Source organism: Arthrobacter sp. STN4, from assembly GCF_024539665.1.
In the GTDB taxonomy this organism is placed as follows: domain Bacteria; phylum Actinomycetota; class Actinomycetes; order Actinomycetales; family Micrococcaceae; genus Specibacter.
This window is the reverse complement of sequence record NZ_JAKZGX010000027.1, coordinates 1-53184: the sequence shown is the minus strand read 5'-3', so window position 1 is coordinate 53184 and position 53184 is coordinate 1. Positions and strand designations below refer to the sequence as shown.

The 53184-nt window shown below is 66.2% G+C and carries 46 protein-coding genes and 2 pseudogenes; 19 read left to right on the top strand and 29 right to left on the bottom strand.

Going from position 1 to position 53184, the window contains the following annotated elements; all coding sequences use genetic code 11:
* Positions 1-188: hypothetical protein (locus tag MMF96_RS16085; protein ID WP_256884141.1), on the top strand; the 188-nt coding region annotated here is incomplete at its 5' end.
* A gap of 158 nt (positions 189-346) precedes the next feature.
* Here the strand turns inward: MMF96_RS16085 and MMF96_RS16080 are convergent.
* Both MMF96_RS16080 and MMF96_RS19955 read right to left on the bottom strand, forming a co-directional pair.
* Positions 347-1498 (bottom strand): annotated as a pseudogene (locus MMF96_RS16080) (IS1380 family transposase); the annotation flags it as partial.
* Positions 1499-1576: 78 nt separating this feature from the next.
* The gene (locus MMF96_RS19955) at positions 1577-1855 is read right to left on the bottom strand and encodes a DUF4158 domain-containing protein (RefSeq protein ID WP_375141454.1); all 279 of its coding nucleotides are present in this window, start codon (positions 1853-1855) and stop codon (positions 1577-1579) included.
* Positions 1856-1980: 125 nt separating this feature from the next.
* Here MMF96_RS19955 and MMF96_RS16075 point away from each other — a divergent pair, with 125 nt between their 5' ends.
* On the top strand, positions 1981-2982 hold the full coding sequence (locus MMF96_RS16075; protein WP_256884140.1) for a tyrosine-type recombinase/integrase: 1002 nt from the start codon (positions 1981-1983) through the stop codon (positions 2980-2982).
* A 60-nt stretch (positions 2983-3042) separates the two neighbouring features.
* Here the strand turns inward: MMF96_RS16075 and MMF96_RS16070 are convergent, their stop codons facing one another.
* Together MMF96_RS16070 and MMF96_RS16065 are read right to left on the bottom strand one after the other, a co-directional pair.
* A complete protein-coding gene (locus MMF96_RS16070; RefSeq protein WP_256884139.1) occupies positions 3043-3333 on the bottom strand; it encodes a hypothetical protein in 291 nt (96 codons plus the stop codon).
* A 24-nt stretch (positions 3334-3357) separates the two neighbouring features.
* Positions 3358-4026, bottom strand: coding sequence for an RHS repeat-associated core domain-containing protein (locus MMF96_RS16065; RefSeq protein WP_256884138.1), 669 nt, complete (start codon positions 4024-4026; stop codon positions 3358-3360).
* Positions 4027-4270: 244 nt separating this feature from the next.
* Between MMF96_RS16065 and MMF96_RS16060 the strand changes: the two genes are divergently transcribed.
* Positions 4271-4870, top strand: a complete 600-nt coding sequence (locus MMF96_RS16060; RefSeq protein ID WP_256884137.1) for a recombinase family protein — start codon at positions 4271-4273, stop codon at positions 4868-4870.
* Positions 4871-5392: 522 nt separating this feature from the next.
* Here the strand turns inward: MMF96_RS16060 and MMF96_RS16055 are convergent.
* Together MMF96_RS16055 and MMF96_RS19810 are read right to left on the bottom strand one after the other, a co-directional pair.
* Complete coding sequence (locus MMF96_RS16055; protein WP_256884136.1) at positions 5393-5971, bottom strand: hypothetical protein; 579 nt, start codon at positions 5969-5971, stop codon at positions 5393-5395.
* A gap of 35 nt (positions 5972-6006) precedes the next feature.
* The gene (locus MMF96_RS19810) at positions 6007-13653 is read right to left on the bottom strand and encodes an FG-GAP-like repeat-containing protein (protein ID WP_256884135.1); all 7647 of its coding nucleotides are present in this window, start codon (positions 13651-13653) and stop codon (positions 6007-6009) included.
* Positions 13654-14003: 350 nt separating this feature from the next.
* Between MMF96_RS19810 and MMF96_RS16045 the strand changes: the two are divergent.
* Positions 14004-14513: pseudogene (locus tag MMF96_RS16045) on the top strand (MBL fold metallo-hydrolase RNA specificity domain-containing protein); the annotation flags it as partial.
* 49 nt (positions 14514-14562) lie between these two features.
* Positions 14563-15429, top strand: coding sequence for a universal stress protein (locus MMF96_RS16040; protein WP_256884134.1), 867 nt, complete (start codon positions 14563-14565; stop codon positions 15427-15429).
* Here MMF96_RS16040 and MMF96_RS16035 read toward each other — a convergent pair.
* From MMF96_RS16035 to MMF96_RS16010, 6 genes are all read right to left on the bottom strand, one after another.
* Positions 15426-16532 (bottom strand): HAD-IC family P-type ATPase, encoded by a 1107-nt coding sequence (locus MMF96_RS16035; RefSeq protein WP_256884133.1) that lies wholly within the window; start codon positions 16530-16532, stop codon positions 15426-15428. The genes MMF96_RS16040 and MMF96_RS16035 overlap by 4 nt on opposite strands.
* On the bottom strand, positions 16529-17320 hold the full coding sequence (locus tag MMF96_RS16030; protein WP_256884132.1) for a hypothetical protein: 792 nt from the start codon (positions 17318-17320) through the stop codon (positions 16529-16531). The genes MMF96_RS16035 and MMF96_RS16030 overlap by 4 nt, the downstream gene beginning before the upstream one ends.
* 90 nt (positions 17321-17410) lie before the next feature.
* The gene (locus tag MMF96_RS16025; protein ID WP_256884131.1) at positions 17411-17866 is read right to left on the bottom strand and encodes a universal stress protein; all 456 of its coding nucleotides are present in this window, start codon (positions 17864-17866) and stop codon (positions 17411-17413) included.
* 7 nt (positions 17867-17873) lie between these two features.
* On the bottom strand, positions 17874-18515 hold the full coding sequence (locus tag MMF96_RS16020; protein WP_256884130.1) for an NADPH-dependent F420 reductase: 642 nt from the start codon (positions 18513-18515) through the stop codon (positions 17874-17876).
* Positions 18516-18526: 11 nt separating this feature from the next.
* Positions 18527-19597 carry a zinc-dependent alcohol dehydrogenase family protein gene (locus tag MMF96_RS16015; RefSeq protein ID WP_256884129.1) on the bottom strand — a complete coding sequence of 357 codons (1071 nt, stop codon included), beginning with the start codon at positions 19595-19597 and terminating at the stop codon, positions 18527-18529.
* Positions 19598-19707: 110 nt separating this feature from the next.
* Entirely contained in the window at positions 19708-20178 is a 471-nt protein-coding gene (locus MMF96_RS16010; RefSeq protein WP_256884128.1) for a pyridoxamine 5'-phosphate oxidase family protein, read from the bottom strand.
* Between the two features lie 163 nt (positions 20179-20341).
* On the opposite strand from MMF96_RS16010, the gene MMF96_RS16005 reads away from it, so the two are divergent.
* Complete coding sequence (locus MMF96_RS16005; RefSeq protein ID WP_256884127.1) at positions 20342-22048, top strand: GAF domain-containing protein; 1707 nt, start codon at positions 20342-20344, stop codon at positions 22046-22048.
* A gap of 15 nt (positions 22049-22063) precedes the next feature.
* Here MMF96_RS16005 and MMF96_RS16000 read toward each other — a convergent pair whose 3' ends face one another.
* Together MMF96_RS16000 and MMF96_RS15995 are read right to left on the bottom strand one after the other, a co-directional pair.
* A complete protein-coding gene (locus MMF96_RS16000) occupies positions 22064-22720 on the bottom strand; it encodes a response regulator transcription factor (protein WP_256128002.1) in 657 nt (218 codons plus the stop codon).
* A 135-nt stretch (positions 22721-22855) separates the two neighbouring features.
* Positions 22856-23182 (bottom strand): DUF3040 domain-containing protein, encoded by a 327-nt coding sequence (locus tag MMF96_RS15995; RefSeq protein ID WP_176617770.1) that lies wholly within the window; start codon positions 23180-23182, stop codon positions 22856-22858.
* 427 nt (positions 23183-23609) lie between these two features.
* Between MMF96_RS15995 and MMF96_RS15990 the strand changes: the two genes are divergently transcribed.
* Positions 23610-24032: a pyridoxamine 5'-phosphate oxidase family protein gene (locus MMF96_RS15990; RefSeq protein WP_256884126.1), complete on the top strand. Its 423-nt coding sequence runs from the start codon at positions 23610-23612 to the stop codon at positions 24030-24032.
* Here the strand turns inward: MMF96_RS15990 and MMF96_RS15985 are convergent.
* On the bottom strand, positions 24026-25672 hold the full coding sequence (locus MMF96_RS15985; RefSeq protein ID WP_256884125.1) for an AarF/ABC1/UbiB kinase family protein: 1647 nt from the start codon (positions 25670-25672) through the stop codon (positions 24026-24028). The genes MMF96_RS15990 and MMF96_RS15985 overlap by 7 nt on opposite strands.
* A 210-nt stretch (positions 25673-25882) precedes the next feature.
* On the opposite strand from MMF96_RS15985, the gene MMF96_RS15980 reads away from it, so the two are divergent.
* The 7 genes from MMF96_RS15980 to MMF96_RS15950 all read left to right on the top strand — a co-directional run bounded on the left by MMF96_RS15980 (position 25883) and on the right by MMF96_RS15950 (position 35664).
* Entirely contained in the window at positions 25883-26362 is a 480-nt protein-coding gene (locus MMF96_RS15980; protein WP_256884124.1) for a universal stress protein, read from the top strand.
* Between the two features lie 145 nt (positions 26363-26507).
* Positions 26508-30221, top strand: coding sequence for a nitrate reductase subunit alpha (locus MMF96_RS15975; protein WP_256884123.1), 3714 nt, complete (start codon positions 26508-26510; stop codon positions 30219-30221).
* On the top strand, positions 30221-31951 hold the full coding sequence (gene narH, locus MMF96_RS15970) for a nitrate reductase subunit beta (protein WP_176617775.1): 1731 nt from the start codon (positions 30221-30223) through the stop codon (positions 31949-31951). Before MMF96_RS15975 ends, narH begins: the two co-directional genes overlap by 1 nt.
* Positions 31948-32568: a nitrate reductase molybdenum cofactor assembly chaperone gene (gene narJ, locus MMF96_RS15965; protein WP_256884122.1), complete on the top strand. Its 621-nt coding sequence runs from the start codon at positions 31948-31950 to the stop codon at positions 32566-32568. The genes narH and narJ overlap by 4 nt, the downstream gene beginning before the upstream one ends.
* 2 nt (positions 32569-32570) lie before the next feature.
* Complete coding sequence (gene narI, locus MMF96_RS15960) at positions 32571-33317, top strand: respiratory nitrate reductase subunit gamma (RefSeq protein ID WP_176617777.1); 747 nt, start codon at positions 32571-32573, stop codon at positions 33315-33317.
* 27 nt (positions 33318-33344) lie between these two features.
* Positions 33345-34583, top strand: coding sequence for an MFS transporter (locus MMF96_RS15955; protein ID WP_306295932.1), 1239 nt, complete (start codon positions 33345-33347; stop codon positions 34581-34583).
* A 49-nt stretch (positions 34584-34632) separates the two neighbouring features.
* The gene (locus MMF96_RS15950; protein ID WP_256884121.1) at positions 34633-35664 is read left to right on the top strand and encodes an aldo/keto reductase; all 1032 of its coding nucleotides are present in this window, start codon (positions 34633-34635) and stop codon (positions 35662-35664) included.
* Between the two features lie 12 nt (positions 35665-35676).
* Here MMF96_RS15950 and MMF96_RS15945 read toward each other — a convergent pair whose 3' ends face one another.
* The 3 genes from MMF96_RS15945 to MMF96_RS15935 form a co-directional block, all read right to left on the bottom strand.
* Positions 35677-36627 carry a diacylglycerol kinase family protein gene (locus tag MMF96_RS15945; protein ID WP_256884120.1) on the bottom strand — a complete coding sequence of 317 codons (951 nt, stop codon included), beginning with the start codon at positions 36625-36627 and terminating at the stop codon, positions 35677-35679.
* Positions 36628-36732: 105 nt separating this feature from the next.
* Positions 36733-37428 carry a hypothetical protein gene (locus MMF96_RS15940; protein WP_256884119.1) on the bottom strand — a complete coding sequence of 232 codons (696 nt, stop codon included), beginning with the start codon at positions 37426-37428 and terminating at the stop codon, positions 36733-36735.
* 245 nt (positions 37429-37673) lie between these two features.
* Entirely contained in the window at positions 37674-38156 is a 483-nt protein-coding gene (locus MMF96_RS15935) for an FBP domain-containing protein (RefSeq protein ID WP_218063240.1), read from the bottom strand.
* Positions 38157-38537: 381 nt separating this feature from the next.
* On the opposite strand from MMF96_RS15935, the gene MMF96_RS15930 reads away from it, so the two are divergent.
* Both MMF96_RS15930 and MMF96_RS15925 read left to right on the top strand, forming a co-directional pair.
* The gene (locus MMF96_RS15930; RefSeq protein ID WP_176617782.1) at positions 38538-39002 is read left to right on the top strand and encodes a GatB/YqeY domain-containing protein; all 465 of its coding nucleotides are present in this window, start codon (positions 38538-38540) and stop codon (positions 39000-39002) included.
* 278 nt (positions 39003-39280) lie between these two features.
* The gene (locus tag MMF96_RS15925) at positions 39281-39520 is read left to right on the top strand and encodes a DUF2188 domain-containing protein (protein WP_176617783.1); all 240 of its coding nucleotides are present in this window, start codon (positions 39281-39283) and stop codon (positions 39518-39520) included.
* A 93-nt stretch (positions 39521-39613) separates the two neighbouring features.
* Here MMF96_RS15925 and MMF96_RS15920 read toward each other — a convergent pair whose 3' ends face one another.
* From MMF96_RS15920 to MMF96_RS15890, 7 genes are all read right to left on the bottom strand, one after another.
* Positions 39614-40369: an SRPBCC family protein gene (locus MMF96_RS15920; RefSeq protein ID WP_176617784.1), complete on the bottom strand. Its 756-nt coding sequence runs from the start codon at positions 40367-40369 to the stop codon at positions 39614-39616.
* A gap of 35 nt (positions 40370-40404) precedes the next feature.
* On the bottom strand, positions 40405-41268 hold the full coding sequence (locus tag MMF96_RS15915; RefSeq protein WP_176617785.1) for a xanthine dehydrogenase family protein subunit M: 864 nt from the start codon (positions 41266-41268) through the stop codon (positions 40405-40407).
* Entirely contained in the window at positions 41265-43637 is a 2373-nt protein-coding gene (locus tag MMF96_RS15910) for a xanthine dehydrogenase family protein molybdopterin-binding subunit (protein ID WP_256884118.1), read from the bottom strand. Before MMF96_RS15910 ends, MMF96_RS15915 begins: the two co-directional genes overlap by 4 nt.
* Positions 43634-44164 carry a (2Fe-2S)-binding protein gene (locus MMF96_RS15905; RefSeq protein ID WP_256884117.1) on the bottom strand — a complete coding sequence of 177 codons (531 nt, stop codon included), beginning with the start codon at positions 44162-44164 and terminating at the stop codon, positions 43634-43636. Before MMF96_RS15905 ends, MMF96_RS15910 begins: the two co-directional genes overlap by 4 nt.
* A gap of 93 nt (positions 44165-44257) precedes the next feature.
* Positions 44258-45424, bottom strand: a complete 1167-nt coding sequence (locus tag MMF96_RS15900; protein WP_256884116.1) for an XdhC/CoxI family protein — start codon at positions 45422-45424, stop codon at positions 44258-44260.
* Positions 45417-46541: a VWA domain-containing protein gene (locus MMF96_RS15895; RefSeq protein WP_256884115.1), complete on the bottom strand. Its 1125-nt coding sequence runs from the start codon at positions 46539-46541 to the stop codon at positions 45417-45419. The genes MMF96_RS15900 and MMF96_RS15895 overlap by 8 nt, the downstream gene beginning before the upstream one ends.
* A 3-nt stretch (positions 46542-46544) precedes the next feature.
* Positions 46545-47429: a MoxR family ATPase gene (locus tag MMF96_RS15890; protein ID WP_176617789.1), complete on the bottom strand. Its 885-nt coding sequence runs from the start codon at positions 47427-47429 to the stop codon at positions 46545-46547.
* A gap of 65 nt (positions 47430-47494) precedes the next feature.
* Here MMF96_RS15890 and MMF96_RS15885 point away from each other — a divergent pair, with 65 nt between their 5' ends.
* The gene (locus MMF96_RS15885; protein WP_256884114.1) at positions 47495-47788 is read left to right on the top strand and encodes a DUF503 domain-containing protein; all 294 of its coding nucleotides are present in this window, start codon (positions 47495-47497) and stop codon (positions 47786-47788) included.
* Positions 47789-47846: 58 nt separating this feature from the next.
* Here MMF96_RS15885 and MMF96_RS15880 read toward each other — a convergent pair whose 3' ends face one another.
* A complete protein-coding gene (locus tag MMF96_RS15880) occupies positions 47847-48056 on the bottom strand; it encodes a dodecin (RefSeq protein WP_176617791.1) in 210 nt (69 codons plus the stop codon).
* A gap of 209 nt (positions 48057-48265) precedes the next feature.
* Between MMF96_RS15880 and MMF96_RS15875 the strand changes: the two genes are divergently transcribed.
* On the top strand, positions 48266-48802 hold the full coding sequence (locus MMF96_RS15875) for an HAD domain-containing protein (protein WP_256884113.1): 537 nt from the start codon (positions 48266-48268) through the stop codon (positions 48800-48802).
* 35 nt (positions 48803-48837) lie between these two features.
* Here MMF96_RS15875 and MMF96_RS15870 read toward each other — a convergent pair whose 3' ends face one another.
* The 3 genes from MMF96_RS15870 to MMF96_RS15860 form a co-directional block, all read right to left on the bottom strand.
* Positions 48838-49446 (bottom strand): DUF1684 domain-containing protein, encoded by a 609-nt coding sequence (locus MMF96_RS15870; RefSeq protein WP_256884142.1) that lies wholly within the window; start codon positions 49444-49446, stop codon positions 48838-48840.
* A 51-nt stretch (positions 49447-49497) separates the two neighbouring features.
* Complete coding sequence (locus MMF96_RS15865) at positions 49498-50520, bottom strand: isopenicillin N synthase family oxygenase (RefSeq protein WP_176617792.1); 1023 nt, start codon at positions 50518-50520, stop codon at positions 49498-49500.
* Between the two features lie 166 nt (positions 50521-50686).
* A complete protein-coding gene (locus MMF96_RS15860; RefSeq protein ID WP_218063241.1) occupies positions 50687-51778 on the bottom strand; it encodes an alkene reductase in 1092 nt (363 codons plus the stop codon).
* 134 nt (positions 51779-51912) lie between these two features.
* On the opposite strand from MMF96_RS15860, the gene MMF96_RS15855 reads away from it, so the two are divergent.
* Positions 51913-53034: an alcohol dehydrogenase catalytic domain-containing protein gene (locus MMF96_RS15855; RefSeq protein WP_176617801.1), complete on the top strand. Its 1122-nt coding sequence runs from the start codon at positions 51913-51915 to the stop codon at positions 53032-53034.
* Positions 53035-53184 lie beyond the last annotated feature (150 nt).

Genomic DNA, 53184 nt, shown 5'->3' with positions numbered 1-53184 from the left:
GCGTCGACGATCACAGACACCACCATCATCAGCCCCAACCACGCCACCAGGCAAGGACCCGCGGCACCACGGAAACGCACGAATTTTCGACACCCACTGGCGCGGCGCAGCCGCCCACACGCTGGGTAGAAACCGGCGGGTTCAACATGCGTGAGGCGTACTCAACGCACTCAGGCACCGAACGTTAGGACCTGGTCGCCGGCACGGTGAGATTCTCCGTTCAGAGCCACCGCCCGGACTTCAAACTGGGTGGTGGCTCTGAACGAGAATATCGGGTGGCTCTTAACCGCAATAGCAGGTGGCTCCGAATCGGAATATTGCTGGCTCTAAAACCTCCGAATATTCAAAAGAACGGCAGCTTGCCCAACCCCATGTTCTTCAGCGTCTTGATCCGATTCTCACACCTACCCCTGGCCCGATGCCTGACATCGAGGGTGGGGCCGTGCCAGCGCGGGGAGTTCGTGAGAAACGCGGTCACCCGATGCCCGTCCTGATCCAAGAGAGTTGCTTGCGCGCCAGGATGAAGAGGCTCGGCACGCAGGTACAGGTTCGTGCCCTCCGGGTAGTCCGTGAGCCCCAGAACGTCCGTGGCGTTCACGACCCACGCGTTCGTGCGTTCTTCGCCGGCCTGGTCAAGGGCGGGTTGCCAGTATTTCTTCTCGTTGATCCATGCCACCATGCGTGCCTTGGCCACCGGCACCGGGTAGGAGACACTGAACTGCACGCCCAGGTTGGCCAGGTAGTGAAGGAATTTCCGGGAAGCTCCGGCACTATCGGTGCGCACCAGCACCTTTTCCCCAATGAGTTTGCCATCTTGGTCGTAGAAGGCATCGGGGAGTTGGGCAATAGCAGCAGTGAAGATCTTGATGTGATCCTCAGCGGAGTTCGCCCCGGCATTGCCAGGACGCAATAAGGTCGCCAGGACCTCGCCACCGCCCTGGCCGGCACCGTAGTCAACACTGGCAACAAAGGGAGCGAACCCGTAGCCGCCCTTGTACGTGCCAACGGCTTGTTCCTTGTCACTGTGCGAGGTAACCAGTGTGGCATCAAGGTCCAGGATGAGCGGGTCCAGGGCCGTCGCTGCCAGGGCGGGGTTGCGGTCGCCAGCGGCTTCCCACACGCGCGAACGCAACTCACGCGCCATGGTGGCGAAGCCATACTCAAAGACCTCAGGGACCGCTGCAGCTTGCTGGAAGAACCGTGACATCGTCGCGTTCGAGGCAACCGCCCCGAACACCCCGGCACTGCCGCGCAGCATATCCAGATCGCTGACGTGTTCACCGCCGCCGGCGAGCATGACCGCCACGGAACCCACAATCCCGCCGGAACGGTGTCGGGCACCAGCGGGAACGAACTGGCTCAAACGGTCCTCACACACGTCCCGGAACCCCAAGGCATCAATGAAGGACGTCACCACGTTCAACCCTGCATGGGAGATCAAAGCCTGACCCGTCGTGGCAACAGGCAGAGAGGGGAAAATTCCGGTATTCTCGGACATCAGAAAGGTGCTTCTTTCAGCCGGTACTAAAGTGCGTCAACAACACTATTTTCCCAGCTCAGAAGCACCTTTCGCCGCTTAAACACACCCCAAAGCGCCACCTTCATGAAATCTCCGGGCTAACAGGCCCCGGACGTGATCGATGGCAGCGTCTGGGATCTCGTCAAGCTTCGGAAAGTAACCGATCCGCTGATAGGCCTTGAGCAGAAGCACAAGGGCCAGGCGGTGCCGATCCTCGTTGGTCCGGGATCCGGCCCAAGCTAGCTCATCGTCAGTGGGCGTGAACTCTTCGAGCAGCTCACGCCCCACCATTCCCGAGGACAGACGCGGATAGGCAGTGCGTGTGATTGCTGTCACCGCGCACCCACCTCTACCAGTTGGTCAGCCAAACCCGGACACCATAAAAACCGCCATCATTTCCCTCCTGACGTTGATCATTCCACACTTCAGATAACAGTGAATATCTGAAGTAGAATTCGGGCATGGCTTCAGATATTCCGCACAATGGCTTACCGCAACCCACCGGATTGCCTTCAGATATCACGCTGTTCCTAGCGAAGCCACGACACGGGCGCACCCCTGTCCCGCTGCCAGGACACTTCGCCGCGATCTGGGAGAGCTACGCCGCCGCCCTGGATACCGCCCCGCTCGATGCTGACACCCGCCGCGCCTATGCCTCACGGCTGCGCGGCTACCTCTCCTGGATCGCCGCCACTGACACCGGAAGTGGCGACCCGTTGACCGGGGCCGGGGCCCGCGACGGTGCGGTGCGGGACTACCGCACCCACCTGCAGACCGTCCTCAAACGCAAACCCACCACGATCAACGCGCATCTGGCTGCCATCGCCGATTTCTACACTCGTTCCACAAGCCTTGGCGTACCCCTCGCTGCCCGACTTGATCTGCCCCGCACCGTTTCCCGCGCCCTGGACGCGCGCGAGCAGACCCGGTGGCTACGCGCCTGCGAACGGTGCCTCAACCCCCGCGACCGAGCACTGGGGTACCTCGCCTTCTACGCTGGCCTGCGCATCAGCGAGATGGTCGCCCTTGACTGCCAGGACGTACCGCTCTCGGCCCGCAAGGGCCAGATCATCATCCGCTCCGGCAAGGGCCGGCGCTACCGGGAAATCCCTGCCCACCCCATCCTGCGCGAAAATCTCCACCTCTGGATCCACATAGAACGAACCGCCTGGACCAACGCCGAAACAAACCCCGCACTATTCCTCAACCGAAGGGGCGAACGCCTATCAGTCAAAGGCGCCGATGACATCCTCAACACCCTTGCCACAGATGCGGGCATCGAGGAATTCACCAGCCACCGACCACGCCATACCTTTGGAACCAACCTCGTCCGCGCCGGCAACGATATCGTCCTAGCCGCCGAACTCATGGGCCACGCCCGACTGGAAACCACCCGCCGCTACACCCTCCCCACAGCAGCCGACAGCCAATCCGCGATCAACGCACTCCCCACCGACAACTAATAGCTGCCACTTCCGGGCATATCCGACTCCACCCCCGTCCCCATATACTCTTTTTTGGGATCAATCTTCGGGATCGTTCAGTGGCAGGCCAGACTTTCTCTTCATTCTGTCGTCCTTAGCGCTACCCATCACTTTCCCTAGTCTGACGAACACGACGACACACATGGCAACCCAGCCAGCTAGGAAGACGGCAATGATCCCCATAGGTATGCTCAAAATCGCGGGCTTGGTTACAAGAGCCGTGACAGCCGCTAGTAGGAGGAATCCAAATCCGTACAGTACGGCTTTATTGAACTCAAAGTAGTAGCGGAGTGTTTTTTTACTGTATTTCTCGTCACGGCTCAAGGTCATTGCGACATCGTATCCTTACTCGTTTTAGCGATCACAGCCCGACGCACCGTTCTGCACCGGGTTGTCTGAATTATGCGTCAGAGTGCGCGCGCCTGCGCCTGCGCCGAGACCAAAACCAATGAAATCAAGACCACCGTTCAATGCTTTGGCGGAATCGTCTGCAATCACTCCAGCGTGCCCTGCGATTCCGAATGCAGACCCGAGGCCTCCAGTTGCCACACCAACAATGTCGAGACCGATCGTTGTTGAATCCCATTTTCCTTTAATCGACTCGGACCCAAGATCAGCGAGCAGCGTAACGCCGGAGGCAGCAAGTGCAAGCGCCTCCAATGGAGCAGCGCACTCAATTTGCAATGCGACTGCGCATACCAACGCACCAGCAGAGGCAACGACTGATGTTAGGGCCGCCGCCCCCGAGATTAAGTCGAGTGCGTCAGCCCATCCCCAGAGTCCGAGTGGATCGATTCGGTTGAGGGGGTTGTTGTTGGCATAGGTGTAGCGTTGACCGGTGGTTTGGTAGGCGGGGTCGGTGCTGGTGAAGGCGGCGGTGGTGGGGTCGTAGTAGCGGTTTCTGAGGTAGTCGAAGCCGGTGATGAGGTCTTGGTAGGCGCCGGTGAATCCCAGGGGTGTGGTGGCAGTTCCGGTGTGTGCGGTGAGGATGCCGAAGGCGTCGTAGGTGAAGGAGGCGACCATGGCGCCGGCGGCGTTGGTGATGGCGCGGATGGTGCCTAGGGCGTCGGTGCCGTTGCTTGAGAATTGATCACTTTATCGGCGGCCTGCGATCGATCTTCCCCGCACCAGCGGCCCGTAAGCCCGCCCTCCACCGGACACACCGGCCGCTGACCTGCTGCTTTGCAAATGGTGGCCCATGAAGTGTCCGTATAGGGTCTACGGTGATCTGTCCGGTGATGGGGCCCTATGTGACACACTGATCGACATGTCTAAGATCATGGTCGGCTATGCGCGCGTATCAACGGAAGAGCAAGACCTCACCGCCCAGCGTGATGCCCTGGCAGCCCTCGGTGTTGAGCCGGAACGGGTCTATGTTGATCATGGGTTTACCGGCAGAAACAAGAATCGCGCCGGACTTCGCGAAGCCCTCGCCGCGTGCCGGGCCGGAGACACGTTCGTCGTTACCAAGCTCGACCGCCTGGCCCGTTCCGTCCGGGATGCCCACGAAATAGCCGGCGACCTCGCCAGCCGCGAAATCAAACTCAACATCGGTGGCTCCATCCATGACCCCACCGACCCCATGGGCAAACTACTATTCAACGTTCTGGCGATGATCGCCGAGTTCGAAGCCGACCTCATCAGCATGCGCACACGCGAAGGAATGAAGGTAGCAAAGGCCAACGGCCGACTCCGGGGAAAACAGCCAAAACTCACCGTGAAACAAGAAGCTCACCTCCTGGAACTGCACGATGCGGGGGAATACACCATGACCGAGATGGCCGACCTATTCTCCATCAGCCGATCCACCATCTACCGCGCCGTTGAACGCGGACAACGCAGGGCAGCCGAACCAATACGCTCCTGATAATTGTGCAGTCAACTTCTCACGGAGCCCACCCAACACGAAGCCAAACTAAGCATCGGCGGCGCCGACCGCGATCCCACGGATCCCAACGGCCAGTTCCACCGTTCAAAGCCAGAATCAGCATCGACACACCCTAAACGTGAATTTCCGTACCGATCCTCCTCAGACCCCGTGACGTGGCGCGAAGACAGCAGCCAATTAAGGAGAGGAAACGCGCCACGCGTGATGGCCGCCCTACGCAATATTGCGATCACGGTCCTGCGGGTGGAAGGCGAAACCAACATCGCCAAAGCCACCCGCGGCGCACACAACTACCCACGCCGCGCCCTCAACCTAGCCGGCCTTACTATCACCTAAGCGACTTTGCAGACACCCTGATAGGAGCACTGGGCCAGTATTGGACGATAAACATCCCGGGACACCAAGCCCGTTCGAATGTTCATGGTAGGCCGGTCGATATGCAATTCTATCGCTTTCTTGAGTAACCCGCTTCTATTAGATACGGATAAATACGGGCTGTCACTAAGTATTTGATGAATGCCAAAATGGGCCCCACTCAAGTATAATATTCTTAAGATAAGAGCAGTTAGATTCACGTTCGAAGTAGGCTTCAAAGCTACCCCAGAGAGATTGAGAAATCTTCTCAAAATAAGATCTTCCTTCACTTGCAATTTCATGGAAATTATCAGAATCACCAAGATCATCGCTGAGGTTAACTATGTAATCTAAGACGTCACCCGGGGGACCCAAAAATAGTCTAATATAGGCCACCCTTTTTATCGAAACAATCACTTCGTTGTTGTCCTGCATTGGCCTCAGACAGTGAAATAGGATAACCCAGGCAAGGTCTAGCGAAGTCGGTGCGGGTAAATCAAGTTCCTCAAAGAGTTCGTTTATGTCGTTCAGAACCTCCTCTTTATTCAAGTCATTCGATTCAGCATCCGCAAGGTCCAAAATAACTGATGACGAAGAAAATGGCAGCCATTCCAATGATGCCTCTTGAATCTCCTCCAGCGATTCATTGAAATAATTATAATGCGCCACCGCGAGTAGCCATTTAGAGAAATATGCATTTGGCCGCATATTGAAAATCCTAACCATATTAGGGAAGATCCTATTGGCGAACAACAACCATATTACTCGCCCGGAGGTTTAAGTTTACCTTCTAATTGGCAACCAGTCCGCGTGTTTTCATACCAGTGTGCCTGGTAATTGCCCTTTAGGCCTGGAAATTCATGCGAAGTTGTTGCCCCCATTTTGGACCAATCATCAGCTTCACCCCCGTATTGACTAGTGAGTCGGTCAATATCACGAATTCCCTGTCCTCTCGCAATAGTCCTTCCACCGGCCGACATTCCTTCGTCAATGGCAAGCTGTTGAGACAGCCGGCCAGCTTGAGCAGCACTTTCCGCATATTCGGTTGCCGTAGCGACTTCACTTCCAATAATCACCGAGTCTGCGGCAGCGAGTTCCGGAGTTGCCAGGCCCGCGCTGGCCACATCTATAGCCACGCTAACGGCTATGATTCCAGCGGTCTCCCAAAACTGCGGATCGTTCCACCATGAAAGCCCCGTGGCGTCTGTGAAGTTGAGGGGGTTGTTGTTGGTGTAGGCGTAGCGTTGGCCTGTTTTTTGGTAGGCGGGGTCGGTGCTGGTGAATGTGGCGGTGGTGGGGTCGTAGTAGCGGTTTCTGAGGTAGTCGAAGCCGGTGATGAGGTCTTGGTAGGCGCCGGTGAATCCCAGGGGTGTGGTGGTGGTTCCGGTGTGTGCGGTGAGGATGCCGAAGGCGTCGTAGGTGAAGGAGGCGACCATGGCGCCGGCGGCGTTGGTGATGGTGCGGATGCTGCCCAGGGCGTCGGTGAGGAGGAAGTTCACGGTGCTGCCGGTGAGTTGTTCCAGGAGTTTTCCGCCGGGTCCGTAGATGAATTGGTGGGTGCCGTCACTGAGCAGGTTCGGGGTCGGGCTGTCATCCCAGGTGAACGGGGTGGTCGTTGCCCCGACGGTTTCGGAGGTTCGAAGGCCGGTTCCGTCGTACGTATATGTGGCGGATCCGGTGCTGGTGGTTGCGGCGGCGAGTTCGTCGGCGCCGTTGTACGTATAAGCCGAGGCGGTCCCGGTGGCGGGGGTGGTTTTGGTCCGGTTTCCGTCAGCGTCGTAGCTGTAGGCAGTCGCCCCCGACGGCACTGACGTACAGGAGGGACTGCTCACTGTGGTGGTCGTGGACCAGCAGGGCTGGTTGGCCGGGTCATAGGCCAGGGTGCCGCTGCGCAAAGTGGTGGCGTCCGCGGCGCCGTCGTAGCCGTAGTTGCTGGTCGTCCCGGTGCTGACTGACGTTGCGAGTTGTTCATTGGCAGTGTACGAGTAGGCCTGCACCCCGCCTGGCAGGCCGGTAGGGGTTTGCGCGGTGACCTGGTTGGCGTTGTCCCGGGCGTAGGCCAGGGACGCCAGGGTGCTGGCCCCGTTGCCCAGGGTCTGGGTGGTGAGGGTGTCTGCGGTGCTGAAGGAGTTGGTGGCCGTGGTCCCGTTGGGGTAGCTGATGGTGCCCAGCTGCCCGTCGGGGGTGTAGGCGAGGGTGGTTTTGTTGCCGGAGAAATCAGTGACGGTCGCCAGTTGGTTGTCGGTGGTGAAGGTTCGTGCCACGGGGGTGGTTTGTCCGGGGTAGGTGATGGAGGTCTGGTTGCCGTTGGCGTCGTAGCTGTAGGAGACGGTGTCACCGGCCCCGTTGGTGTGGGAGAGGAGCTCACCGAAACTGTCATAGGCCAGGGTGCTGGTGCCGGTGGCATCCGTCATGGCCAGTTCGTGTCCGTCAGGGTCGTAACTGATGTTGCTGACCGCCGGGGTGGAGTCGGAGTACGTTGCGGAGGTTTCCTGCCCGTCGGGGGTGTACGCATAGGTCGTGGTGACGCCCTTGGCGGTTTTCAGGCTGGTTTCCAGTCCTGCCGGGTCGTAGGTGATGGTGGTGGTGCGGTTGTTCGGGTCTGTGGTGGTGACTTGGCGGCCCTGCCCGTCGTAGCTGTAGCTGGTTTTGTGCCCTGCCCCGTCGATGGTGTCCGCGACGTGTCCGTCCGGGGTGTAGTCCGTCGTTGTGGTGGTGCCGTCGGGTGCTTTGGAGCTGACGGGCTGGTCGGCGGCGTTGTAGCTGGTCGTGCTGGTGCGGTTGTTCGCGTCGGTGCTGCTGGTCTGGTTTCCGTCGGCGTCGAAGGTGGCCCGGGTGGTGTGCCCGAGCGGGTCCGTGGTGGCGATCGTGTTGCCGTAGATGTCCCTCGTGTAGGTGATCGCCCCTGCCGCGGGCGGGGTGAGGGTGTTGCGGATGGAGGATCCTTCCGTCAGCCACAGGGACCCGTTGCTGCGCACGTCGAGGATGTCGGGGATTTTGTCGCCGTCGAAGTCCCCGAACCCGAGGAGCTTGTCGGTAGCGGTGTAGCTCAGGCCGGGGATGGCTACCCCGGCCTTGACCATGGGTGAGGTGCCACCGGTCCCGGCATAGAACAGGGTTGATCCGTCGGATTTGACACCGATCAAATCCGGGTGCCCGTCCCCGTTGATGTCACCGGCGGCGATGACCTGGCTGAAACCACCCCAGCCGGACCCAACTTGCACTCGGGTGCCGAAGGTGGGTGTCGTGCCCGTATGCATCGGGTAGAGCCAGAGCGCGCCGGTGGAGTCGATGGCCAGCAGGTCCGGTTCCTTGTCGCCGTTCATGTCCCCTGCCGCGATGACGTGGGTGAACCCGTTCCAGCCTGATCCGATCTGCACCCGGGTCTTGTAGGCACCGGACCCGGCGATTCCGGTGCCTGCGTAGAACCACAGCGCGCCATTGGCGTCACGGGCCACCAGGTCCGGGTGTCCGTCGCCGTTCAGGTCCCCTGTGCCGAGGACCATGTTGTAGATGCTCCAGCCGTTGCCGATGTTCACCCTGGGGTTGAACGCGGTCTCCGGGCTTAGTTTCCCGGTGCTTGAGTACATCCACAGGTAGCTGCCGGAGGAACTGTCCACAGTGACCAGATCCGGGGTTCCACCAGCGGCCAGGGACCCCGCGGCGATGAGCTGCGGGTATGCGGTCCAGCCGCTGGTGCCGACCTGAACGGACGTCGGAGTCAGCGGCCCCGTGGTGGCGGTGGCGGAAGTGCAGGGGGGCGTGACGCCCTTGGCCGTGCCGGAGGGCGCGACCGTGCAGGTGAGTTGCCCGCGCCCGGTGTCGTAGCCCATCAGGGTTTTTTCCCCGGCGGGTGTGGTGGTGGAAGTTTTCTCACCGAACGCGTCATAGGTGTAGGTGGTGGTGTTGCCGTTGGGGTCCTTCACGGTCGTGGCTTCCGAGGGGTGTGCCGGATCCGAGTATGTGTAGGAGCTCTGGTGGACGACCGTGGCCGGTGCCGTGGTGCCGGACTGGTTGCCGTCGGCGCCCTGGCTGGTTTGGAACTGCTGGGTCGTGGCTGGCATGCCGGCAGCGGTGTAGGTGGTGGTGGTTTCCAGTCCGGTGGGGGAAATGCTTTGAAGCAGGTGTCCGGCCGTGTCGTACAGGGCGCTGGTCGTGTTCCCTTCCGCATCGGAGGAGGAAATCTTGTCACCATACTGGTCATAGGAGTTCGTGGACGTGTTCCCGTCCGGGTCCGTCGTGGTGGAGATGCCCAGGGTTACCGGGTCGTAGGTGTAGGTCCACGTCCCGGCCTGTGCTGTGCCGGCGCCCTTGGTCTCGGAGGTCAGCAGGGAGTTGGCATCGTAACTGTCGATGGTTTTGTGCCCGGCCGGGTCCGTGGTCAGGGTCTGGCCCGCGGCCAGGCCCGCGGCGGCGTTGGGCCCGTAGGTAAACGTGGTGGTTTGCCCGGTGGCCGTGGACTGGGAAGTGACCCGGTCACTGCTGTCGTACACCATGGAGGTCACCGGGGCCGGGGTGCCGGTTTTGCCGTAGTTGTCCGGGCTGCGCATCGAGGCCAGCAGGTGCGCGGCCGTATACGTGTACTGGGTGTGGTCGCTGTTGTCCGGGCTGCCGGAGGTCCGGATGCTGCCCACCCCGTACACGTCGGTCAGGTTGTTGTTCGCGTCATAGGCGTAATCGACCTCCCGCCCGGTCTGGTCCTTCACGGCCGTGATGTGGGTGCCGGTCCAGGTGAACGTGTAAGTCCTCCCGGCCGGGTCCGTGACGGTGGAAAGGTGCCCGCTGGCGTCGTAGGCCAGGGTGGTCCAGTACGGGGTCGAGGACGTGGTGCCGGCGAGGTCGGTTTCTGCGGTCAACCGGCCCGTGGTGACGTCGAAGGTGAAGAACTGGGTGCCGCGGCGCACATACGTGTACGTGGAGCCGTTCTTCGTCAGCGTCGCGTCAAAGCGTGGTGCCGAGGCAGTGTAGGTGGTCCCGGAGAGGGTGAAGGGGACTTGGGAGCCGTCTTCCTGGCTGATGGTCACATTGCCTGAGGCGTCAGTATGCGCGGAGAGACCATAGTTATCGCTCCACCCCCAGCCAAAGGGTCCGTTGACGGCGTTGGCCCCGTTGGGGCCGGCCGCATCAGCCTGGGCGGAGGCGTAGGAGCGGGCCACTGCCAGCGGAGCACCCAGCCCGGGGGTAGAGAGGTCGGTGAATGAGTCGCCGAAGTATCCGGTGGCCGTGTTCACCGGGTCGCCGGCGGTGCGCTGGACGCAGCCGCAGTTCACCCAGGCCGGATTGGATCCCTTGGGTTCGTCCTGGACGCCGACCGGGCCGCCGATCGGGACGCCCGGGCTCCCGCCCATGGGAATGAAGGCAATCGCGTCGTAGGCTACGTCATAGCCGCCAGGTGTCATGTTGCTGGTGTTGGTCAGGGTGACGTTTCCGCCCGGGGCCATGGCAATCGTCGCCAGGGTCGCCCATTGCTCGGAGCCCCAGTCCTGGTTCACCCTAAACTTCCATGGCGCCGCCCCACCGCCGGGGTTGACCGTGTAGACGACGTCGGTTGCGGCGGCTCCGGTGGCCGGGAAGTGGACCTTGATCGTGTAGTTTTCCAGCTTGGGCAGGTTCGGCGTCCAGGTGCCGGTGTCGATCTGGTCCGTCGCCGACGCCGGCTGGGTGTGGTTGAACAGGATCCGCCCGCCGAAACCGGCACCGAGTTGATGGGTGTCGATCTCACCCGTGGCCTGCCCGGCCGCGTTCGTCCCGGGCGTGTAGGTGAACGTCCCATCACTGGACCAGTTCTCCCCGCCGCACCCGACCAGGTTGGCCGGCGGGCTGGACTGGTCATCAACGATGATCGGCGCCCCGCCCGGCCCGGAGGGGACCACGGACGGATCCAAGGTGCAGGTCGGCGGGTGCGGGTCCGTGTACACCGGCTCGGTGGACCCGGCCCCGAATTCATAACTGGAGGTCGCACACGTCGTTGAACAATTGCTGATCCAGGTGACAGGTGAATGCCACCAACATTCCAGATCAGACAGCGAGCAATAGTTGCCCGCCGAATCCGTCGGGTTACAGTCATTGGCGCTGGTGCACATGGCCGTCACCGGCGGGATCTGAACCCAATTGGAGGATGAGTTGTACGTCGGCTGGTCGTAGCCGTAGTACCCATAGCGTTGGATCGGGCTGGCCATCCACCCCAGGACCCGTTCCTGGTAGGGCCAGTCATACGGTGTGGCCGCATCCGCATAAGTGGTTTCCAAATAGGGTGCACGGTTGGGCGGGTAGTTCGGGTTCCTGGGGTTGTTGGACCAGCCCAAGCCCCAAGTGCCGTCGGGCCCAGCACACGACGGGCCGGGCGTGCACCCAGTGGTGTTGCCGAACGCCGCAGTGGGCTGCACCCCGGAGTTATAAGCCCACAGCGCGAAGTACCAGTTTTCCAGGTCCTTCGGGTCAGCGTTGTTGGCCGTGATCCCGGAGGCATAGAGCTGGTTCCAGTCCTGCTCAAGGATCTGCAGGCCCGCGGCAATGTTTTCCTGATAGTCGACCGCGATCTTCGTCTGCCCGGCCGCGGAATACGTCGTGTCCCCGGCCCGCATGCCCGTGGTGACCTGGGCCAACCCGTAGCCGCAGTCGGCGTTGGGATAGTCGATGCTGTCAATGGAACCGGCCGCACCGTAGTAATCGCCAATAAGAGGGTCCCCGGCGATCCCTGGCAGCGCATGCCAGGAAGCCTGGTCGAAGTTGCTTTCCTGCGCCAGCACCCCCAGCATCACCGACCGGGGCACCGTCGTCTGGGTGCTCGTACCAGGGTGGGACAAGGGGACCGGCGGGAAATCAGTGCCCGGCGCATAGGCGCCCAGGCCCATGTTCGCAAAGTTCGCCGGACGAGTGTACGAGGTACCGGTCAGCAGACCCTGTTCGTCCATCTGCGTGGCCCAATCAACCTGCGCGTTCGACGGCTGCATCACCTGCGCATTGGCATCCAGCCGCGGCACCGCACACGTCGCCGTGCCGGTGGTGTCCGTAACCGTCTGGGCGACCACAGTCCCCGCCATCCGCGCCACCACGGGTGTCAGCAATGCTTCCTTCTGAATGGACGGCGCTGCAACCTTCGCTGCCGGAGCCGGCGAAGGGGCCGCACTGGCGGACGGGCCCGGCGACGACGGGGCAGCCTTCGGCACAGGCTTTACAGCCGGGCTCGGCGACGGCGAAGCCTTTGCCGGAGCGGACGGCTTGGCCGCGGCGGCAGGCTTGGGTGCCTTGGTCGCTGCCGGTCTCTTCACGGCTGGCAGGATGGGAGCTCGTTGGGACTGCGCTGTCACGCCAGCCGGAACGGTATGGGCGATGGCCGTCGCGGCCCTGACCTTGTTCAAGGGCAGGGCCCGGGAAAGGACCTTCCCCGTCACTGTCGCCACCGCCACGGCGACGGGGTTTGAGGCGGCAGCCTGCTGGGCGGCACTCACCGCCGTGCCTTTGCCCACCGGGGCCGCAGTGACGGCGGCACTGAACACGGCATCACCGTCAGCAGAGGCGGCTGAGGGAGGGGCGGGGAGGCCGGAGGCATCCACGACCCGCACGGAGGTCGATCCTGCCGAGGCCGGCACGCCCGTGGCAATGTTATGCCCGGCACGGCCGGCGAACAGGGCCACCTTGTCCATCGGGCCCGCGCCCCGACGCATGATCTTCCCCAATGACTCATGAAGCAACGCCGTGCTCCGGCCACCGGGCTGTACCGACAGCAGGTCAACGCCGCCGCCGGCAGAGGGGCGCAGGCTGAACGGTTGCCCGCCCACCGCCGTCACAGTCATCGGTCGCGTCACCGTGCCCGCCGGCGCGGACGACGGGAGACTGACCAGGGTTGAACCGGAAACGGCCACGAGGCCGTTCCCGGAAGGCACGGCCGAAGTAACCTGCCCGGCGACCTCAACGGTTCCCGTGACCTTCCCCGCCGCCAGATCGGTGCTGACCAGCTCGGTGCTTTGCTCGTTCTCGCCCAGGCTCAGGGTAAAGACCGCACCGTCGCCCACACCGCAGCCCGGGGAATAGTAGTCAAGGCCCACGCCGCTGATCAGCGGGGTGACCTTTCCGGTGGAAACCTGCACCGAATACGCAAAAGCGCCCCGATCCAACGCTATTGGCGAGTTCACCGCCGACGACGGCAACACGGCCACGGCCACATACTTCCCGTCACCGGAAACGCATTGCGAACCAACCCAGGAAGCGGCGTCAACGTCCTGCGGCTTGATCGTCGCGATGGTCGTCCAAGCAAAGCCGGACGCTTCCCGGGAGAGCCCGATGTGGTAACCGGCCGAGTCACCAAAGCCGGACACCGCCATGTCCGGTGAGGACGCAGCCTGTGCCCCGAAATCCGAGGCCTTCACCGCGCCCACCGTGGAGGCCTTCGCTACGGCAGGCTTCACCACAGGTTCCGCAGCCGATGCCCCGGCAGGGAACACTGCACCAAACAGACCAACCGCAACCACTGAGGCGACAACACCAAACAATGAGCGGCCATGCTTGCGCCCAAAAACGAGACCAGCCATGAGAAATCCCCATACAACGTTCTACGGCAACACGCTCGGACCCCCCGTCCGCGATGCCAAACATCACTGTAAAGACAGAAACGCCAGAAAGATTGTTAGGAAACGCAACTAAAACATAACTTTTATATAACGATCGACCACCCCGGCTGCCCAAACCCTCCCGTTACGGACACATGGAATCGAACCCGGTACTACCCCTTTCAGGCGTATCCTGTTCCACCCCCCGTGACGAGCACCATCTGAACCAGCGGGACTTTTCGGCCATGTACCAGCTCGCCACCATGACCCGGACAGCAGATGAATCCAAGCTTCTTAACCTTCGCGGCGGACCGATGATCATAATCTCCGCCAGTGGAATGCTGACCGGCGGTAGGATCCTCCACCACATCAGTGCCTACGGCAGTGACCCCAGGAACGCAATTGTCCTGGCCGGCTACCAGGCTGCGGGAACACGTGGCGCGGCCCTGGCCCGGGGCGGGACGACCTTGAGAATCTACGGCGATGACGTCCCGATCAGGGCGGAGGTCGCTGCGATGGACGGCTTCTCGGCCCACGCCGATTCGGATGCGCTGGTGCACTGGATGCGATCCGCACCCAAGGCACCGCGGATGACCTACATCACCCACGGGGAACCCGACTCGGCCGATGCCCTCAGGCTCCGCATCAAGCACGACTTGGGCTGGCCCGCCCGCGTCCCGGAACACCTGGAAACGGTCAGCCTGCAGAATCCACGGTAGATTCCCACCAAGGAGCACAAATCCGGCCCCACACAGCACAGGAGTGCACATGTCCAACACCATCGTCGTCGGCAGCGACGGGTCACCCGCGTCCAAGGCCGCAGCGGACTGGGCTGCCCGGCGAGCGCACCGGTACGGCAGCGACATGCGCCTTGTCTTCACCGTACCTGACGCCACGGACCCGGGCTTGGCATGCCGGTCCAGGGCCGGTTTCGAAGCGGCTGCCCACACCCTTGATGAGGAACGGGCCCGGTTGGCGGCACTGTTTCCGGGATTGACGATCCATACGACCATCAAACACGGTGAACCCGTCGCGGTCCTGGGGGGACTTTCCCATGAGGCCGGCATGGTGGTGGTGGGCAGCGACAAGCCCGCCGACGCACATGGCGAGGGCTTTGGCGCCGTCGGCCCGCAACTAGTGACCCGCAGTGCCTGTACCGTGGCGATCATTCCCGTCCTCGAAACAGCCCGAACCGGCGTGGTCGTGGGGGTTGACGGCTCCCCGGAAGCGGACCTGGCACTCCAGGTGGCCTCGGGAGAGGCAGAGATGGACGGGCAGACACTGACCGTTGTACACGCCTTGACCCACACCGGACCGGGGACGCCGGGCAAGCCCCGGGACGGGCAGGTAATGCCTGGCGCATTGGAGGCCGGAGAAGAGGTCCTCGCAGCCGCCGTGGCTGCCATCGCGGCCCGCCGTCCACGGCTGGAGGTTCACCGCGTGCTTGACACACGGCACACCCCTGCCCAAGCCTTGGCCTCGGCCGCCGGGGGATCGGGATTGCTGGTTGTGGGCAGCCGGGGCGGCGAGAGCGTCAGGCACATGCGGCCCGGCGCCATCGGCTCGGTTGTCCTGGCCCGCATTGGCTGCCCCCTGCTCGTGACCACGGGCCCAGGCACGTCAGGAAATGCCTAGTCTGAAATCGTCCCGTCCGCACCCGTCCGGTCCTCGTGTACCTGCACCGTGGGGCGGGCTGGCAGTGGCGCTGCCGATGGCGTGGCGGCCGGACCTGCCGCGGTGGCCATTTCCCTCGGTTTCAGTGACCGCAGCGCATTGAGAATGGTGGCGAGATCGACGAGTTCCTGGCTCAGCGCACCGGGCACGGCAGGTATGAGTCCGGCGGCGGCCGCGGCCATCAAGCCTACGCTCAGCACGATTCCGATCCAGATGCTTTGGACGGCAATGCCGATGGTTTCCTGGCCGATCCGTACGGCCGTGGCCGTCTTGGCCAGGTCATCGACCATGATGACGACGTCGGCAGACTCGCTGGCCGCCGTGAATCCCTTTGCACCCATGGCCATGCCAACGTCGGCAGCGGCCAGCACGGGTGCGTAGTTGATGCCGTCCCCGACCATCATGACCGGGCGTGGCGACAGCATCCGGACTACGGCGACTTTTTCCTCGGGCCGGCAGCCGGCTCGCACCTCCGCAATCCCTGCCAGGTCGGCGACATGCCCCGCTGTCGACGGTGCATCGCCGGTCACCACCATCGTGCGTTGCACGCCCAAGCCCGCCAAGGAGGAGAGCGTTGCCTTGGCGTTTTCGCGCAGGGGATCCCTCATGATGAGGGCGCCGGCATAGGTGTGGTCAATCCCGACATAAACGGCGAACTGGCCGCCGGCAAGGTCTTCCCCGGCAATGGGCCCGCAGTCCACTTGGAGGAAGGAACGCTTTCCCACGGCAACGTGGTGCCCGTCCACCATTGCGCAGATGCCCTCGGTTGCATGTTCCACTGCTTCAGAGGGCCGTGAGAGGTCCAGGCCCCGGGCCAACGCCGCGCCGACCACCGAGGAGGCGAGGACGTGCGAGGAATGTAGTTCCGCCGAGGCGGCGAAGGCCAGCAGCTTTCCGAAAGTGAGCGCAGGTGCCAGCCCACGGGCCGGCCTGATTTCCTCCAGTGCCGGACGTCCGTGCGTCAGTGTTCCCGTCTTGTCGAAGACCGCGGTCCGGATCTGGGTGAGCTGTTCAAGGGTTCCGCCATCTTTGACAATGATCCCGTTTCTGGCTACCCTGCTCACGCCGCCGAGAAATGCCACGGGGCGGCGATCAGCAGCGGGCAGGGGGTGGCCACGACGAGCACTTCCGCGAATCGCAGCGCCTGGCCGCTGATCAACCAGGCCACGCCGCCAAGGACCAGTCCCAGGACTGTGAAGGGGACCGCATAGCGGTCCGCGAGGCGGACCACAGGTGCCCCGCTGGCGGCTGCAACCCGGACCAGGGCCACAATTCGGCTGTATTGTGAGTGTTCTGCGGCCGCGGTGGCAGCAAGCCGCACGGCGGCCGCGCCATTGCCGGAACCGCTGAGAACGCTCCCGCCCCGGACCAACTCCACCGGCAGGCTTTCGCCCGTAATGGCGGACTCGTCGAAGGACCCGGCGGCGGAGAGCAGCCTTCCGTCGACCGGCACCACCTCGGCCGGGCGGAGCACCAGGACATCCCCCGGCACGATCTGGGTTGCAGCGACATCTTCCAGCTTCCCTCCGGGTTGCTCCCGGTGCGCTGTTTGTGGGACACGGTCCAGCAGCGCACTGAGCTCGCCCTTGGCCCGCGCCGTGGCATAGTCTTCCAGTGCCGAGCCTCCGTAGAGCATCAGCACCACGATCAGGGCCGCAATGTATTCGCCGACTGCGACAGTACTGACAATGGCGGTGAGAGCCAGGATGTCAACTCCCCAGCGGCCGTGGACCATGTCACGGATCATGACCGCCCCGCGCTGAACGGCGGCGGCCCCGGCGAAAACGCTGCCCAGGACTTGGGCACCGCCCTGGTGGCCCAGAACCCATAACATCAGGACAACGCCGCCCACAAGGAGAGTGGCTGCGAACGTGGGGTGGCGGTGGATGAAGCCCCCTGATGCCGCGCGTGATCTGCCCCGCCGTTGGCTGTCGATGGCTGTTTACTCCGGCCCGTTGACGACGACCACGGGACAGTGGGCGTGGGCGACGCAGGCCGCGGACACTGATCCCAGCCGCAGTCCGAGGAACCCGCCGCGGCCACGCCGGCCCAGTATCAGAAAACGGGCGTTGGCGCTTTCTTCCACGAGGATCTGGCCTGGATGGCCGTACCTGATGCCAATGGACATCCCGGAAGGACGTTCCGGACCAAAGGCACGCTCTACGGCGTCGTCTACCAACCGGGTGGCTTCACGTTCGAGCAGGTCGGCCTCCGGAAAGCCGCCAACGGGAATTTGGGCCGCGAAGTAGATGTCCGAGCGGCTCCAGCAACTGATGACCACCAGTGGCAGGTTTAGGGCTGCGGACAAGTCTGCTGCGGTTTGCAAGGTGCCAGTGGAGTAGTCAGAGCCGTCAATGCCAACGACAATGCGCTGTGAACGGTGCGTTGCGGGGTTCATGGCTGTCCTATGGGAGGATTTTCAGGGACGTGTCCCAGTTGAAGTTGTCCTGGTCAGGGCTGACCTGCAGGCCCATGACAAGGAGCATGATGGCCTCGAGTTCACGTGCCCTGCGCAGCGGCCCGACGTCGATGGGACGCAGTCCCGAGGCCGCCGCGACGGCACTGACCTTGACCTTGGCCCGTTCGGAGTCTCCGGAGATGAAGACGTCCAGGGGGAGTCCGGCTACGGATCCTGCCTCCAACGGCTTGGCCAGACAGGTATTGAAGGCCTTGACAATGTGGGCGTCCGGACTGGCGTGCCTTGCGATTTCCTCGACCGCGGAAGTCCCGGCCGGGACCAACAGGCGGTCGAAGGTGGACAGGTCAACGGGATTGCTGATGTCAACGATGACCTTTCCGGCCAATGCCTCGCCGTAGACAAGCACCGTGTTTTTGCCCTCCTCGAAGGGTACGGCAAGGAACACGATTCCTCCTTCGATGGCTGCGCCTTCGCCGCCGCCTTGCGCTCCGGCACCCAGAAATTCGACGAGCTCCCGGGTCTTTTGACCGTTGCGCCCCAGTATTTGCACTGAATGCCTGCCCGCAAGCATGCGGACCGCTATGGCCCGGTCCATGTGCCCGCTGCCGATGACGGTGACTTGTTCCATGGTGGCGCCTTTCAGGACTGGACGGGAACGCGTTCGATGATGACCTTCAATGCCTTCGTTTCCGCGGCTCGGGCAAAGGTGTCGTAGGCGTCAAGCACCTGGTCGAAGGTGAAGGTGTGGGTGGCGAACTTGGCCGCCGGGATTTTGTGCCGGGCCACGAGCTTGAGCAGCATCGGGGTGGTGTTGGTATTGACCAGGCCCATGCTGATGTTGATGTTCCTGATCCACAGTTCCTGGAGGGGAAGCGCGACGCCGGTGCCGTGGACGCCGACATTGGCAACGTGGCCGCCCGGGCGGACCAGGGCAAGGGCCATGGAAAAGGTTTCAGGCAGGCCTACGGCCTCAATGGCCACGTCCACCCCTGCACCATCAGTCATGGCGGTTACCTTTTCCTGCCACCCGGTGCTGCCGGAGTCGACGGCATCCGTAGCCCCAAACTCCATTGCCTGACGAAGCCTGTTGGCGTCGCGGTCAATCGCGACGATGGTTCCGGCACCGCACAATCCGGCCGTGGTGATGGCGGCCAACCCCACGGGGCCGGACCCGATGACGGCAACGACGTCCCCCGGGCTCACCTTGCCGGCGAGGACGCCGATCTCAAAGCCGGTGGGGAGAATGTCGGAGAGCATGACTGCTTCGACGTTGCTGACGCCCTCCGGGACTTTGTACAGGGAGTTGTCTGCATAGGGAACCCGGACATACTCTGCCTGCGTACCGTCGATGAGGTGACCGAAGACCCAGCCGATGCCTGCCTGGCCCTCATCGCCCAGGCAGTGGGAATAGAGGCCCGAACGGCAGTTCGGGCAGTGGCCGCAGGACTTGATGCAGGAAATCAGCACCCGGTCGTCCACCACAAAATCGTGCACTCCCGGACCAGTTTCCACCACCGTGCCCACTCCTTCGTGGCCAAGGATTCGCCCCGGCTGCACGGCGGGGACATCGCCCTTGAGGATGTGAAGGTCGGTGCCGCAAATGGTGGTGGTGTCAACTTGGACTATGGCGTCGCCTGGGTTGAGGACCTCAGGACGGGGTGCCTCCGACCAGGACATGCTGCCGGGGCCATGGTAGATCAGCGCTTTCATGATGGGTCCATTCGTCGGGTGCCGGCCCGGGCGGCTGCGGGGCCGATATCCCAAACGCTACGGCGGACGTACGCCGGTGGTTAGGGTCTTTGGGCCCCTTGGCTGCGGGCCTATTCCGGCGCTGCGCGGTGCGTATTTGCCTGGGCGGTCCACCATTCCGCAGGCTGGGTGACTTGGAACCGGCGCCCCGTCACCGCTGTTGGCACGATGCGCACAAAATTGTCCTTCCGGCCCGAATGCCACGGGAAGAGCCGGAGCGAAAAACTGTCGAGCAGGTCTTCGGTGGACGTGAGCAGTTGGCCTGAGCCCTTGACCACCACACTCCAGGCAATGCCCGTGTCCGGGTCGACGCCGTCGGCTTCCAACGCGACCGGGTGGCCGCCACGGACGGCTGCGAGTTTGGTGCCTTCGCCGGTCCGAAAGATGAGCGTGCCGTGGTCCACGGTGTAATTGATGGGGAAGATGTCCGGATGGTCCCCGTCCCACACTGCGAGCCGGCCCACGGATACGCCGCGAAGCAGGGCCCAGCATTCGTGGATGGCCAGGTCTTCCGTTCGTGTGGCTGCTGGTTTGTGCGTCATGGGCTGAGCGTATGGCATCCTGCCCTGTCCCGGTAGGGCCATAGGGCCCGTCCGGCCCATGGACCCCCTGTCGGCCTTGCCGTAAAATCGCCGCAGGGGCCAGGCAGCCCATCCAGCATTGCTTGGGGCCTTGCCGCCCGGGGGGCAGGAAGGAGGCAACACGGTGGGAGACGAAGGTCGTGACGACGACGGACCGCCGTCTGCCACGGGCGGTTTGCGGCACCAGCATGACAGGGTGCGGCTGCGGGGATTGCTCGATGCTGTCATTTCCATTGCCGAAGAGCTGAGCCTGGAGGCAGTCCTGCGTCGGATTGTTCGCTCCGCTTGTGACCTTTTGGACGCAGAATACGGCGCCTTGGGCGTCATTGGGGAAGCCGGGGGGTTGAGCCACTTTGTCACGGAAGGCATTGCTCCGGACGTGGCGAAGCTCATTGGCCCGCTTCCCACAGGCCATGGCGTGCTGGGGCTGTTGATCAGCGATCCACGCCCCATCCGCCTCCCCAACCTTCACGACCACCCGTCGTCCTACGGGTTTCCGGAGCACCATCCTCCCATGCGGACCTTTCTGGGCGTGCCCATCCGGATTCGGGACGTCGTGTTTGGAAACCTGTATCTGACCGAAAAGAGGGGCGGGCAGCTGTTCACGGCCGACGACGAGGAACTGGCAGTGGCGCTTGCCGGCGCCGCGGGCTTTGCCATTGAAAACGCCCAACTGTTCGATGATGCGCAACTGCGAACGCGCTGGCTGGGGGCCGGCCGGGATGTGGCTGTGCGCCTTATGGGCCCATTCGGGGATGACGCCGGGGACGGGCTGCTGTTTGTGGCCCAAACGGCCCTTGAAGCGTCGGAGTCGGCCGTGGTGTTTATCACCAGTGCGCCCAACGAGGCCGGCCAGGTTGCCATCCTTGCAGGCGTTGGCGGGGGCGCGCAGGAGTGGGAGGGACGACTTTTGGACCTGGAGGGCAGCCACATGCGCGGTGTGCTGGAATCGGGCAGGCCGGCAACATTTGCTGCGGCATCAGGCCTCATGGGGCGCGCGTACCGGGGCCCGGCCGGGCCCGCACTGCTGGCACGGCTTGGCACGGCCGGAGCCGAACATGGCCTGCTGGCGCTCGTGCGTGCCAGGGGCGGTCCTGCATTTTCATCCCTGACCTGCGAGATGGCCGCCGTCTACTGTGCACAGTCCGCCCTGGCACTGGAGCTTGCCAAGGCCCGCCGAATCCGAGAACAACTGGTCTTGTTCACTGACCGTGACCGCATTGCCCGGGACCTCCACGACGTCGTCATCCAGCGATTGTTCGCCGTTGGGCTGAACGTCCAAAGCCTGGCCAGGTTCATCCCCGGGCAGGAGGCGCTTGCACGCCTCCGTGCCATCACCGGTGAGCTGGATGCGACCATCAAGGAACTGCGGGACACCATTTATGCACTCCGCGAAAATGACAGTAAAACGGAGCTGCTCAGCAGCCAAATCCTGGCAACTGTCCGCAAGGTCTCCAAATCACTTTCCTTTGCGCCGCGCATCGTATTGTCCGGACCCGTGGACTCCCGCGTTCCGCCTGACGTGGCCGGGCAAGTGCTTGCCGTGGTTTCCGAAGGGGTCAGCAATGCGGTACGGCACGCACAGGCTGGAGAAATCGAGATTGTCGTCACAGCCGGAGACGGGGCCATGAGCATCACCGTCACTGACGACGGGCGTGGCATCGGCACCCCCGGCGGTGGCAACGGGCTGGCCAACATGGAAGCCCGTGCCTTGAACCTCAACGGGGCGTTCCAGGTGGGCAGCGCCGGACAGCGGGGGACAAGGTTCTTTTGGTCGGTCCCCCTGCAACCGGATGGTGCCCAGGGCCCCTCGAAGGCCGAGTTGGAGTAGACGTACCCCTCGGGACTATTTCCGGGTGATGTAGACGGCCGCCTGCGTCCGCCGCTCGAAACCAAGCTTGGCCAATAGCGAGGAAACGTAGTTCTTGACCGTCTTCTCGGCGAGGAAGAGCTCCTGGCCGATTTGGCGGTTGGTCATGCCTTGTCCTATCAGTGCCAGGACCCTGCGCTCCTGGGCTGTCAGGGTGGCGGTGCGGGGATCCAGCTGGGCGGGCTCACTGAGCCCTTCAATGATCTTCTGCCGAAGGCCCCGGTCGAAGAGGGATTCGCCGTGGGCAGCGAGCTTGATCGCCGTGACCAGGTCAGTGCCGCCGATTTCCTTCAGGACGTACCCTGACGCGCCGGCCAGCACGGCCCCCCTGAGGGCTTGTTCGTCGTCGTAGCTGGTCAGGATCAGGCACTTGAGGGAGGGGTCAACGGAGCGCACGTCACGGCACACCTCAATGCCGGTACCGTCGGGCAGCCGGGCATCGAGCACGGAGACGTCAGGGCGCAGCGCCGGGATCAGCCTGGCCGCTTCCGCCGCGGAGCCGGACGAACCCACCACTGTGAAGCCATGTCCCTCCAGCAGGTCCTGGAGTCCCAACCTCACGAGTTCGTGGTCGTCAAGGACGAAGACGCGGATGGCCGGCGGAGCGCCGGAGGCCTGCCGTGCTGTGTCCATGGTTTCCCTCACTTCCATCGCTTAAGCGTGCCAGCCCCACCTGAAGGTGGCGCTGAACCAGGTGCAAATTTTGATGCCGCTGGCGAAGGCCCATTCTCCAACAGGCAGGTCCGCCGGGCAAGGCGTCCTGGCAGGTTACTGGTCTGCGGCCTTCCTGTCGTGGGCCGCATTCCAGACATGTGCACGCCGCGTGCCGAAAGGGGTGCGCGGAGGCGACGCGACAAACGCGCCGGCAGTCATTGCGGCAAAGGCCACGGCGCCCATGGGGGCTGACCTGAAGGCAAGGGCAAGGACCATCAGGGCGATGCCAATTCCCATGCCTGCTGTGCCCAGCACGAGGCGACAGACAGCGCTGCCCGGTTTGCCGGGCGCGCCCAACGCCCGCGCCAGTCGGGGGCTTCCATCCTTTAAGTCCTCTTCGAGTTCGTGAAGGATGCGCAATTCATGCTCAGAGAGTTCCATGATGCCTTCCTTGGGTCTTTCCTCAGTTGTGAATACGAAGCAATGGCGAGGCGTCAGCGGCCTGGCCCCGTTAACGGGGCCGGCCGGCGCTTCCCGTTCCCCTTAGTGCGATGGGATCGCGTGGTGGTGGGCGGCGATGACGTGCTCTGTGTTGTCCAGAGTGTGGAAAGGGCGGCCACTGCACCTGCCGCCACGGCAGCCCAGTCCTGCCAACCGGTCAATTTCTTCATGGGAACCTACGTCCTTGATGGTTGCCCGCCCGGTGGCGGGATATTTCCATGGTCGCTCCGGCAATGGCCCAGAGCCATGGTCCAAAGTCCCCAATACGGGGTGGATTTTCCGTGCCGGTTCACGGTGGTTGTACAAAGTCCGTAACCATGGACCTTGGACCCTAGGCACCAGCACGGATCGGCGCCATGATCATTCCATGAACAGTGATGAGGAGCCTGGAGTTGTCTTGACCCGTGAAGAGGCTTGGAGGCTGCTGGAGGGCAGCCGGTTTGGCCGGCTGGCCGTGAGCGTCGCCAACCAACCGGACGTTTTTCCGCTGAATTTCTTCGCGTCGGGGGACAAGGTCTGGATCCGGACCAATCCAGGCAGCAAGCTTGCCGAGCTGACCGTCAATTCCCGGGTTGCGTTTGAGGCCGACGAAGTCAGCGACGGTGCCGCCTGGAGCGTCGTGGTCAAAGGCACCGCCAGAATACTGGAGTCCCAAACGGAAATTGACGCCGCCGACCGTCTCCCGCTTGAGCCCTGGCTTAAAACACGCAAGTGGACGTACGTGGAAATCACCCCATCCAGCGTGAGCGGACGTAAGTTCCAGCTGGGTGCGGAGCCGGAGCGCTATTGACGGCGCGCCCGCAACCCTGGCCGGCCCGTCCAGGCCAGATAACCGCCCATGACGCCCATCGCCCCCACTCCGCCAGCCAGCAGCCTGTCTTGCCAGGAACGCAGGTGTTCACGGTCGGCGGCCGTCAAGTCGCCGATGCCGCGGATGAAGGCTGCAAGCAGAAGCCCTGCAAGCAACCGATTGCCGATTCGTTCGGCCCGGGCAACCAGGGGCACGATTTCCTCCGTGCGCAGGTGGACCTCCACGCCGCGGTCAAGCTGTTGCAGGATTCGTTCCAGCCGCTCTGGGAATTCGGCGCCCAGGTCGGCCGCTTCGAGGCCAAGTTTCTTGATCATTGCGGGCAACCTGTTTGGGCTGAGCCGTTCCAGCGCCAGCCGCGTGGCAAAGGGCTTGAGAACTTCGCCGAGATTGAACTCCGGGTTCAGGCGCACTCCCATGCCTTCGGTCATGACGACCATTTTCGCGAGCATGGCAATTTCGCTGGACAGCTGCAGGTGGTGGCTGCGTAGGATGGCCACCAATTCGTTGATCAACGGGGCGAGGTGAATTTCGCCCAGGCGCCTGCCTTGGTACTGCTCCATAAAATGGGCCACATCCAGCGTCAGGAGGGCGCGGTCAGGTGCGGCACCGTTGACAGAGAGGTCTAGCAGGGCACGGCTGATCCGCCCAGCGTCGTTCCGGCTGAAGGCGAGCAGGAGCCTGCCCAGCCGGTCCCTGAGCTGTTCGTCCACTTCACCGACCATCCCAAAGTCAATCAGGCCAATTCGTCCGCCCGATTCAACAAAGAAATTCCCAGGGTGTGGGTCGGCGTGGAAGAACCCGTCTTCAAAGATCATCTTGGCAGCCGCATTGGCGGCTAGGGCGGCCAGGTTGTCCCTGTCAACGGCAGCCATCGCGGCGACTTGCGGATCGTCGATCCTCAGGCCATATATCCTTTCGATCGTCAACACCCGGGATGTGGTGGTGTCCCAGTATATTTTCGGTATGTGGATGCCGGTGCGGGTCGAAAAATTCCGGGCGAACCTCTCCGCGTTGCGTCCTTCGTGCAAATAATCCAACTCGGCCCGCAGGGTTTCCGAGAAAGCGGCAGCGACGCCCTCAACATTAAAGTCGGCGGCCGCCGCCCAATTGCGGCTGGCCCGGTGCGCCAGGTTTTGCAGGATCTCCAGATCCTCCTGCACCTGGGACACGACGCCGGGCCGGCGCACCTTCACCACGACGGCGGTGCCATCGTGCAGTGTGGCCGCGTGCGCCTGGCCGATTGACGCGCTGGCCAGAGGCGTGTCGGTGAACGTGCCAAAGACTTCATCCGGAGGCGCCCCCAGCTCCTGTTCAATGAGGGACCGGACTACAGCCGTCGGCACGGGCGGGGCACCATCCTGCAGCCTTGACAATGCCACGATGTAGTCCCGGGGCAGGATGTCAGGGCGGGTTGACAGTACCTGCCCGAGCTTGATGAACGTGGGTCCCAGCTCCTCCAGCGCCAGTACCAGGCGGTCCGGATTGGCCAGCGCGCCCGTCCCGCGCGGCAGGGGGCCGAGGCGCAACCGTCCAAGGCCCAATGCGGCAGCCACTGACCCCAACCCGTGGCGGGCCAGTATCTCGGCAACTTGGGCGTAGCGTTCGAAGTGGGTGGGCATGGGGGCAGCGTAGCCCCCGAACCGCGTGAATTCCAGAGGCCAAGGTCACTGCCGTGGTGATGCAGGCCGGGGTGAGGCTGCTACGCTCCCGGGCCTGCCGGGCCATGGCTCCACTGCCCGCCCCCAAGAGGGCCCTTTGGCCCTGTACACCGTCGCGCGGCCCCAGCAGTATTGGGCATGAACCGGGAAAACGACGACGGGAAAAGCCGCATGAACACCGATACAGGCATGGGACGCATAGTGGTTGGTGTCGACGGGTCCGCCGCTTCGGTTGAGGCCCTCACGGCCGCTGCCCGCATTGCAGGTGCGACGGGCGCGAGGGTTGACGCGGTTGCCTGCTGGAGTGTGCCCACCGCACTCTCGGTCGCCTATGCACTGGGCACCGTGAAGCTGGAGGACGGTGCCCGGAAGGTCCTCGACGAGACCATGAGGCAGGCGTTTGGGGAGCGCCTCCCGGAGAACGTTTCCGCCCTGCTGGTCAAGGGTCACCCCCGGCAGGTGTTGCTGGACGCCAGCGAAGGCGCCGAGATGCTGGTGGTGGGTCGGCGCGGGCGCGGCGGCTTTCCCGGTCCGCTGCTGGGCTCGGTCAGCCAGGCCTGTATTGCCCACGCACGGTGCCCCGTCCTGGTCATCAGCCAGGAAGCCCCGCCGGACGGCGCGGCACCCGGCGATTCCCGCGGCCCGCGGTGAGCGGCCGTGTGGCGGAATTGTTCCCTTGCTCCCGGAACCCGTTGGATGATGAAAGCAGTATTAATCAGGCAAGAATTGGCGCAGCGAATTGTTGACTAATTCCCGCACCCTAGCAATGTGTTTTGCTCCGTCCTACTGTGGGACCATGACTGCTGAACCATTTGTTGCCGGTCTTGACGGGCCGGCCTCGGACGCGATGTTGAAGCTGGGACGGTTCTTCACCAAGTGGGATGAGACGGACGATTCCCGTGCTGTGTTCCGTGAGGGCGGCCGCAAGGGCGACATCTTCTACCGCGACCGGTGGAGCCACGACAAAGTGGTGCGGTCCACCCACGGCGTCAACTGCACCGGGTCGTGTTCGTGGAAGATCTACGTCAAGGACGGGATCATCACCTGGGAGTCGCAGCAGACGGACTACCCGTCCGTCGGGGCGGACAGCCCGGAATACGAACCGCGCGGCTGCCCCCGCGGCGCGGCCTTCTCCTGGTACACGTATTCACCCACGCGGGTGCGCTTCCCCTACGCCCGCGGCGTGCTCGTGGACATGTACCGCGAGGCCAAGGCCCGCCTGCACGACCCCGTCCTGGCGTTCGCCGACGTGGCCGGGGACCCGGAGAAGCGCCGGCGCTACCAAAACGCCCGCGGCAAGGGCGGGCTGGTGCGCACCACCTGGGCCGAAGCCCTCGAAATCGCAGCCGCCGCCCATGTGAACACGATCAAGAACTACGGCCCGGACCGGGTCTCCGGTTTCTCGCCCATCCCGGCCATGTCCATGGTCAGCCACACCATCGGCACCCGCTTCGTCCAGCTCATCGGCGGGGTCATGACCTCCTTCTACGACTGGTATGCCGACCTGCCCGTGGCCAGCCCGCAGGTGTTTGGCGACCAGACCGATGTGCCGGAGTCCGGTGACTGGTGGGACGCCACCTACCTGATGATGTGGGGCTCAAACGTCCCCGTCACCCGCACCCCCGACGCCCACTGGATGACCGAGGTGCGCTACCGCGGCACCAAGATCATTGCGATCAGCCCCGACTACGCGGACAACACCAAGTTCGCGGACGAATGGCTGCCCGCCCAGGCCGGCACCGACGCAGCCCTGGCCATGGGCATGGGGCACGTGACGCTTAAGGAATTCTTCGTGGACCGGCAGGTGCCGTTCTTCCAGGACTACGTGCGCAGGTTCACGGACCTGCCCTTCCTGCTCCGCCTGGAGAAGCGCAGCGACGGCAGCTACACGGCGGGGAAGTTCCTCACGGCAGCTGACGTTCCGGCCCTGGCAGGTACGGAGGACGCCGGCTTCCGGACCATGATGTTCGACAAGGCCGCCGGCCGGCCCGTGGTGCCCAACGGCACCTTGGGCGACCGCTATTCCACCTCGGGGGAGGGCAAGTGGAACCTGGACCTTGAAGGCATCGACCCGGCGCTGAGCCTGCGCGAGGTTTCCACCGCGTCCGCGGAAGTCCTGATGCCCTGCTTTGAAGACCCCCAGGGCGCCGGATCGGTGCTGCGGCGCGGCGTGCCCACCCTCACGGTGGAAGGCCACCTGGTCACCACGGTCTTTGACCTGATGCTGGCCCAGTACGGCGTGGGCCGCGACGGCCTGCCGGGGGACTGGGCCACGGACTACAACGACGCGGCCACCCCCTACACGCCTGCCTGGCAGGAGGAGATCACGTCCGTCCCCGCCGAGGCGTGCATCCGCGTGGCCCGCGAGTTTGCCCGCAACGCCGAGGCGTCCAAGGGCCGGTCCATGATCATCATGGGCTCGGGCATCTGCCAGTGGTTCCACGGCGACGCCACCTACCGGGCCGTGCTGGCCATGGTCATGCTCACGGGCTGCATGGGCCGCAACGGCGGAGGCTGGGCCCACTACGTGGGGCAGGAGAAGACCCGCCCGCTCACCGGCTGGGTGTCCCTGGCCAACGCGCTGGACTGGTCCCGCCCGCCGCGGACCATGATCGGCACCGCCTACTGGTACATGCACACCGACCAGTGGCGCCAGGACGGCTACTCCGCCGACGCCCTGAAGTCCCCGTTGTCCACCGGCCACCTGGACGGACTGCACACCGCCGACGCCATCGCCCAGTCGGCCCGGCTCGGCTGGATGCCGTTCTACCCCTTCTTCGACAAAAACCCGATGGACATTGCCGACGACGCAGCTGCCGCCGTCGCTGCGGGGGAGGCCCCGAACGAGGCCGCATGGGTGGCCCGGTCCTTGAAGGAGCGGACCCTGACCCCCGCCATCGAGGACATCGACGCCCCCCAAAACTGGCCGCGCACGCTGATCCTGTGGCGCTCGAACCTGTTCGGCTCCTCCGCCAAGGGCAACGAGTACTTCCTGCGCAACCTGCTCGGCACCCACAACAACGTGATGGGCAAGGACAGCGATCCCTCGCTGAAGCCCCGGAACGTGAGATGGCAGGAAAAGGCCCCCGAGGGGAAGCTGGATTTCCTGATGTCCGCCGACTTCCGCATGACCAGCACCACCCTGCTCTCCGACGTCGTGTTCCCGGCCGCCACCTGGTATGAAAAGCACGACCTGTCCTCCACCGACATGCACCCCTTCGTGCACGCCTTCAGCCCGGCCATCGACCCGCCCTGGGAAACCAAGACCGACTTTGAGATGTTCACGCTCCTGGCGGAGGAGCTGTCCCGCCAGGCCGCTACGCACCTGGGCACCCGCCGGGACCTCGTCACGGTGCCGATGATCCACGACACGGTGGGCCAAATTGCCCAGCCGGGAGGCACGGTCCAGGACTGGCGTGACGACGGGGTCGACGGCGTCCCCGGGTACAACATGCCCAACTTCACCGTCGTCGAACGGGACTACACGGCCATCGCCCACAAGCTGGCCGCCGTCGGGCCCCTGGCGGACACGCTCGGCTTCACCGTCAAGGACGTCAACTACAAGCTCGACGCCGCCCTGGGCCACCTGGCCAAGGCCAACGGCGTCATGATGGGCGGCTTTGCGCACGGGCGGCCGGCCATCGACACGGATGCGAAGCTGGCGCAGGCCATCCTGACCTTCTCCGGCACCTGCAACGGCCAGCTCGCAGTCGCCGGGTTCAAGGAACTGGAAAAACGCACCGGAATGAAGCTGGTGGACCTGGCCGAGGGGAGCGAGGAGAAGCACATCACCTTCGCCATGACCCAGGCCGGGCCGGTGCCCGTCATCACCTCCCCGGAATGGTCCGGCTCGGAAACCGGCGGCCGGAGGTACTCGCCGTTCACGCAGAACATCGAACGGCTCAAGCCCTTCCACACGCTGACGGGGCGCATGCACTTTTTCCTGGACCACGACTGGATGATCGACATCGGCGAGGCGCTGCCGATCTACCGGCCGCCGCTGGACATGCAGCGGCTGTTTGGGGAGCCGAAGTTCGGCCCCCACGGGGAAAAGGAAGTGGTGGTCCGCTACCTGACGCCGCACTCGAAGTGGTCCATCCACTCCGAATACCAGGACAACCTGCTCATGCTGTCGCTCTCCCGCGGCGGCCCGACGGTGTGGATGAGCCCGCAGGACGCCGCTTCCATCAAGGTCGTGGACAACAACTGGGTGGAATGCGTGAACACGAACGGCGTGTTTGTGGCCCGCGCCATCGTCAGCCACCGCATGCCGGAAGGGGTTGTCTACGTTTACCACGCGCAGGAGCGCACCATCGACGTGCCAAAGTCGGAGGCCACCGGCCGCCGCGGAGGCATCCACAACTCGATCACCCGCCTGCTGGTCAAGCCCTCGCACCTGATCGGCGCCTATGGCCAGCTGACGTATGCGTTCAACTACCTCGGCCCCACGGGCAACCAGAGGGACAACGTCACCACCATCCGCCGTCGTTCCCAGGAGGTGCAGTACTGATGAGAGTCATGGCCCAAATGGGCATGGTCATGAATTTGGACAAGTGCATCGGCTGCCACACGTGCTCGGTCACGTGCAAGCAGGCGTGGACCAACCGGGCGGGGGTGGAATACGTCTGGTTCAACAATGTGGAGACCCGTCCCGGCCAGGGTTATCCGCGCCGCTATGAGGACCAGGAAAAATGGAAGGGCGGCTGGGAGCTGAACCGGCGCGGCCGGCTCCAGCTCAAGGCCGGCGGGCGCGTGAAGAAGCTGTTCGGCCTCTTTGCCAACCCGGTCCAGCCGGAACTGAAGGACTACTACGAGCCCTGGACGTATGACTACCGGACGCTGGTGGACGCGCCGCTGGGCGACGATTTCCCGGTGGCCCGGCCCAAGTCGCTGATCACGGGCCAGGACACCAAGATCACCTGGAGCGCCAACTGGGACGACGACCTCGGCGGCACCACGCAAATGGGCCACCTGGACCCGATCGTTGAAAAGGTGCGCCGCGAGTCCGAGGATGCGATCAAGCTTGAGTTCGAGCAGACGTTTATGTTCTACCTGCCACGCATTTGCGAGCACTGCCTGAACCCGTCCTGCATGGCCTCCTGCCCGTCCGGCGCCATTTACAAGCGCGTGGAGGACGGCATTGTGCTGGTGGACCAGGACCGGTGCCGGGGCTGGCGCCAGTGCATGACCGGCTGCCCGTACAAGAAGATCTACTTCAACCACAAGACCGGCAAGGCCGAGAAGTGCACCTTCTGCTACCCGCGCATTGAGGTGGGCCTGCCCACCGTGTGCTCGGAAACCTGTGTGGGACGGCTGCGGTACCTGGGCCTTTTCCTGTACGACGCCGACGCCGTCACCGCCGCCGCGTCCGTCACCGACCCGCGGGACCTGTACCAGGCGCAGATGGACATCCTGCTGGACCCCAACGACCCGGCAGTCATGGCCGCCGCCCGGCAGCAGGGCATCGCGGAGGACTGGATTGACGCGGCCCAAAAGTCGCCCGTCTACGCGCTGGCCAAGGTGTACAACGTGGCCCTGCCGCTGCATCCGGAATACCGCACCATGCCGATGGTGTGGTACATCCCCCCGCTCTCCCCCGTGGTGGACCTGCTGCGCGACCAGGGTCACGACGCCGAGGACCGGGACGTCCTTTTCGGTGCCATCGACGCCCTGCGCATTCCGGTGGAATACCTGGCCGAGCTGTTCACTGCCGGCGACACGGACCGGGTCACGGGCGTGCTGCGCAAGCTGGCGGCCATGCGCTCGTACATGCGGGGCATTTCCCTCGGCGGCGAAGCGGACGAGTCAATCCCGGCCTCGGTGGGCATGGACGGGGCCACCATGTATGAGATGTACCGGCTGATGGCCATCGCCAAGTACAGCGAACGCTATGTTATCCCCAAGGCGCACGCCGAGCAGGCCCACGACCTGGAGGAGATGGGCTGTTCCCTGGACTTCGACGGCGGCCCCGGCATGGGTGCCATGGGCCATTCGCCGTTTGGCGAGGCCAGCGGACGCCCCACCCCGGTGGCCGTGGAAACCTTCCACGCCCTCCAGGACCGGCAGACCTCCGATTCCGTGGCCGGTGGGGACACGCTCCGCGGGCGCGTGAACCTGCTGAACTGGGACGGCAACGGCGCCCCGGCGGGATTGTTCCCGCAGCGCCATCCCACCGAGCCGCCCGCCGCCGACGCGGACGACGCGGTGGCCGGGGCATCCGGGAGCGGTGGGGGCTCATGAGCCGCAAGGTGCAGGTGACGTTTTTGGCGGCGGCCTGGTGCCTGTCCTATCCGGACGAAGAGCTGCGGGGCAGGGTGCCGCTGATGCGTGCCGCACTGGCCGAGTTTCCGCACGCCGCCGCTCCGTTCGCCGCCGTGCTGTCCGAGTTGGAGGCCACGGAGCTGACGGTGCTCCAGGCCCGCTATGTCCAGGAATTTGACCTCGGCAAGCGCCATGCCCTGCACCTGTCGTACTGGACCGACGGGGACACCCGCCGCCGCGGGGAGGTGCTTGGGGCGTTCAAGCAGGTGTACCGGGACAGCGGCATGCTGGTGGACACGGGCGGGGAACTGCCGGACTTCCTGCCCATGGTGCTGGAGTTCGCGGCCACCGTGGACCTGCAGGCGGGCCGGGACCTGCTTCAGCGCTACCGGCCCAGCCTGGAGCTGATCAAGTTTGGGCTCCGGCGCGACGCCCTGCCGCACGAATCCATCGTCCAGGCCGTCTGTGACGCCCTGCCCGGGGCCTCGCCGGCGGACGAACAGGCCGTCATGCGCATGGCGGGCTACGGCCCGCCGGTCGAATCCGTGGGGCTGGACCCCTATGACCCGCGGCTGCTGCCGCTGAAAGGGGCCTGAGAATGAACGTCGTCCTGTGGGGGGTCCTGCCCTACGTCATGTTCGTGGTGCTGGTGGGGGGACTCATCTGGCGTTACCGCTACGACCAGTTTGGCTGGACCACCCGGTCCTCCCAGCTGTACGAATCCCGGCTGCTGCGCATCGGCTCACCCGTTTTCCACTTTGGCCTGCTGGCGGTCATTGCCGGGCACGTCTTTGGCCTGTTCATTCCGCAGACCTGGACGGCGGCGGCGGGCATGAGCGAGGCGCTCTACCACTTCAACGCCCTGCTGGTGGGCACCATTGCCGGGGTCGGCACACTGGGCGGGATCATCATCCTGCTCTACCGACGCCGCAAGACCGGTCCGGTGTTCATGGCCACCACGAACAACGACAAGCTCATGTACATCGTCCTGGTGGCCGCGATCGTCTTCGGCCTGTGGACCACGGTGGCCAGCGTCTTCACCAACACCCACGGGATGACCTACCGCGACACCGTCTCGCCCTGGTTCCGTTCCCTGTTCATCCTCCAGCCCGACGTCGCCGCCATGGCCGCCGCGCCCCTGGCGTTCCACATCCACACCCTCGTCGGCATGGTCCTGTTCACCATCTGGCCGTTCACGCGGCTGGTCCATGCCTTTACCGCCCCCCTCCACTACCTGTTCCGCCCCTACATCGTCTACCGTTCGCGTGACAGGGGTGCCAGCGTCCCGGCCCGCAGCGGCTGGTCCAACGTGGGCACGCATGACCGGGACACCAAAAAGCGATAGAACCGCCACCGCCGTGAAGGAGCCAGCATGCCGCAGACAAGGCCGGAAGTCCGGACAGCGCAACTGCATGTGAAAGGCCGGGCACTCAACCTTGCGCTGGCAACCGCCGCCTCCGTGGTGGGCTTTTGGGCCTGGAACGCGGTGGCCACGCTCAGCACCCACTACGCCAGGACCTTGGACCTCTCTGCGGGGTCCATGGGCATCCTGGTGGCCATGCCCATCTTTGTCGGCTCGTTGGGACGCATCGTGGTCGGCATCCTCACGGACCGGTATGGCGGGCGCGCCCTCTTCACCTTTGTGCTCGCCGCCACCATTGCGCCCATTCTGCTCGTGGCATGGGGCGGCGCCCTGGATTCCTATGTCTTCGTACTCGTGGCGGGCTTCCTCCTGGGCGTCGCCGGCACCGTGTTCGCTGTCGGGATCCCCTTTGTCAGCGCCTGGTACCCGCCGGATCGCCGCGGCTTCGCCACAGGGGTGTTTGGTGCCGGCATGGGCGGGACGGCGCTGGCCGCGTTCCTGAACCCGCGCCTGGTGGCCTGGCTGGGCTATGTGCCGACCCACCTGGTGATCGCCTGCTTCCTTGCGGCCACGGCCGTACTGGTGTGGTTCTTCATGCGGGACGCCCCCGGCTGGGAGCCGAACACGGCGGCCGTGGTGCCCAAGCTGCTGGACGCCGCCAGGCTGGCCGTCACGTGGAAGCTCTGCTTCCTATACGCCGTGCTGTTCGGCGGGTTCGTCTCCTTTGCCACGTACCTGCCCACCTACCTGCGCGATGTCTACGCCTTTTCCCCGACCGACGCCGGCGCCCGCACCGCCGGCTTTGCGCTGGCCGCCGTCGCCGCCCGTCCCGTCGGCGGGGTCCTGGCGGACAGGATCGGCGCCAAGCCCGTGGTCCTGGCGGCAACGGCCGGCGTCGCCGTCCTGGGCTGGCTGGTCGCCCTGCAGCCGGTCGCCGACGTGCAGGCCGGCCCGGTGTTCCTGGCCATGGCAGCGGCGTTGGGGCTGGGGGCCGGCGGCGTGTTTGCCTGGGTGGGCGCGCTGTCCCCCGAAGGGAAGATGGGCACCATCAGCGGCATCGTCAGTGCCGCCGGGGGACTGGGCGGATATTTTCCGCCCCTGGTCATGGGCTGGACCTACAACCCCGGGGCCACGCACTACAAATACGCGATCGGCCTCTCGCTGCTCGTGGCCACGGCCGTCGTCGCACTGGTCTTCACGGCCGTCTTCGTCAAGAATCCGGCCCGTCAGGACGCCAGCGGCGCCTAAAGGGCGGCGTTGGCGGGCCGGGCACCTTCACCAACCATCAGGGAGCAACATGGAATACCGCACATTGGGCAACAGCGGCGCCGTGGTCTCCAGCTACGCGCTGGGCACCATGACCTTCGGGGCGGAGGCCGCCGAGGACGCCTCACACACCATCCTGGACAGCTACGTGGCTGCCGGCGGCAACTTCATCGACACGGCAGACGTCTACAGCGCCGGCGCCTCCGAGGAAATCATCGGCAGGTGGCTGGCCCGCAGGCCCGACGCACGCGAAACGGTGGTCCTGGCCACCAAGGGGCGCTTCCCCATGGGGGCCGCCCCGAACGACGTCGGCACCTCGCGCCGGCATTTGTCCCGGGCCCTGGATGACTCCCTGCGCCGCCTCGGCGTGGAGCAGATCGACCTGTACCAGCTGCATGCCTGGGACCCCATCACCCCGCTGGAGGAGACGTTGCGCTTCCTGCACGATTCCGTCTGCAGCGGCAAGATCGCCTACTACGGCTTCTCCAACTTCCTGGGGTGGCAGTTGACCAAGGCAGTGCACATGGCCCGGGCCCACGGCTGGAACACCCCCGTCTCGCTGCAGCCCCAGTACAACCTGCTGGTCCGGGACATCGAGTTTGAGGTGGTCCCGGCCGCCCTGGATGCGGGGATGGGACTGCTGCCGTGGTCGCCGCTGGGCGGGGGCTGGCTGTCGGGGAAATACCGGCGTGACGTCCCGCCCGCCGGCGCCACACGCCTGGGTGAAAACCCCACGCGCGGCATGGAGGCCTGGCAGGGACGCAATGACAATCCACGCACCTGGGAGGTGATCGGTGCCGTGGAAGGCATCGCCGCGGCCCGGGGCGCCAGTGCGGCCCAGGTGGCGCTGGCATGGCTGGCCGCGCGCCCTGCCGTCACCTCCGTGATCCTCGGCGCCCGCACCATCGAACAACTCACGGACAACCTTGCCGCCGCCCGGCTGGAACTCACGGATGCCGAAACCCGGCGGCTCACGGACGCCAGCCGGCCGGACGCCGGCGTGTACCCCTACGGGCCCGGGGCCCGGGAACAGCGCAGCCGCAAGATCGAAGGCGGCCGGTGAGCCGGCGCCAGCCTAGCCCGGCGCCCCGGCCCCTGCCTGCCGGGCCGCGGTCCTGATCGTGAGCGCGCCCGGCTCCACGGCCACCCTCAGGTGGCGGGCGGAGCCGAGGTGGTCGCCGTCGAGCTGGAACTCCTGGGCCTCCGCCAAGGTGATCGCGGCGGACTTCCCGGCCAGGTAATCCACCGAGCGGTTCCTGGCGGCGGCGGGGCCGAACACGCCCGCCAGCACGCCCAGCCAGCCCAGCCGCCCGCGCGGCGAGAGTGCCACGAGGTCCAGGACGCCGTCGTCGATCCTCGCATCGGGGAACATCTCCACGCCGCCCATGAGCTGGCCGCAGTTGCCCACCATCACGCTGCGGATCCGGCGCCGGACCTCCCGCCCGCCGTCAATGCTGATCCGTGCACGCACCGGCCGGCCGGGCAGCTGGCGCATGCCTGCCTCCACATAGGCCAGCCAGCCGATGCGGTCCTTCAGTCCGTCCACCGTGTTGGCCATGATGGCCGCGTCATAGCCCAGCCCGGCCATGACCAGGAACAGCTGCCCCTGGTCGGAGTGGTCAAGGTGGGCCCGCACCACGTCAATGGTGATGTCGCGTCCGGCCAGGATGCCACGGGCGGCACCCAGCGGGTCCGCCACGTCGATGCCCAGGTTGCGCGCCAGCAGGTTGCCGGTGCCCAGCGGCAGCAGGCCCATGGCCACGCCGGTCCCCGCCAACACCTCAGCCACACACCGGACGGTGCCGTCACCGCCGGCGGCAATCACGACGTCGGCCCCGGCCTCAAGTGCCTCGTGCGCCTGCCCGGCGCCGGGGTCGTCCTCCGTGGTCTCAAGCCAGAGCGGTTCGCCCCAGCCTTCCTCACGGCACAGCGACTGGAATTCATCGCGGAACCCGTCACCCGGGGACTTGACAGGGTTGATCACGACGGCGGCGAGGCCGGCCGCCCCGTTGTTGCGCTGGGTCATGGCGTCCTTTGCGGCAGGGATGGGGGGAAGTTTCCCTGGCCTGATCCTAGCCGCATTCCCCGCCGGGCGCCGGGCTCCGCGCCGCGTGGGTCCGCCTGAGGGGCATTATGGGGAGTGCGGCTGGCCGTCCGGGCCGTGGTGAATGAACTTGTCCGGCCCGCCGCGGGGGCGCGGGCGGGACTGCAGCCAGGCCTCCAGCCCGTCGGGGTCCCTGCGCTCGAGTTCGTCCATGTAGGCCTGGCGCAGGGCCACGACATAGGCCTGCAGGGCCAGCGTGTGGGCGCCCTCGAGCCACCGGTAACTGCCGCGCCACGCCTGGCAGAGGCCGCCGTCGTCGAGCGCCCGGACGCAGGGTGCGAAGCCTTCCGCATCGACGGGGATGGCCGGCAGGGCGGCCGCTTCGGACCGGCGGGGTTCCCGGCAGGCGTCATCCGACGGGGCGGGGGGCATGCGCGACGGCGTGTGCCTGAGCACCTTCCGGACGGCCCAGGGGGAGGTGGCAACGGCCATGGGGACGAGTGCCCAGACCCACCCCCGGAGGGCGCCGGCGAAGCCGCCGACAGCCAGGACCACAACGCCGGTCTCCAGGGCGTTGACGCCCGCGCGGTGCAGCCTGTACGCCCTGCGCCGCGGGACATCGGCCGGCGCGTGGGCCGCCAACGTGGCCAGGGCCCCCACCGCGGCACCTGTGCAGGCCAGGGCGGCCACCGAAGCCAAGGGGTAGATGATGAGTCCCACGAGTGCCCCCGTGACGGCGAGGAAGCCCGTCAATAGAAGCCACGCATGGCGATACTGGTTCATGCCTTCACACCTCCCCCCGGCGGGTACGTGCCCTTCAAGGCAGGAGGTTGCCTGCATCCCCTGCGGCGTCCGCGCGGGGAGGCTGTTTCGTTGTTGGTGATCATCATGATCAGGTCCTCGGATAGCTCTGCCTAAAGCGGCTTGCCGAGGTCTAGGCATCGATTTAACGTTACCTCGCCGGGCCCTGCCGGGAAAGGGGGAGGCGGCGTCCCGGGGGTGTGGGCCGGGACGCCGCCGCACGGGCGCTAGCCGTCGTCGCGCACCTTGCGCACAAAGCTGGCAAAGTTGCCGCGCAGCCCTACAATGCGCCGCTGCCGCCCGGATTCCAGGTCAAACCCGGGGTACGGCAGGGGTGGCAGGCGGCGTGCGTTGGCGGAGCATTCAAAGTGTGAACAGGCGAGTGTGCCCACGGTGTTTCCGTTGCGCCCTGCCTTGCCGGCGCGCCTGGCGTTGAAGTACACCACGTCGTTGGGCAGCAGCACGTCCTCGCACCAGGAACACTGGGGCCGCGAGCGTGCCTTGCTGTCCACCTCGCGGAGCATGATGCCCACCGGTCCGCCTTCGCACGCCCCGACGACGTAGCCGACGGCCGGCAGTTTGGCGTCGCGCCAGCCGAGGAAGTCAAGGTTCTCCCAGTCAAGGGTGTCAAAGTCCGCGGGCAGGGCAAGTGCCGTCCGCTCGCGGCGGGAGGCGTTGATCAAGGAGTCCCGAAGATCGTTTTCTGTCATGGGTTGCACTGCGTTGCCTTGTCTGTCTGGTCCCGGCCCGTCCTGCAGCGGGCGCAGGGGTCGCAGGGGTCGCCAAAGACGACCACGAGGGGGCCGGCGGATGAAAATCGGATGGTTTGGACCGGCGTCGGCGGGGCCCACACTGGCGGACGCCACAGCGGTCCAGGCGCATCACTGCGCAGGGGAGATCACCGAAGGGAAAACGGCACGATTCTGGTGCCGGCGAACAGCACGCCGACAACCTCCCAACGGCCCACGGGCCAAGAGCGTAAAACAGGCAAAGTCACAGGCAGTAGCCTACACCCGCCCCGGCGCCTGCCCGCCGGGGGATAATGGCACCAGGACGGTGGCCGTGCCGCCCCACATCCACCGAAGGAAGCCATGTCCACGCTGAAACAGCAGTTGAAGTCCGACGTCGTCACCCACATGAAGGACGGCAACAAGGTTGCCCTGGCCACGCTGCGCAACGTCCTGGGCGAGATTGAGACCCGCGAAAAGTCGGGCAAGGTGCCGGTGGAACTTGACGACCTGCAGGTGACGTCCCTGCTGCAAAAGGAGGCCGCGAAGCGCCGGGAGACCTCGGCCATCTACGCGGAGGCCGGCGAGCCAGGACGCGCGGCGGCGGAAATTGCCGAGGCCGAAGTCATTGAGGCCTACCTGCCGCAACCCCTGACGGCCGCCGAGGCTGAAGCCATCGTCGACGACGTCATTGCGGGGCTTGAAGCGTCCGAGGGGCCGCTGGCCATGCGCCAGATGGGGCTGGCCATGAAGCCGATCACGGCCAGGATCGCCGGCCGTTTTGACGGCAAGGCCGTCTCCGACATGGTCCGAAAGCGCCTGTCCTAGCCTGGCCCCGGTCCGCCGCGTGCCCCTGTCCGTGGTGTTTATGCGCCAAACCCATGCCGGGTTTGTCGCCACAGGTCCGCTTGCGCCAAACCCGGCCCGGGTCCGGAGCATAAGCGAACCGCCGCGGCACATAAAGGCCCGTCCGACCCCACAACGGCACCGAATCAACCCTTGTCAATGCCGGCACACAGGAGTGAACTGGAGTGAGGGCGATTGCTGCAGGGATTTGGGAGCGGCGGGCCCGGTGCAAGTTCGCAAAACAACCCAGGGAGGAACCCATGTCCACAGCAACCATTGAGAAGAAGGCCGTCCGCCGCGCGGTTTACCATGTGCGCCCCTGCGACGGTGCCGACGGGATGAAGTGGGAGCTCCACAAGTTCCGCACCACCCAGCACGAGCACTTCCACAGCCAAAAGGATGCCGTGGCCGCCGCCCACCTGGAGTGCGGGGACCGTCCGTCCCACATCGTGATGCATGCCCTCGACGGCCACACCTACCGGGAGTACGACGTCAACTGAACCGGACGCAAGACTACGGTCTCGCGAACGAACAACGGGCGTCAAACAGTGGGGCACCGCCGGCTCCGGCGGTGCCCCACATCCATGCTCCGGCTACTTCCTGCGGCCACGCTTTCTCCGGCGCATGCACAACCCCAGTGCGATGGCGCCGAGCACGGCCAGGACGGCCGGCGCAAAGCGTTTCGCCAGGACCGGCCACATGGCCGAACCCAGGTTTAGTTCCGCGGCCGCCTGGACCGGTGCAGCCTGCGGACGGCCTTCGCTTCGAGCCGGCGGGGCGGCACCCTGCCCGACGGGCGCGGACCCGGCGTCCTGTGCCCCAGCCGCGGGAGGTTCGGCCGCGGTGCCACCGGCCGCGGTGGCCCCGGCGGCAGGAGGTGCCGCCGGCGTAGCCTCTTCCGCCGCCGGTTGGCCGACCTTGCCAATGACACACTGCACGAACTGCCCGAGCAGCTTGTCCGAGATGTCCTGGATGACGCCGCGGCCAAACTGTGCCGGTTTGCCCGTGATGTTCATGTCGGTCGTGACATCCACGGTGGTGCCGTCGCCGTCGGCAGCCAACACGGCGGTGACGGTGGCTCCCGCCGTGCCGTTGCCGCGCTTGTCCTTGCCCTGCGCCTCAATGACCACGGTATGCGTGGCCTCGTCACGGGTGGTGAACTCGCCCGTGCCGGCGTACAGCATGGCGATCGGCCCCAGCTTGACCTTGACAGTACCGGTGAAGGTGTCGCCCTCCACGGCGGTCAAGGTGGCGCCGGGAAAGCAGGGCGCTATCTCCTCCAACTGGTTGAAGGAGTGCCACGTGTCCGCCAGCGGGCTGGGGACGCTGAAGTGGTGCTTGAGTTCCATTGCTTCCTTTCCGTCCGTATCCCGGTGCCCGGGGCCTAAAGTCCGACGGCGGCCAGCACCGCGCGCTTCGTGAGCACCTGGGCCAGGTGGGCCCGGTAGGCGGCGTCCCCGTTGAGGTCGCTCGCCGGATCGGTGCCTTCTGCGGCATGGGCGGCGGCTGCGGCAATGGCGTCAGCCGTGGCAGCCCCGCCGGCGAGCGCGGCCTCCACGGCGGTGGCGCGCAGCGGGGTGCTGGCCATGTTCGTCAGTCCGATCCTGGCCTCGGCGATGGTGCCGCCCTCCACCCGGACCTGTGCCGCAACGGCCACAATGGACCACTGCTGCGCCACGCGGGTGAACTTTTCATAGTGCGAGCCCCAGCCGGTGTACTTGGGTACCCGGATGGCGGTGAGGATTTCCCCCTCCGCCACGGCGGTGGTGAAGTAGCCTTCGAAGAAGTCCGCCGCGTCCACGGTCCGCTGGCCGCCGGGCCCGGCAATCATGAACGTGGCTCCCGTGGCGAGCACGGGTGCCGGCAGGTCCCCGGCAGGGTCCGCGTGGACCAGGGCGCCGCCAAAGGTGCCGCGGTGGCGCACCTGGGGGTCGGCCACGGTGGCCGCCGCCTGGGCGAGCAGCGGCACGTGCCGGGCAATGAGGGGATCGGTGGCGACCACATGGTGGGGTGTCATGGCCCCGATCAGGAGGGAGTCGCCGTCGTCGGTGACGCCGGAGAGCCCGGCGACCCGGCCCAGGTCCACCACCATGGAGGGGTCGGCCAGGCGCAGTTTCATGACCGGGAGCAGGCTTTGCCCGCCGGCGAGCAGCTTGACGTCGTCCCCGGCTGCGTCGGCGGCCGCGAGCAGGCCCAGGGCCTCCTCGACGGTGGATGGCGCCGCATAGTCGAATGCGCTCGGGATCATTGCACACCTCCGGTGGTCTTTGCGTCCTGCAGGGCATGCCACACACGCGAGGGCGTGCACGGCATCTTGATGTCCCTCACGCCCAGGTGTCGCACGGCGTCCAGGACGCCGTTGACGATGGCCGGGGTGGAGGCGATGGTGCCGGCCTCGCCGACGCCCTTGGCACCGAGCTGGTTGGACGTGGCCGGGGTCTCGGTGCGGCCGGTGATGTAGTGCGGCAGGTCGGGGGCGCTGGGGACCAGGTAGTCCACGAAAGAGCCCGTGACCAGCGTGCCGGCGTCGTCGTACGCAGCCTCCTCATAGAGGGCCTGCGCGATGCCCTGCGCCAGGCCGCCATGCACCTGGCCCTCGACGAGCAGGGGGTTGACCACCACGCCGACGTCGTCCACGCACACGTATTTGAGGATGCCCACGTGCCCCGTCTCGGTGTCGACCTCGATGGCGGCCAGGTGGGTGCCGTGCGGGTAGGAGAAGTTCACCGGGTCGAAGGTGGCGTCCGAGTCCAGGTTGGGCTCGAAGCCGTCGGGCAGGTTGTGCGCGGCAAAGGTGGCCAGGGCAATCTCGCCCAGCGTGGTGGACTGGTCGGTGCCCTTGACCGTGAAGCTGCCGGCCGCGAATTCAATGTCCGCTTCGCTGGCCTCCATCAGATGGGCGGCCACCACCTTGGCCTTTTCAATGACCTTGTCGGCGGCAGCCAGCACGGCCATGCCGCCCACCGTCAGTGAGCGCGAGCCGTAGGTGTCCAGGCCGCGCTGGGATATTTGGGTGTCCCCGTGCAATACCTCGACGTTTTCAAACGGGACGCCCAGCCGGTCCGCGACCAGCTGGCTCCAGGCGGTCTCATGCCCCTGCCCGTGGGCGGAGGAACCGGTGACGACCTCGATGTTCCCGGTAGGCAGCACCCGCACCTGGGCATGTTCCCAGCCGCCGGCGCCGTAGCTGAGCGAACCAAGCACCCGCGAGGGGGCCAGGCCGCACATTTCGGTGAACGTGGAAACGCCGATGCCGAGCTGGACGGGATCGTTGGCGTCCCGGCGCCGCTTTTGTTCGGCCCGCAGGCCCTGGTAGTCGAAAAGGTCCACGGCCTTGGCCGTGGCGGCCTCGTAGTTGCCGGTGTCGTACTCCAGCCCGGCCACGGTGGTGAAGGGGAACTCCTCGTGCCGGATCCAGTTCTTCTCCCGCACGGCCAGCGGGTCCATGCCCAGCTCGGTGGCCAGCTCGTCCATCATCCGTTCGATGGCGAAGGTGGCCTCGGGCCGGCCGGCGCCGCGGTAGGCGTCGGTCCAGGTCTTGTTGGTGAAGATGTTGTGGCATTCGAAGCGGTACGCCGGGAACTTGTAGATGGAGTTGTACATGAAGGCGCCCAGGATGGGTATGCCGGAGGTGACCAGGCCCAGGTAGGCGCCCATGTCCGCCAGCAGGTTCACGCTCAGGCCGGTGACGGTGCCGTCCTTCCGGGCGGACAGCTTCAGCCGCTGCACCTGCGCCCGGCCGTGGTGGCCGGCCTGCAGGGATTCGCTGCGGGTCTCGGTGTACTTGCACGGCTTGCCGGTGTGCCGGGCCGCCAGGACGGTGATGACCTCCTCGGGGGTGACCTGCAGTTTCCCGCCAAAGCCGCCGCCCACGTCGGGGGCGATCACGCGGACCTTGCTTTCCGGGATGCCCAGGGTCAGGGCGAGCATGAGGCGCAGGATGTGCGGGATCTGCGTGGCCGACCACATCGTGATCTGTTCGCCCGTGGGGTCCACCACAGTAGAGCGCGGCTCCATGAACGCGGGGATGAGGCGCTGCTGGTATAGGGTGCGTTCGATCAGCACCTCGGCGTTGTCGATGGCGTCCTGCACGGAGCTGCCGGTGCCGGCCTCCGCGGAGTCGAACACCCAGGTGGCGGACAGGTTGGACTCCAGTGCCGTGTGGGCCAGGACCTTGTCCGTGAAGGCCTCCTCCAGGTCCATGACCACCGGCAGCTCCTCGTAGCTGACGTCGACGAGTTCGACGGCGTCCCGTGCGGCTGCCGCGCTGCGCGCCACGATCACGGCGGCCACCTCGCCGGCAAAGGCGACCTCCTCGACGGCGATGGCGCCGTGGGCGGGGGCCTTCTGGTCCGGCGTGATGGGCCAGGCGTTCGGCAGGCTGCCCTGCTCCCCGGCCACGTCCGCGCCGGTGAGCACTGCCATGACCCCGGGGGAGGACTTGGCGGCCGCGGTGTCGATGGCGGTGATCTTTGCGTGGGCGTAGGGGCTGCGCACCATGGCCAGGTGCAGCATGCCCGGCAGCACCATGTTGTCGGTAAAGCGGGAACGGCCAGTGACCAGGTGGCGGTCCTCCTTGCGGAGCCGGGCCTTGCCAATTTCTGCGGTGGCGGTCATTTCACACCTGCCGTTTCGGTCTCGTCCGCCGTGGCTGAAACCCCGGAGTCGTCGTAGACGGTGCCGTCGGCCACGCTCTTCACGGCGGCCACAATGTTTTGGTAGCCGGTGCAGCGGCACAGGTTGCCTTCCAGCCCGTCGCGGATATCCGCCTCGCTCGGGTGCGGGTTTTCCGTCAGGAGGGAGGCCGACTGCATGATCATCCCGGGGGTGCAGAAGCCGCATTGGAGTGCGTGGCACTGGTGGAAGGCTTCCTGCAGCGGTGCCAGCTTGCCGTCCCGGGACATGCCCTCGATGGTGGTGACCTTGTGCCCGGCCGCCTGTACGGCCAACATGGTGCAGGACTTCACGCTCACCCCGTCCAGGTGGACGGTGCAGGCGCCGCAGTTGGTGGTGTCGCAGCCAATCAACGTCCCGGTCTTGCCGAGCCGTTCGCGAAGGTACTGGACCAGCAAGAGCCGCGGCTCGACGTCGTCGGTGTATTCCACCCCGTCAACTTCGACAGTGATGGTCTTGGAACTCGCCATTGAGATCTCCTTAGTGTCACTGTGGAGAGGCGCACGCGACTGCCCCGCTCCAGCCCTGGTGTGAGCCACGTTACCCCACGGCCGAAGTTTTAGTTAGGGCACGTTCGAATTCACGCCCGGGTCCCCGCCGGCGCCGTCGGTGAGGGGTTCGTGGTGGATCCGCACGTCCATGTGGCTCAGCCGCCCGCCCTTGCCGCCCCACCGCAGTGAAATGATTTCCGCCGCAATGGATACCGCCGTCTCCTCCGGCGTGCGCGAGCCCAGGTCCAGGCCGATGGGGCTGGAGAGGCGTTCCAGCTCCGCCTCCGACAGCCCCGCCCCGCGCAGCCTCGCCAGCCGGTCCACGTGCGTGCGCCGCGAACCCATGGCACCGATGTAGGCGACGTCGTGGCGCAGCGCCACCTCCAGCAGCGGGACGTCAAACTTGGGGTCGTGCGTCAGGACGCAGATCACGGTCCGCGGGTCGATCTGGCCGGCGTCAAGCTGGGCCTGCAGGTACCGGTGCGGCCACTCCACCACCACCTCGTCGGCCGAGGGGAAGCGCGCCTTTGTGGCAAACACCGCGCGGGCGTCGCACACCGTGACCCGGTAGCCCAGGAAGCTGCCCTGCCTTGCCACGGCCGCGGCAAAGTCGATGGCGCCAAACACGAGCATGCGCGGCTGCGGGGCGAAGCTGACGACAAACACGCGCATGCCGTCCCCGCGGCGCTCGCCGTCGGGGCCGTACATCAGCGTGGTGTTCCGCCCCGCGGCCAGCAGCCCCTGGGCGTCATCGCTGACGGCATGGTTGGCGCGGTCGCTGCCCAAGGAACCGGAGAAGCCGTCGGCGTGCACCACCAGGTGCCGTCCCAGCCAGGCCGGGTCGGGGTGTTCGATCACGGTGACCACGGCCACCGGCACGCCGGCGTCGACGTCGTCGGCCACGCCCTGCAGCTCCGGGAACGACTCCTGGGAGACGGCTTCGACAAAGACGTCCAGGATGCCCCCGCAGGTCAGCCCCACCTCAAAGGCGTCGTTGTCGCTGATGCCGTAGCGCTGGAGCACGGGGGTGCCGTCGGCCACGACGCTCGTGGCCAGTTCGTACAGGGCCCCCTCCACGCAGCCGCCCGAGACGGAGCCCACTGCCCGGCCGTCGGCGTCCACCATCATGGACGCCCCGGCAGGGCGCGGGGCGGAGCGGAAGGTGCGCACCACCGTCCCCAGCCCCACCGTCTGGCCTGCCGCCAGTGCGGCGCCTAGATCCTTCAACACTTCACGCATTGGAAACCACGCCCAACAACTCCTCGAAGCTTTTTAGTGAATGGCCGTCAACAAAGTGGTCAACGTGCGGCAGGACGGCCATGATCCCCTGCTGCACCGGCCGGTAGCCGTCCTTGCCGCGGTGCGGGTTGGACCAGATGACGCGGCGCGCCACATGGTGCAGGCGCTCCACCTGGCGGCCCAGGAGCGCAGGGTCCCCGCGTTCCCAGCCGTCGCTGGCGATGACGACGACGGCGCCCCTCGCCACGGCGCGCTGCCCCCACCGGTCGTTGAACGCCCGCAGCACCTCACCCAGCCGCGTGCCGCCGGACCAGTCCGGCACGGTCCTGCCCGCAACGGCCAGCGCGTCGTCGGGATCCGGCAGGCGCAGGGCGCCTGTCACGCGGGTCAACCGGGTGCCGAGCGTGAACACCTCGACCTCGTGCGGGGCTGCGGACACGACGCGGTGGGCCAGCCGCAGCAGGCTGTCGGCATAGGGCGCCATCGATCCGGATACGTCCACGAGCCAGACAACCCTGCGCAGCCGGCGGGGGGCGCGCGCCCGACGCAGCGGCCCCGGCTCGCCGCCGCGCCGCAGCTGGTCGCGCAGGGTGCGGACCCGGTCCACCTGGCCGTGCGGGTTCAGCTTCCGGCGCCGGCCCGGGCGTGTGGGCAGGTGCACCGCCAGCCCGGCAAACAGTTGGCGCAGCAGGGCCGTGCCGTCCGCATCCAGCGTGGCCACGTCCCGGTGCCGGAGCAGTTCGCGCCGGCTGGCCAGCGCACGTGCCTCCTCCCCGGTGCCGTCCGAGGATCCGGCACCGTCCTCCAGCGAAGCCTCGGTGACCGTTGTGGCCGCCGTGTCCCGGGCCGTTGCCGCAGCATGTTCCGGGGCAAACCAGGCCTCAAAGGTGCGCTGGTAGGCGGCGAGTTCCTCCGGCGCGGCGCATAGCGTGGCCCGGCCGGCCCAGAAGACGTCCTGCCGGCGGCCCACGTCAAGCCGGGCGGCGGCCTCAACGAAGCTGCGGGCCCGGTCGGCCGTCACCTTGACACCGGCAGCGCGGACGGCGGAGGCGAAGGCCAGCAGGATCTCCTCGGCGCTGTGGGTGCCGGCGGGCGGCGCGGCGGTGTGGGCAGGCACGTCTCACCCCAGCATCCGGGCCAGGGCGGCGGTGACCCGCTCGGTGTCCTCACGGTACTTGCACAGCGCCCCAATGGTCGCGGCAGCGCTGGCCAGGTCCAGTTCGGCCCGGCCCAGCTGCTGGAGGGCCCGGGCCCAGTCCAGGGTTTCGGCGACGCCCGGCGGTTTGAGGATCCCGTCCGTGGCGCGGATCTGCTGCACGGTGCGCACCACCTGTTCGGCCAGCAGGGCGGGCACGTGGGGGAGCCGCGAACGCACAATCTCCACCTCACGGGCCAGCCCCGGGTGGTCGATCCAGTGGTAGAGGCAGCGCCGCTTCAGCGCGTCGTGGAGGTCGCGCGTGCGGTTGGAGGTCAGCACCACGATGGGTGCGGTGTCCGCCTTGACCGTGCCAAACTCCGGGATCGAGACCTGGTAGGTGGAGAGGACCTCGAGCAGGAACGCCTCAAATTCGTCGTCGGCCCGGTCGATCTCATCGATGAGCAGCACGGCCGGGCTTTCCTGGAGCGCCTTGAGGATGGGGCGGGCCAGCAGGAAGCGCCGGTCATAGAGGCTGCTTTCCAGCTCGGCCGTGCTCAGCCCGGAACCGCCGCCGGCCTCGACGCTGCGCAGGTGCAGGATCTGCGCCGTGAAGTCCCAGTCGTAGAGCGCCTGGGAGGCGTCAATGCCTTCGTAGCACTGGAGCCTGATCAGCGGCAGCATAAACGCCTCGGCCAGCGCCTCGGCCAGGGAGGTCTTGCCGGTGCCGGGCTCGCCCTCGAGCAGCAGCGGCCGCTCCATGGCCAGGGCGAGGTAGCCGATGGTGGCCAGGCCGTCGTCGGCCAGGTATCCGGTGGCGGCCAGCATGTCCTGCAGTGCGGTGGCGGAAAGGATCGACGTCTTCGTCATGGCACCAGCATAGGGCCATCGGCGGGGTTCGGGACGGCCGTGGCGGGCAGGAGGACGATGGAAGCATGTGGATTGGCTGGATTGAATTCGACCTGTTGCTTGGCGACGTCCATTCGCTGAAGGGGAAGCGCTCGGTGCTGCGCCCCCTGATTGCGGAGGTCCGCAGGCGCTTCGAGGTGTCCGTTGCGGAGGTGGACCTTCAGGAGCTGCACCGGCGCGCGGTCCTTGGGGCGTGCCTGGTCGCCGCCGACCGGGCGCACGTGGTGGCGGTGCTGGATGCCGTCGAAAGGCATGTCGCCGCCCGTCCCGGCGTCGAGCTGCTCAGCGCGCGGCGCCGGGAGGTCACCAGTGACGACTGACGGGGCCTGCTGTGCGGCGGATGGTGGGCGACGCCTTGTGGTAGGGCCGCCGCCGCGGTCAGCGTTCCAGCCGGAAGCCCACCTTGATGGTGACCTGCCAGTCGGCGATGGTGCCCTCGTTGATGTGGCCCCGGATTTCCTTGACCTCGAACCAGTCAAGGTTCCGCAGGGTCTGTGACGCCGCCGCGATGCCGTTCTTGATGGCCGCGTCGACGCTTTCGGAGGAGGTGCCGACGATTTCGGACAGGCTGTATGTTTGGTCCGCCATGATTGCTCCCGTTGTCCAAGGGCCGATGATTGTGCGGCCCGCCCCACCGGCGGCCCGTGGTTGCAGACTAGCCGACGGCGGCCCGGTTGGAAATGGTTGGGGCGTGAATCCCGCGGCTGGGCCTCCGGGACCATGCCAGCCCGGTCCGGTGCGACGTAGGCTGGAAGGCAGGGCGGCAGCACCCCGGCAGGAAGGGGGATGGGCAAACCGTGGACAGCACTTCGGTCTATTTGGACGTGGACGGCGTTCTCTGTCCGTTTGGGCCGGAAGGGGCCTCGGACTGGGGGACGGACTATGACTACGCGGACATTGGCCTGTTGGGCGTCCACTATGCGCCGGAGCTGGTCGACGCACTCAACGCTCTCTCGCGCCGTCCCGGCGTGCGTTTTGTCTGGTTGACCAGCTGGGAGGACCTGGCGCCCAAATACCTGTGCCGGGCCATCGGGCTGGACGGGCGGCACTGGCCGGTGCTCCGCAGCGGCGGGCAAGGCGGGATCCACGACTGGTGGAAGCTGGAGGCCATCCAGGGCGACATTGAAAGGCACCGCCCGGCCCGTGCCGTGTGGATTGACGACCAGCTCGACTTCGAGGAGGCCGCGGTGGCGTGGATGGGCTTTATGGGCCGCGGCATCCTGGGCGTGTCGCCGGATCCGCGGCGCGGGATCTCCCGTGCCGGGCTCGGCCGGATCACGGCGTTCCTCGACGCCGGCGCGGGAACGGCACCCCCGCACCCGACGGGCGCGTGACCGCCGGCCTTGATGTGCAGCTCCCGGGAGGACGCTCAGCCCCCCAGTTCCGGGAGGTACAGTTCTCCGACGGCGATGGTGGCGGCAAGCCTGTTCGCCGGCCCCGGCAGCGGGCAGGCCCAGGCCTCGTCATAGGCGCACGACGGGTTGTAGGCGAAGTTGAAGTCCAGGGTGAAGGTGTTGCCGGAGCAACCCAGGAACGCGCCCTTGATGGTGTCCAGCAGGTAGCGGCCGGCACCGTAGCTGCCGCCGGGCTTCCCGGAGCCGCCATCCCGGAACGGGACAAAGAGGCCGCCGCCGTAGCTGCGCAGCTGCCACACGGCCAGGGTGCCGAGGCCGGGGACGGTGAAGGTGCCCAGTCGCGTAAAGGGCACCGTGCCGTCGGTGCCGGTCCGCACCAGCATCTCCTCGCCGGCGCCCCCGGCGTCGAGCACCGACTCCACGCGGAACGCGGGGTCGTAGGGGGCCACGCGCAATCCCTTGAAGCGGGCCTTTTTCCCCGCGTCCAGGGCCGACGCCGGATGCCCGGCGAACAAGGCATCCCGTTCCCGCACCCACAGCGCGTGGGCGGCGGCGGCGCCGTCGGCCGCGGCTGTGCTGCGGACCCCGGCGTACAACTCGAAGGTGCGCAGCCGCCAGTCCATGACGGCGGTTGCAGCCGCCCCCGCGGACGTTCCGACGGCGCCCACGGCGGGCTACCCGCCGAGTTCCGGGTAGTGGATGGCCGCCGTCTGCGGGTGGGCACGGACCCAGCCCTTGAGCACATTGGCTCCGTAGGAGGACAGCATGGGGTTCTCGGGGTCGTCACTGACGCCCCGGGCCTCGGCGGCGAGCCCGGCAGGCAGCGGCACCGTCCCGATGACGGCGTCCAGGCGGGGGGACCAGAAGAACGGCACGGAGTATCGGTCCACGCCCGGCGCGGGGGCAGTGACGCGGTGGATGGTGGCCATGAGGTAGCCGTTGGTGGCAACTTCGAGCATTTCGCCCAGGTTCACCACCAGCGCCCCGGGGATGGGCTCCACGGCAATCCATTCCTCCTGGCCGTGCGGCTGGACCTCCAGCCCGCCCACCCCGTCCTGGAGCAGCAGCGTCACAAAGCCGTAGTCGGCGTGTGAGCCCACGCCCTGCGTGCCGGCCTCCGGCACCTGCCCGCCCACGTAGTGGACCAGCTTGCCCATCCAGGCCGGTGACTGAGCGAACGGTTCGGCAAAGTAATCCTCCGGCAGGCCCAGGGCGGCACTGATGCCCGCCAGCAGTTCCATGCCAACGCCGGACATGAGCGCAGCCCAGCGTTCGGCGGCCTTTTCAAGTTCCGGGTAGCCGTCCGGCCATTGGTTGTGGCCCTGCAGCCGCAGGAAGAGCTTGTCCGCGGGGACCTCGGCCAGCGGCTCGCGGTCCGGGCCGAAGTCGATTTGCTCACGGGAATCCGCGCGGCCGCGGGTGATTTCGGTGCCCAGGCGGGTGTAGCCGCGGAACTGGGCGGAATTGCGGTTGTCCAACGCCAGGCGTTGTTCCAGGGGCAGCCGGAAAAAGGCGGCGATGGTGTCCAGGAGGTCCTGCGCCTGGCCGGGCGTGGCACCGTAGTTGGTGACCTGGAAAAAGCCCACGTTGTGTGCGGCATCCCGGAGGGCGTCGATGAATTCCGGGCTGAAGGCACCGTCGGGGGTGCGGGCCGTGGAGAGGTCCAGGACAGGGACGGAAGTGCGTGTTGTGCTCATGTACCCAGACTGCCCCCATCCGGGCCCAAATGGCTAAGGAATATTTCCGATTGTTTCGCGCCCGATTTGCACAGCCGAAACCGTTGTGCCTCCATAAGTTCGACGGCGGCACCACCGCGGGTGCCGCCGTCGAACTTCCTGCAGGGAAACATGGAAATCGGCCCTTTTAGTTCTCCCAGAACGGGTAGTCGGTGTATCCGGCGGGGCCCTCGCTGTAGAACGTGGTGTGGTCGGCCTCGTTGAGGGGCAGCCCTTCGCTCCAGCGCCGGACCAGGTCGGGGTTTGCCAGTGCGGGGCGGCCCACCACCACGGCGTCGCCCCAGCCGTTGGACGCGACGGCCTGCGCGTCCGCCAGCGTGGTGATGGTGCCAAAGCCCGTGTTGACGAGGAACGGGCCGCCAAAGGCTGCGCGCACTTCCTGGACCAGGGCCCCGGCAGGGTCGTGGTGGAGGATGCTCAACCCGCCCAGGCCCAGCGGCGCCAGGCCCTCGGCCAGGGCCAGGTAGGTGGCGAGCGTGTCGGCCGGGTCGGTCTCCAGGGCACCCTGGACGTTGTGCCCGGGGGAGACGCGCAGCCACGTCCGGGCCGCGCCAATGGCGGCGGCCACGGCCGTCACGGTCTCGACGACGAAGCGGGCCCGGTTCCCGGGGGTTCCGCCGTAGGCATCGCTGCGGTGGTTTGAGGACGGGGCCAGGAACTCGTGGAGAAGGTATCCGTTGGCGCCGTGCAGCTCGACGCCGTCAAACCCGGCCTCCATGGCGTTGCGCGAACCCTGGACGAATTCCCCAATGATGGACGGCAGTTCCGCCGTGGTGAGTGCGTGCGGGACCGGGAACGGCTGTTTGCCGTCATAGGTGCGGGTGACGCCGTCGATGGCGATGGCGCTGGGGCCCACCACCGTGCGCCCGCCCGTGGTGCCCGGGTGCGTGACGCGCCCGGAGTGCATCACCTGGGCAATGATCAGGCCGCCCTCGGCGTGGACGGCGTCGGTGACGCGCTTCCAGCCCGCAATGTGGTCGGCGGTCACCAGGCCGGGCTGGCGTACGAAGGCCTGGCCCGCAAAGCTCGGGTAGGTGCCCTCGCTGACCAGCATCCCCATGGAGGCGCGCTGCCGGTAGTATTCGGCCACGTCGGCCCCCGGTACGCCGTCGCGGCCGGAGCGGGAGCGGGTGAGCGGGGCCATGACCAGCCGGTTGGCCAGCTGGAGGTCGCCAAGGGTGACGGGGGAAAACAGGTTCACGTGCAGCTCCAAAAACATAAAAGGTCAGGGGTTCCGCAGGTGACAACACGCCGGACCACCTGCGCTATTCCGCGCCGCCGCGCCACACGGCCTGCGGGCCCTGCCTGCCACTGGACGGGCGGGGTAGATTGAATGCCATGAACGACCAACTGATGGACTGCGCCGTGCTCCACTCATTCGGGGCCGACCGGCCCTATGCCGCCAGCCGGCCGCTGGTCCTGGAACGGATCCCCGTGCCCGTGCCGCGGGCAGGGGAACTGCTGGTAAAGGTGGAGCGGGCGAGCCTGTGCCACTCGGACCTGTCCGTCATTGACGGCTCCCGGCCCCGGCCCCTGCCCATGGCACTGGGGCATGAGGCCAGCGGGACGGTTGCCGCCGTCGGGCCGGGCCTGTCCGGGGTGGAGGTGGGCGAGCGGGTCGTGACGGTGTTTGTGCCCGGTTGCGGGGAGTGCCGGGCCTGTGCCGCCGGCCGTCCGGCACTGTGCCACCGCGGTGCGGCGGCCAACGGCAGCGGCGACCTGCTGCACGGTGAAGCGTTGCTGCGCAGCGCACAAGGGGAACGGATCAACCACCACCTGGGCGTCTCCGCGTTTTCCAGCCACGCCGTGGTGGCCCGGGAATCCGTGGTGGTGGTCGACCCCGATGTCCCCTTTGACATCGCCGCCATGTTTGGCTGCGCCGTCCTGACAGGCATGGGGGCCGTGATCCACACGGCCCAGGTCTCCGCCGGCCAGTCGGTCATTGTGTTCGGCCTGGGCGCTGTGGGGCTGGCTGCCGTCATGGGGGCCGCCCAAATCCCCGGCACCACGGTCATCGGCATCGACCCCCTGCCCGCGAAGCAGGAGCTGGCCCTGCGCTGCGGGGCGCACTTTGCCGGTGCCCCGGCCGACGCCGCAGGGCTCGTCGCCCAACACGCGGACGACGGCGTCGACGTCGCCATCGAGGCCGTGGGCAGCGCACGCGTCATGGAATCCTGCCTGGCCCTGCTGACCCGCGGCGGCGCCCTGGTTTCCGTGGGGCTGCCCCATCCGGACCAGGTCCTCAGCGTCCAGGCGCTCCAGTTTGCCGGCACCGGCAAGCGGCTGCTGGGCTCCTACATGGGCGATGCGAACCCGGCACGTGACATCCCGGCCTATCTCCGGATGTGGCGTGAGGGCCGCCTGCCCGTGGAGCTGCTGCACACCGACACCCGGCCCCTGGCAGAGATCAACGAGGGCCTGGACGCGCTCGCCGACGGCCGGGTGGTGCGCCGGCTGTTCACACCGGCCCCGTAGGCGGCACCTTCAGGGCCGGACCCCCGTGGTGCCTCATGTCAAGATGCTCGCGAAATGCTTCCCGCGTGCCTCAGCTAAAGTGCTCGTCAAATCATCATGCTGCGTGGTGGGTTTGGGAGTAGGTCTTGGCCGCGGCCATCCGGATGAGTT

What these genes read in the sequence shown, in the direction of transcription:
- MMF96_RS16025 (WP_256884131.1), bottom strand. Translation starts at nt 17,866, where the DNA reads ATGAACCCCGCAACGCACCGTTCACAGCGCATTGTCGTTGGCATTGAC.
- MMF96_RS15945 (WP_256884120.1), bottom strand. Translation starts at nt 36,627, where the DNA reads ATGACCCAGCGCAACAACGGGGCGGCCGGCCTCGCCGCCGTCGTGATC.
- MMF96_RS15975 (WP_256884123.1), top strand. Translation starts at nt 26,508, where the DNA reads ATGACTGCTGAACCATTTGTTGCCGGTCTTGACGGGCCGGCCTCGGAC.
- MMF96_RS15940 (WP_256884119.1), bottom strand. Translation starts at nt 37,428, where the DNA reads ATGAACCAGTATCGCCATGCGTGGCTTCTATTGACGGGCTTCCTCGCC.
- MMF96_RS15990 (WP_256884126.1), top strand. Translation starts at nt 23,610, where the DNA reads ATGAACAGTGATGAGGAGCCTGGAGTTGTCTTGACCCGTGAAGAGGCT.
- MMF96_RS15860 (WP_218063241.1), bottom strand. Translation starts at nt 51,778, where the DNA reads ATGTTTTTGGAGCTGCACGTGAACCTGTTTTCCCCCGTCACCCTTGGC.
- narH (WP_176617775.1), top strand. Translation starts at nt 30,221, where the DNA reads ATGAGAGTCATGGCCCAAATGGGCATGGTCATGAATTTGGACAAGTGC.
- MMF96_RS15880 (WP_176617791.1), bottom strand. Translation starts at nt 48,056, where the DNA reads ATGGCGGACCAAACATACAGCCTGTCCGAAATCGTCGGCACCTCCTCC.
- MMF96_RS16015 (WP_256884129.1), bottom strand. Translation starts at nt 19,597, where the DNA reads ATGAAAGCGCTGATCTACCATGGCCCCGGCAGCATGTCCTGGTCGGAG.
- MMF96_RS15915 (WP_176617785.1), bottom strand. Translation starts at nt 41,268, where the DNA reads ATGATCCCGAGCGCATTCGACTATGCGGCGCCATCCACCGTCGAGGAG.
- MMF96_RS15900 (WP_256884116.1), bottom strand. Translation starts at nt 45,424, where the DNA reads ATGCGTGAAGTGTTGAAGGATCTAGGCGCCGCACTGGCGGCAGGCCAG.
- MMF96_RS15950 (WP_256884121.1), top strand. Translation starts at nt 34,633, where the DNA reads ATGGAATACCGCACATTGGGCAACAGCGGCGCCGTGGTCTCCAGCTAC.
- narJ (WP_256884122.1), top strand. Translation starts at nt 31,948, where the DNA reads ATGAGCCGCAAGGTGCAGGTGACGTTTTTGGCGGCGGCCTGGTGCCTG.
- MMF96_RS16060 (WP_256884137.1), top strand. Translation starts at nt 4,271, where the DNA reads ATGTCTAAGATCATGGTCGGCTATGCGCGCGTATCAACGGAAGAGCAA.
- MMF96_RS16020 (WP_256884130.1), bottom strand. Translation starts at nt 18,515, where the DNA reads ATGGAACAAGTCACCGTCATCGGCAGCGGGCACATGGACCGGGCCATA.
- MMF96_RS15925 (WP_176617783.1), top strand. Translation starts at nt 39,281, where the DNA reads ATGTCCACAGCAACCATTGAGAAGAAGGCCGTCCGCCGCGCGGTTTAC.
- MMF96_RS15980 (WP_256884124.1), top strand. Translation starts at nt 25,883, where the DNA reads ATGAACACCGATACAGGCATGGGACGCATAGTGGTTGGTGTCGACGGG.
- MMF96_RS15855 (WP_176617801.1), top strand. Translation starts at nt 51,913, where the DNA reads ATGGACTGCGCCGTGCTCCACTCATTCGGGGCCGACCGGCCCTATGCC.
- MMF96_RS15865 (WP_176617792.1), bottom strand. Translation starts at nt 50,520, where the DNA reads ATGAGCACAACACGCACTTCCGTCCCTGTCCTGGACCTCTCCACGGCC.
- MMF96_RS15930 (WP_176617782.1), top strand. Translation starts at nt 38,538, where the DNA reads ATGTCCACGCTGAAACAGCAGTTGAAGTCCGACGTCGTCACCCACATG.
- MMF96_RS15955 (WP_306295932.1), top strand. Translation starts at nt 33,345, where the DNA reads ATGCCGCAGACAAGGCCGGAAGTCCGGACAGCGCAACTGCATGTGAAA.
- narI (WP_176617777.1), top strand. Translation starts at nt 32,571, where the DNA reads ATGAACGTCGTCCTGTGGGGGGTCCTGCCCTACGTCATGTTCGTGGTG.
- MMF96_RS16070 (WP_256884139.1), bottom strand. Translation starts at nt 3,333, where the DNA reads ATGACCTTGAGCCGTGACGAGAAATACAGTAAAAAAACACTCCGCTAC.
- MMF96_RS15995 (WP_176617770.1), bottom strand. Translation starts at nt 23,182, where the DNA reads ATGGAACTCTCTGAGCATGAATTGCGCATCCTTCACGAACTCGAAGAG.
- MMF96_RS15885 (WP_256884114.1), top strand. Translation starts at nt 47,495, where the DNA reads ATGTGGATTGGCTGGATTGAATTCGACCTGTTGCTTGGCGACGTCCAT.
- MMF96_RS15870 (WP_256884142.1), bottom strand. Translation starts at nt 49,446, where the DNA reads ATGGACTGGCGGCTGCGCACCTTCGAGTTGTACGCCGGGGTCCGCAGC.
- MMF96_RS15920 (WP_176617784.1), bottom strand. Translation starts at nt 40,369, where the DNA reads ATGGAACTCAAGCACCACTTCAGCGTCCCCAGCCCGCTGGCGGACACG.
- MMF96_RS16065 (WP_256884138.1), bottom strand. Translation starts at nt 4,026, where the DNA reads ATGGTCGCCTCCTTCACCTACGACGCCTTCGGCATCCTCACCGCACAC.
- MMF96_RS16000 (WP_256128002.1), bottom strand. Translation starts at nt 22,720, where the DNA reads ATGGACACAGCACGGCAGGCCTCCGGCGCTCCGCCGGCCATCCGCGTC.
- MMF96_RS15935 (WP_218063240.1), bottom strand. Translation starts at nt 38,156, where the DNA reads ATGACAGAAAACGATCTTCGGGACTCCTTGATCAACGCCTCCCGCCGC.
- MMF96_RS16040 (WP_256884134.1), top strand. Translation starts at nt 14,563, where the DNA reads ATGTCCAACACCATCGTCGTCGGCAGCGACGGGTCACCCGCGTCCAAG.
- MMF96_RS16075 (WP_256884140.1), top strand. Translation starts at nt 1,981, where the DNA reads ATGGCTTCAGATATTCCGCACAATGGCTTACCGCAACCCACCGGATTG.
- MMF96_RS16055 (WP_256884136.1), bottom strand. Translation starts at nt 5,971, where the DNA reads ATGGTTAGGATTTTCAATATGCGGCCAAATGCATATTTCTCTAAATGG.
- MMF96_RS15890 (WP_176617789.1), bottom strand. Translation starts at nt 47,429, where the DNA reads ATGACGAAGACGTCGATCCTTTCCGCCACCGCACTGCAGGACATGCTG.
- MMF96_RS15910 (WP_256884118.1), bottom strand. Translation starts at nt 43,637, where the DNA reads ATGACCGCCACCGCAGAAATTGGCAAGGCCCGGCTCCGCAAGGAGGAC.
- MMF96_RS16010 (WP_256884128.1), bottom strand. Translation starts at nt 20,178, where the DNA reads ATGACGCACAAACCAGCAGCCACACGAACGGAAGACCTGGCCATCCAC.
- MMF96_RS15985 (WP_256884125.1), bottom strand. Translation starts at nt 25,672, where the DNA reads ATGCCCACCCACTTCGAACGCTACGCCCAAGTTGCCGAGATACTGGCC.
- MMF96_RS15905 (WP_256884117.1), bottom strand. Translation starts at nt 44,164, where the DNA reads ATGGCGAGTTCCAAGACCATCACTGTCGAAGTTGACGGGGTGGAATAC.